This is a genomic window from Streptomyces olivaceoviridis (assembly GCF_014650115.1).
Taxonomy (GTDB): domain Bacteria; phylum Actinomycetota; class Actinomycetes; order Streptomycetales; family Streptomycetaceae; genus Streptomyces; species Streptomyces olivaceoviridis.
The window spans coordinates 1-57671 of sequence record NZ_BMUI01000034.1 but is presented as its reverse complement, the minus strand read 5'-3'; the positions used below and the strand labels follow the sequence as shown (position 1 = coordinate 57671).

General features: G+C 70.7%; 45 protein-coding genes and 9 pseudogenes (1 of these 54 running past the window's edge). 27 read left to right on the top strand and 27 right to left on the bottom strand.

Annotation, left to right across the window (positions count from 1 at the left end; translation table 11 throughout):
- On the top strand, positions 1 to 922 hold the 3' end of the coding sequence (locus IE273_RS37535) for a PQQ-dependent sugar dehydrogenase (RefSeq protein WP_189819599.1). It extends 1109 nt beyond the left edge of the window; the window shows 922 of its 2031 coding nt (coding positions 1110-2031); its start codon lies beyond the left edge, outside the window; it ends in the stop codon at positions 920 to 922.
- 16 nt (positions 923 to 938) lie between these two features.
- Here IE273_RS37535 and IE273_RS44825 read toward each other — a convergent pair whose 3' ends face one another.
- The 4 genes and pseudogenes from IE273_RS44825 to IE273_RS44820 all read right to left on the bottom strand — a co-directional run.
- Positions 939 to 1064, bottom strand: coding sequence for a hypothetical protein (locus IE273_RS44825; protein WP_268257537.1), 126 nt, complete (start codon positions 1062 to 1064; stop codon positions 939 to 941).
- 654 nt (positions 1065 to 1718) lie between these two features.
- Positions 1719 to 2260: pseudogene (locus tag IE273_RS37530) on the bottom strand (IS5 family transposase); the annotation flags it as partial.
- Between the two features lie 56 nt (positions 2261 to 2316).
- Complete coding sequence (locus IE273_RS37525) at positions 2317 to 2745, bottom strand: RacP protein (protein WP_189819598.1); 429 nt, start codon at positions 2743 to 2745, stop codon at positions 2317 to 2319.
- 3 nt (positions 2746 to 2748) lie between these two features.
- Positions 2749 to 2922: pseudogene (locus IE273_RS44820) on the bottom strand (DUF6192 family protein); the annotation flags it as partial.
- A gap of 251 nt (positions 2923 to 3173) precedes the next feature.
- On the opposite strand from IE273_RS44820, the gene IE273_RS37515 reads away from it, so the two are divergent.
- The 6 genes and pseudogenes from IE273_RS37515 (at position 3174) to IE273_RS37485 (ending at position 7838) form a co-directional block, all read left to right on the top strand.
- Complete coding sequence (locus IE273_RS37515; protein ID WP_189819597.1) at positions 3174 to 3719, top strand: hypothetical protein; 546 nt, start codon at positions 3174 to 3176, stop codon at positions 3717 to 3719.
- 308 nt (positions 3720 to 4027) lie between these two features.
- A pseudogene (locus IE273_RS37510) lies at positions 4028 to 4809 on the top strand (transposase); the annotation flags it as partial.
- 155 nt (positions 4810 to 4964) lie between these two features.
- Positions 4965 to 5960 carry an AMP-binding protein gene (locus tag IE273_RS37500; protein WP_189819595.1) on the top strand — a complete coding sequence of 332 codons (996 nt, stop codon included), beginning with the start codon at positions 4965 to 4967 and terminating at the stop codon, positions 5958 to 5960.
- A complete protein-coding gene (locus IE273_RS37495) occupies positions 5957 to 6193 on the top strand; it encodes an AMP-binding protein (RefSeq protein WP_229887931.1) in 237 nt (78 codons plus the stop codon). The genes IE273_RS37500 and IE273_RS37495 overlap by 4 nt, the downstream gene beginning before the upstream one ends.
- A 24-nt stretch (positions 6194 to 6217) precedes the next feature.
- Positions 6218 to 6724: a phosphopantetheine-binding protein gene (locus IE273_RS37490; RefSeq protein ID WP_189819593.1), complete on the top strand. Its 507-nt coding sequence runs from the start codon at positions 6218 to 6220 to the stop codon at positions 6722 to 6724.
- Positions 6725 to 6963: 239 nt separating this feature from the next.
- Positions 6964 to 7838, top strand: a protein-coding gene (locus tag IE273_RS37485; protein WP_444545932.1) for an IS5 family transposase whose coding sequence is annotated in 2 segments (ribosomal slippage) — positions 6964 to 7332 and positions 7335 to 7838 — 873 coding nt in all. Because the reading frame shifts where the segments join, the coding sequence is not laid out codon by codon here.
- A 72-nt stretch (positions 7839 to 7910) separates the two neighbouring features.
- Here IE273_RS37485 and IE273_RS37480 read toward each other — a convergent pair.
- Together IE273_RS37480 and IE273_RS37475 are read right to left on the bottom strand one after the other, a co-directional pair.
- The gene (locus IE273_RS37480) at positions 7911 to 8342 is read right to left on the bottom strand and encodes an ASCH domain-containing protein (RefSeq protein WP_189819591.1); all 432 of its coding nucleotides are present in this window, start codon (positions 8340 to 8342) and stop codon (positions 7911 to 7913) included.
- Positions 8343 to 8446: 104 nt separating this feature from the next.
- Positions 8447 to 8983, bottom strand: coding sequence for a transposase (locus IE273_RS37475; protein ID WP_189819590.1), 537 nt, complete (start codon positions 8981 to 8983; stop codon positions 8447 to 8449).
- Between IE273_RS37475 and IE273_RS45550 the strand changes: the two genes are divergently transcribed.
- Positions 8949 to 9146, top strand: a complete 198-nt coding sequence (locus IE273_RS45550) for an MbtH family NRPS accessory protein (RefSeq protein ID WP_506005282.1) — start codon at positions 8949 to 8951, stop codon at positions 9144 to 9146. The two genes, IE273_RS37475 and IE273_RS45550, sit on opposite strands and share 35 nt — an antisense overlap.
- Positions 9147 to 10142: 996 nt before the next feature.
- Here IE273_RS45550 and IE273_RS37470 read toward each other — a convergent pair.
- A complete protein-coding gene (locus tag IE273_RS37470; RefSeq protein ID WP_229887929.1) occupies positions 10143 to 10916 on the bottom strand; it encodes an SAM-dependent methyltransferase in 774 nt (257 codons plus the stop codon).
- A 239-nt stretch (positions 10917 to 11155) separates the two neighbouring features.
- Here IE273_RS37470 and IE273_RS37465 point away from each other — a divergent pair, with 239 nt between their 5' ends.
- From IE273_RS37465 to IE273_RS37455, 3 genes are all read left to right on the top strand, one after another.
- Complete coding sequence (locus IE273_RS37465; RefSeq protein ID WP_189819589.1) at positions 11156 to 11299, top strand: hypothetical protein; 144 nt, start codon at positions 11156 to 11158, stop codon at positions 11297 to 11299.
- A 208-nt stretch (positions 11300 to 11507) separates the two neighbouring features.
- Positions 11508 to 12632 carry a YcaO-like family protein gene (locus IE273_RS37460; RefSeq protein ID WP_189819588.1) on the top strand — a complete coding sequence of 375 codons (1125 nt, stop codon included), beginning with the start codon at positions 11508 to 11510 and terminating at the stop codon, positions 12630 to 12632.
- A gap of 71 nt (positions 12633 to 12703) precedes the next feature.
- On the top strand, positions 12704 to 14170 hold the full coding sequence (locus IE273_RS37455) for a TfuA-like protein (protein WP_189819587.1): 1467 nt from the start codon (positions 12704 to 12706) through the stop codon (positions 14168 to 14170).
- A gap of 232 nt (positions 14171 to 14402) precedes the next feature.
- Here IE273_RS37455 and IE273_RS44140 read toward each other — a convergent pair whose 3' ends face one another.
- The 15 genes and pseudogenes from IE273_RS44140 to IE273_RS37385 form a co-directional block, all read right to left on the bottom strand.
- Complete coding sequence (locus IE273_RS44140) at positions 14403 to 15305, bottom strand: condensation domain-containing protein (protein ID WP_229887927.1); 903 nt, start codon at positions 15303 to 15305, stop codon at positions 14403 to 14405.
- 53 nt (positions 15306 to 15358) lie between these two features.
- Positions 15359 to 17615: pseudogene (locus IE273_RS37445) on the bottom strand (AMP-binding protein); the annotation flags it as partial.
- 108 nt (positions 17616 to 17723) lie between these two features.
- Positions 17724 to 18950, bottom strand: coding sequence for an AMP-binding protein (locus tag IE273_RS44815; RefSeq protein ID WP_268257535.1), 1227 nt, complete (start codon positions 18948 to 18950; stop codon positions 17724 to 17726).
- Between the two features lie 49 nt (positions 18951 to 18999).
- Positions 19000 to 19203 (bottom strand): annotated as a pseudogene (locus IE273_RS44810) (AMP-binding protein); the annotation flags it as partial.
- A gap of 251 nt (positions 19204 to 19454) precedes the next feature.
- Positions 19455 to 19805, bottom strand: a complete 351-nt coding sequence (locus IE273_RS37435) for a hypothetical protein (protein WP_189819585.1) — start codon at positions 19803 to 19805, stop codon at positions 19455 to 19457.
- 222 nt (positions 19806 to 20027) lie between these two features.
- Positions 20028 to 21374 carry a cation:proton antiporter gene (locus IE273_RS37430; RefSeq protein WP_189819584.1) on the bottom strand — a complete coding sequence of 449 codons (1347 nt, stop codon included), beginning with the start codon at positions 21372 to 21374 and terminating at the stop codon, positions 20028 to 20030.
- 205 nt (positions 21375 to 21579) lie between these two features.
- Positions 21580 to 28230 (bottom strand): type I polyketide synthase, encoded by a 6651-nt coding sequence (locus IE273_RS37425; RefSeq protein ID WP_268257534.1) that lies wholly within the window; start codon positions 28228 to 28230, stop codon positions 21580 to 21582.
- A 116-nt stretch (positions 28231 to 28346) separates the two neighbouring features.
- Positions 28347 to 29447, bottom strand: a complete 1101-nt coding sequence (locus tag IE273_RS37420; protein WP_189819582.1) for a ketoacyl-ACP synthase III family protein — start codon at positions 29445 to 29447, stop codon at positions 28347 to 28349.
- 64 nt (positions 29448 to 29511) lie between these two features.
- The gene (locus tag IE273_RS37415; RefSeq protein ID WP_268257533.1) at positions 29512 to 30174 is read right to left on the bottom strand and encodes an HAD family hydrolase; all 663 of its coding nucleotides are present in this window, start codon (positions 30172 to 30174) and stop codon (positions 29512 to 29514) included.
- A 17-nt stretch (positions 30175 to 30191) separates the two neighbouring features.
- On the bottom strand, positions 30192 to 31541 hold the full coding sequence (locus tag IE273_RS37410) for an NAD(P)/FAD-dependent oxidoreductase (protein ID WP_189819580.1): 1350 nt from the start codon (positions 31539 to 31541) through the stop codon (positions 30192 to 30194).
- A gap of 28 nt (positions 31542 to 31569) precedes the next feature.
- Positions 31570 to 31848, bottom strand: coding sequence for an acyl carrier protein (locus IE273_RS37405; RefSeq protein WP_189819579.1), 279 nt, complete (start codon positions 31846 to 31848; stop codon positions 31570 to 31572).
- Positions 31835 to 32584 (bottom strand): class I SAM-dependent methyltransferase, encoded by a 750-nt coding sequence (locus IE273_RS37400; RefSeq protein WP_189819578.1) that lies wholly within the window; start codon positions 32582 to 32584, stop codon positions 31835 to 31837. The genes IE273_RS37405 and IE273_RS37400 overlap by 14 nt, the downstream gene beginning before the upstream one ends.
- The gene (locus tag IE273_RS37395; protein ID WP_189819577.1) at positions 32581 to 34047 is read right to left on the bottom strand and encodes an AMP-binding protein; all 1467 of its coding nucleotides are present in this window, start codon (positions 34045 to 34047) and stop codon (positions 32581 to 32583) included. The genes IE273_RS37400 and IE273_RS37395 overlap by 4 nt, the downstream gene beginning before the upstream one ends.
- Entirely contained in the window at positions 34044 to 35171 is a 1128-nt protein-coding gene (locus IE273_RS37390) for an acyl-CoA dehydrogenase family protein (protein WP_189819576.1), read from the bottom strand. Before IE273_RS37390 ends, IE273_RS37395 begins: the two co-directional genes overlap by 4 nt.
- Positions 35172 to 35181: 10 nt before the next feature.
- Positions 35182 to 36237 (bottom strand): ketoacyl-ACP synthase III family protein, encoded by a 1056-nt coding sequence (locus IE273_RS37385; protein ID WP_189819575.1) that lies wholly within the window; start codon positions 36235 to 36237, stop codon positions 35182 to 35184.
- Between the two features lie 700 nt (positions 36238 to 36937).
- On the opposite strand from IE273_RS37385, the gene IE273_RS37380 reads away from it, so the two are divergent.
- Positions 36938 to 37210, top strand: a complete 273-nt coding sequence (locus IE273_RS37380) for a hypothetical protein (RefSeq protein ID WP_189819574.1) — start codon at positions 36938 to 36940, stop codon at positions 37208 to 37210.
- Positions 37158 to 37667, top strand: a complete 510-nt coding sequence (locus IE273_RS45355; RefSeq protein WP_373309458.1) for an SDR family NAD(P)-dependent oxidoreductase — start codon at positions 37158 to 37160, stop codon at positions 37665 to 37667. Before IE273_RS37380 ends, IE273_RS45355 begins: the two co-directional genes overlap by 53 nt.
- A gap of 521 nt (positions 37668 to 38188) precedes the next feature.
- On the opposite strand, the gene IE273_RS37370 is transcribed toward IE273_RS45355, so the two are convergent.
- A complete protein-coding gene (locus IE273_RS37370) occupies positions 38189 to 39091 on the bottom strand; it encodes a hypothetical protein (RefSeq protein WP_189819573.1) in 903 nt (300 codons plus the stop codon).
- Positions 39092 to 39351: 260 nt separating this feature from the next.
- Between IE273_RS37370 and IE273_RS37365 the strand changes: the two genes are divergently transcribed.
- A complete protein-coding gene (locus IE273_RS37365; RefSeq protein ID WP_189819572.1) occupies positions 39352 to 40227 on the top strand; it encodes an IS5 family transposase in 876 nt (291 codons plus the stop codon).
- A gap of 21 nt (positions 40228 to 40248) precedes the next feature.
- Here the strand turns inward: IE273_RS37365 and IE273_RS37360 are convergent, their stop codons facing one another.
- The gene (locus tag IE273_RS37360) at positions 40249 to 40695 is read right to left on the bottom strand and encodes a MarR family winged helix-turn-helix transcriptional regulator (protein ID WP_229887925.1); all 447 of its coding nucleotides are present in this window, start codon (positions 40693 to 40695) and stop codon (positions 40249 to 40251) included.
- Between the two features lie 1021 nt (positions 40696 to 41716).
- Here IE273_RS37360 and IE273_RS37355 point away from each other — a divergent pair.
- From IE273_RS37355 to IE273_RS37315, 9 genes and pseudogenes are all read left to right on the top strand, one after another.
- Positions 41717 to 42586: an SDR family NAD(P)-dependent oxidoreductase gene (locus tag IE273_RS37355; protein ID WP_229887923.1), complete on the top strand. Its 870-nt coding sequence runs from the start codon at positions 41717 to 41719 to the stop codon at positions 42584 to 42586.
- A 172-nt stretch (positions 42587 to 42758) separates the two neighbouring features.
- Positions 42759 to 45014, top strand: coding sequence for an MMPL family transporter (locus IE273_RS37350; protein ID WP_189819571.1), 2256 nt, complete (start codon positions 42759 to 42761; stop codon positions 45012 to 45014).
- A gap of 188 nt (positions 45015 to 45202) precedes the next feature.
- On the top strand, positions 45203 to 46501 hold the full coding sequence (locus IE273_RS37345; RefSeq protein ID WP_189819570.1) for a sensor histidine kinase: 1299 nt from the start codon (positions 45203 to 45205) through the stop codon (positions 46499 to 46501).
- A complete protein-coding gene (locus IE273_RS37340; RefSeq protein ID WP_189819569.1) occupies positions 46498 to 47175 on the top strand; it encodes a response regulator in 678 nt (225 codons plus the stop codon). Before IE273_RS37345 ends, IE273_RS37340 begins: the two co-directional genes overlap by 4 nt.
- A 233-nt stretch (positions 47176 to 47408) precedes the next feature.
- Entirely contained in the window at positions 47409 to 47606 is a 198-nt protein-coding gene (locus IE273_RS37335) for a ferredoxin (RefSeq protein WP_058084378.1), read from the top strand.
- Entirely contained in the window at positions 47603 to 48808 is a 1206-nt protein-coding gene (locus IE273_RS37330) for an NAD(P)/FAD-dependent oxidoreductase (protein WP_189819568.1), read from the top strand. Before IE273_RS37335 ends, IE273_RS37330 begins: the two co-directional genes overlap by 4 nt.
- A gap of 11 nt (positions 48809 to 48819) precedes the next feature.
- Positions 48820 to 50046 (top strand): cytochrome P450, encoded by a 1227-nt coding sequence (locus tag IE273_RS37325; RefSeq protein ID WP_189819567.1) that lies wholly within the window; start codon positions 48820 to 48822, stop codon positions 50044 to 50046.
- A 258-nt stretch (positions 50047 to 50304) separates the two neighbouring features.
- Positions 50305 to 51579, top strand: coding sequence for a metallophosphoesterase (locus tag IE273_RS37320; protein WP_189819566.1), 1275 nt, complete (start codon positions 50305 to 50307; stop codon positions 51577 to 51579).
- A 122-nt stretch (positions 51580 to 51701) separates the two neighbouring features.
- Positions 51702 to 51962, top strand: a pseudogene (locus IE273_RS37315) (transposase); the annotation flags it as partial.
- Positions 51963 to 52014: 52 nt separating this feature from the next.
- Here the strand turns inward: IE273_RS37315 and IE273_RS37310 are convergent.
- The gene (locus tag IE273_RS37310; protein WP_189819565.1) at positions 52015 to 52944 is read right to left on the bottom strand and encodes a LysR family transcriptional regulator; all 930 of its coding nucleotides are present in this window, start codon (positions 52942 to 52944) and stop codon (positions 52015 to 52017) included.
- A gap of 114 nt (positions 52945 to 53058) precedes the next feature.
- On the opposite strand from IE273_RS37310, the gene IE273_RS37305 reads away from it, so the two are divergent.
- Positions 53059 to 53586, top strand: coding sequence for a DapH/DapD/GlmU-related protein (locus IE273_RS37305; protein ID WP_189819605.1), 528 nt, complete (start codon positions 53059 to 53061; stop codon positions 53584 to 53586).
- A 150-nt stretch (positions 53587 to 53736) separates the two neighbouring features.
- A pseudogene (locus IE273_RS45545) lies at positions 53737 to 53862 on the top strand (DUF8841 domain-containing protein); the annotation flags it as partial.
- An 854-nt stretch (positions 53863 to 54716) separates the two neighbouring features.
- Here the strand turns inward: IE273_RS45545 and IE273_RS37300 are convergent.
- The gene (locus IE273_RS37300; RefSeq protein WP_189819564.1) at positions 54717 to 55385 is read right to left on the bottom strand and encodes a nitroreductase; all 669 of its coding nucleotides are present in this window, start codon (positions 55383 to 55385) and stop codon (positions 54717 to 54719) included.
- A gap of 132 nt (positions 55386 to 55517) precedes the next feature.
- A pseudogene (locus IE273_RS37295) lies at positions 55518 to 56180 on the bottom strand (IS256 family transposase); the annotation flags it as partial.
- A gap of 210 nt (positions 56181 to 56390) precedes the next feature.
- On the opposite strand from IE273_RS37295, the pseudogene IE273_RS37290 reads away from it, so the two are divergent.
- Positions 56391 to 56819, top strand: a pseudogene (locus tag IE273_RS37290) (site-specific integrase); the annotation flags it as partial.
- Positions 56820 to 56895: 76 nt separating this feature from the next.
- Entirely contained in the window at positions 56896 to 57516 is a 621-nt protein-coding gene (locus IE273_RS45350; RefSeq protein WP_373309457.1) for a hypothetical protein, read from the top strand.
- Positions 57517 to 57671: the final 155 nt, after the last annotated feature.

Below are 57671 nucleotides of genomic sequence, written 5' to 3'. Positions count from 1 at the left end.
CTGGATGCCCGACGGCAAGACCGCCCTGGTCACCGAGCGGGACGACTTCCGGGTCTGGAAGGTCACCAAGGACGGCACGAAGACTCAGGTCGGCACCGTCCCGAACGCCGTCACCACCAACGGCGAGGGCGGGCTGCTCGGCGTCGCCGTCGACCCCAAGTGGGACGCCAACCACTACGTCTACTTCATGCACACCGCGGCCGAGGGCAACCGGGTGGTGCGCATGACGTACGACGGCGCCAAGCTCAGCGGCTACAAGGTCCTGCTCCAGGGCATCAAGAAGAACCGCTACCACAACGGCGGACGACTCCTGTTCGGCCCCGACGGCTACCTGTACGTCTCCACCGGAGAGGCACAGACGCCTGATCTGGCGCAGGACAAGAACTCCCTCAACGGCAAGATCCTTCGCATGACGACCGACGGCAAGCCTGCCCCCGGCAATCCGTTCGGCAACTACGTCTACAGCCTCGGTCACCGCAACCCGCAGGGCCTCGCCCTCGACCGCAACGGGCGGCTGTGGGAGGCGGAGTTCGGCAACAGCTCCAAGGACGAGCTGAACCTGATCAAGCCGGGCGCCAACTACGGCTGGCCGACCTGCGAGGGCACTTGCAGCGTCTCCGGGATGACCAATCCCAAGGCGACCTGGAACGTCTCCGAGGCGTCCCCGAGCGGTATCGCCATCGTCCGCAACGTCATTTACATGGCGTCCCTGCGCGGTGAACGGCTGTGGCGGATCCCGATCAACGGCGACAACGAGAGCGTGGGCACGCCGACCGCCTACTACGTGGGCACCTACGGCCGGCTACGGACCGTCACCAAGGTCCCGGGAGCCGACCAGCTGTGGCTGTCGACCACCAACTGCGACAACAACGGCAACCAGCCCGACGGATCGGACAAGATCTTTCGTGTGAACATCGGTTGAGGGGCCGTCGGGCCCGTTACAGGGCCTCGACCTCGTTGGCGTAGGCGTTCTCGATGGCCTTGCGCTTCAGCTTCAGGGACGGGGCCAGCAGACCGTGTCCCTCGGTGAAGGGCTGGGTCAGGACAGGGAACGTACGGATCACGCCGCGGGGTCGAGGTCGTCCACCACGCGCTCCCGTAGCAGTTCGAGACGGTGAAATCCGGTGAACTGTTCGCCTGTGACAACACCCGGCCTTACCGGCTCGGTGCCGGCCCAGTGACATGACCGTGCTCTGCGTTTCCCGGCCGAGCCTCGGCAGAACGCGGACTCCATCGATTTTCCGGCCCGGGCCCCCGCACACCGCCGCCCGCCGGTCCCGGGCCGCTCCTCCGGCGCAGCCGCCGACCGCTCCTCGGGTCGGCCGGACGATCGTCGTCTGCTTCTTCTTCCACTGGTGCCGGCCGACGATGTGGTTGGTCCGCATCAGTCGGGTCACGCGCTTGGACGGTGTGGTCTGGTCGCTCCGGCGCTCGTGTGCTCCCGGCGGCAGGGGCGTAGCCGTCCCGGCCTCCCGCGGTGCGCACCCGGGATGCCGCTGTGGAACCCACTTCGGTGCCCGATATCGAGCCGGGCGGAGAAAGCCCTGTGCGAGCGTGCAGCACAAGCCCTGAAAGAGGTGCGGGACGGATGCGTCACCAAAAGCTCACCGAGCAAAAGCCTTTGACGCTTTGCCGACTGTTCACCCATGGTGAGCCTGGCATCCAGACCGGCCGGACCCCGGGCACCGCGTCGGCGGTGGCCGCGTCGCAGTAAGGGAGATGGTGATCTCGGGGTGCATCAGCCGCAGCCGTAACAAGACCTCCTTCGCCGCGTCGCGGTCGGTCACGTCGGCCGCGGTGACCATGACGAACAGCGGCAGGCCCTTGGTGTCGACGACCAGGCGGCGCTTGCGGCCGTTGATTCTCTTCGCGCCGTCGTAGCCCCGGGAGTCCTTCCCGACGGTCTCCGCGGCCTTGACGGACTGGGAGTCGATGACGGTGGCGACCGCTCCCGGGGATCAACCCATCTCGCGGCGGATGCGTTTGCGCAGCTGGTCGCGGATCTGCCCGACAGTGCCGACGTCGGCCCAGCGGGCCATCAAGTTGTAGCAGGTCCGCCAGGGCGGGAAGTCGCTGGGCAGGGCCCGCCACTTGCAACCGGTGTCGACGACGTAGCGGATCGCGTCGACGATCTCCCGGCGGCGCTGCTTTCCGGACGTCCCCCCTTGGGGGACTCGCAGGCCGGCGGAGGAAGCAGCTGCTCGATCAGGGCCCATTCGTCGTTGAAGATGTCGGAGGGGTAGCAGCGGCGCCGTGCCAACGTGTCCCTCCCCGAAGACGGGGCGGTGCCGGCCGCTTCGCGGCCGGCACCGCCAGTCAGGCATCGATGTAGTCGGCGATCACGTCGAGCGTGGACTCGACCGAACTGAGCTGGGTGTTGAGATGTCTGATCCACCGGCCCTTGGGCTGGAGGGCCGCGTGCGGGGCGACGACTCCGGTGATGAACCGGCGGATCTCGGTGAGCTTCTCCCGGATGACCGCGATCTCGTATGCCTGCATCTCGGACGGCTCCGAGCAGAACTTGTAGCCGTCCTTCCTGTTCCAGATCAGGGGAGGCCGGCCGCGTTCGGCGATGATGTTCCGCAGGCAGGCCAGGCCCGCGCGGACCTGGTGGGGCGACAGCTCACTGGATCTGACCAACTGGTTGAAGGTCAGACCGGCCGGTCGTGCCTCGAAGAGCACGAACCGGACGACGTCGGCGTGTCGCTGGGACGCCGCCGATCTGCGCTCCGAGGCGCGGGGCACGGCCTATTCGCCTTGCAGGAGGCGGGCCAGTTCGCCGTCGACGTCGACCTTCCCGGTGTCCACAGCCGTCTCGATCCAGTCCAGCGTCGCCCGCACCCGGGCGACGTTCTCGTGCACGAGGACGCGTTCGTCGTCGCCGAGCTGCCGTCGATCCGCGCGGCGCGGCTCACACCGACCGAGGCACTCGCCATGACCTGACACGCAGGGGCGGTGCCCTGAACGCGGTCTGCCGTGTACCCCGGGTGCGCGAGCCATGCCCGGGGTGCACGGGCAGAGCTCGCAGGAGACGCGCCCTGATGGAACGAGTCGGGAGGCGTCGGTGAGTTCCTCTGTCTGCCGGGCGAAGCGCTGGTCTGGGTGGTGGAACTCGCCGGGGACTCGTACAGGCCACGGGGGTGGGTACGCGTTCGCTGGGTGAAGCTGGAAGGGTGAGCATCCGTAGCGAGCGGCCGGTGAGTCCTGAGCAGATCCACGCGGCGCTGTCCGCGCTGGCGGCTGAGCCGGAGCCGGATCAGAAGAAACGACCAGAGGGGTCGCAGGAGGAGCACCGGCTGCACCTGCTGGGCAGGCTGCTGGCGAAGACGGAGCTGGAGATCACCGCCGCCACCCGTCTGATCGAGGAAGAGGAGATCGAGGACGTCCTTGAGACGTTGCTCGGTTGGTGGGAGCAGCTGGGAGCGAACCCCGACCTCGCACTCAACGTCCTGACGAACCGGCTACAACGGACCGCGGTGCAGGTCTCCGAGCCCGAGGCGGAGGAACTGCCACCCGGCCGGGAGGCCGCCTTCGCCGCGGTCATGACAGCGGTGTACGCGCTCGGCGCCCAGCTGCACGCGGACCGGGGCGACGAGGAGGGAACTCGACATGCTCTCAGCGGGGCGGAAGAGGCCCTGATCGACATTCTGCAGGGCATGCACGAGCTGCGGGTGGCCATGGGCGACGCGGCCGGGCCGATGGGCGAAGGTGACGGCTGACCCGCCGGCGACACACTGGGGGCTTGTTGACGCTGCCTCGCGCAACGTGCTCGCCGGCATCCGCGTGTGAACGATGCCGAACCACTTTGCGCGACCGAGATCATTTACTCATCGGATCCATACATTGTCCAACCAGTCTCTGTGTTTTCTCCAAGGAGTAAGGACAGGGACCAGTTACATGCGCAGACTCAGCGTATACGTGGCAGGCGCCATCGGCATCGCCATGGCACTCGCCTCTGGATTACTCACCTTCAAAGCGTGGTGTCGTAGGGGCTGACGCCTCGTGATCCCTGCGGTATGCCGACCGCATGAGGTATGCGCAAGGGGGCGGACTGACCGACGAACGGCGGGCCTTCCGCGAGAAGTTGAGGTTGGAGGCGGCCGAGCGGTTCAGGCAGGGCGACGAGAACCCGGTCATCGCTCACGACCTGCGGGTCAGCGTCCGGTCGGTTCAGCGGTGGCGCAGAGCCTGGTCGCAGAACGGGCCCCGGGCCCTGGCCTCCAAGGGCCCGGCATCACTGCCGCTGCTCAGTGACGAACTGTTCGCCGTGCTCGAACGGGAGCTGGCCAAGGGGCCGGTGGCACACGGCTGGCCGGACCAGACCTGGACCCTGTCGCGGATCAGGACGCTGATAGGGCGCCGCTTCCACAAGACCTACACCGTGCAAGGGGTGGCCGCCCTGCTCAGGCGGCACGGCTGGAGCTGCCAGGTCCCCGCCCGGCGGGCGGTCGAGCGGGACGAAAGCGCGGTGGCCGGCTGGGTGAAGGAGACCTGGCCGAGCGTGGAAGGACCGTGGCGGCGCTCGACGCCTGGCTCGTCTTCGAGGACGAGGCCGGATTCTCGATGACGCCGCCGACCACCCGCACCTGGTCCCGCCGCGGCCACACCCCGGTGATCCGCGTGCGGGGCCGCTCCCGCCGCCGTTTATCGGTGGCCGCCCTGGCCTGCTACAAGACCGGCGAAGCCTCGCGGCTGATCTACCGGCCCTGCCCGGACACCCGCCCTGACGGTCGCAAGAGCTTCTCCTGGAAGGACTACCGCGACCTGATCCAGACCGCCCACCAGCAGCTCGGCGGCCCGATCGTGCTGCCGACACCAGCCACCATGACGACATCACGCATTCAAGGTCAGTAGCTGCGCTTCCCGAGATCCTGCGCACCATCCTCACCCCTGACATGTGATCGCCCACCTCACATGCGATCAGAGGCCAAATCGTTCGGTTTCACTCCGAAGGAGAGGAAAGAATGACGCGTACCCCCGGAAGCGATGAGGCGCGCCCGGCAGGGTCGGAACCCCCGGCCATGCTGCCGACAGAGGCTCCCCCGGCACCACGGACCCTCCTTGACATATTCCGGGCCACAGTCGCCGACCACCCCGACCGCGAGGCGATCGACGACGGAACCACCAGACTGAGCTATCGCGCCTTGGCCGCGGAAGTCGAAGCGGGCGCTGAGGAACTCCGCGTGTGCGGCATCGGCGTCAGAGACCGAGTCGGCGTGCGGATCCCCTCCGGGACCACCCAGCTCTATACCTCGATCCTCTCCGTTCTCGCTTCCGGCGCCGCGTATGTCCCCATGGACGTCGATGATCCGCCCGTTCGTGCTCAGGAGGTCTGGGCGCAGGCCGAGGCATGTGTAGTGATCGAGGCCGACGGAGTGATTCGCCTGCGCGACCGCCCCCTGGCGCGGCGCAGTTCCAGCATTCCGTCCCTGGACGACGACGCCTGGGTGATGTTCACGTCTGGTACCAGCGGCCGGTCCAAGGGGGTCGCGGTCACGCATCGCGCTGCCGCGGCGTTTGTCGACGCCGAAGCAATGCTGTTCGGGCAGCACAGGTCATTGGGTCCCGACGACCGGGTGCTCGCCGGCCTTTCCGTCGCCTTTGACGCCTCCTGCGAGGAGATGTGGCTTGCCTGGCGTCACGGAGCGTGTCTCGTCCCTGCTCCCCGCGTTTTGGTGCGTGCTGGAGCTGCCATCTGCCCGTGGCTGCTGGAGCGCCGCATCACAGTCGCCTCCACCGTCCCCAGCTTGGCCGCGCTGTGGCCCTCAGAAGCGCTTGCCGGTATCCACCTGCTGATCGTGGGCGGCGAAGCGTGCCCGCCGGAACTTGCTCAGCGCCTCGTCGCTGAGGTCGATCAGGTGTGGAACACGTATGGGCCGACTGAGGCAACAGTGGTTTCCTGTGCTGCCCGGTTAGGGCACAAGATACCGTGCGCATCGGTTGGCCACTGGCCGGCTTGAGACTCGCAGTCGTCGACACCGATGGCCGGCCCGTGCGCAGCGGCGAGACCGGTGAACTTGTCATCGGCGGCGTCGGCTTGGGGAGGTATCTCGATATCGCCATGGATGCCGAAAAGTTCGCTGCCCTGCCTGAATTGGGCTGGCCGCGAGGGTATCGAACCGGGGACCTGGTACGCGCCGAGCGGGCAGGACTGGTGTTCGCCGGCAGAGCGGACGAACAGGTGAAGATCTGAGGGCACCGGATCGAACCTGCGGAAGTGAGTTCGCTGCTGGCCGAGCATCCTTCAGTGGCGCAAGCGCACGTGCGTGCCTTCAACGACGGCAGCGGACCGATCCTCGTCGCCTACGCGGTGACCGAACCGGGCAATGTCCCGGAACTGCGCGCGTACCTTGCCGAGAGGCTGCCGGCAGCGATGCGTCCCGCGGCGATCACTCCTCTGGAGAGTTTGCCGCTGTCGACCAGTGGAAAGCTTGACCAGCAGGCACTTCCAATACCAGTTCTTCGAGTCCCCGAAGAATCGTCGTCGCCGGACTCTCCCGCAACCACGCTGGAGCTAGTGGCCCAGGCCTGGCACGCCGTCTTGAAGGCCGACCAAGTGGACCCGGACGAGAACTTCTTCGACATCGATGGCCACTCAATGTTGCTGGTCCAGGTGCAACGCCGACTCGCTGACTCACTCCAGCGTCGTGTTCCAGTGGTCGAGCTGTTCACCCATCCAACTGTCCGCAAGATGGCTACCTACCTCGACAGCAGCGGGACCTGACAGGGCGCCTGTCCTGGCCACAGGGAGGAGAGGTGAGAGACGGGCACCGAGGACGAAGGGCAGGCCGCACAAGAGAGACGGGCCCGGCCGGACAGGAGCCGGGCCCGCCGTAGCGCGGGATTCGCTGCTTGTGCTGGGTGGGCAGGCCGGAATGGGCGGTCGACTTCCCCATGTCGGATAAAGACTGGAACTAGGATCTGTTGCGAAAGTGGATCATGGTCGTGAAATGATCACTTGCCGTGGGGCGTGGTGATCTGACGCATGGCCAGTGGGCCCGGCCTGAACCGCTGTTGCCGACGGGCAAGAAGCCAGGACGGCCGCCGACATGGACCCGTCGGCAGCTGATCGACGGCATACGGTGGCGGACCAGGACTGGTGTGCCGTGGCGGGATCTCCCCGAGCGGTACGGGCCGTGGGATCGGGCCTACGACCTCTTCCGGCGGTGGCAACGCGACGGCACGTGGAAGCGGATCTTCGCGCAACTGCAGGCCGAGGCCGATGCGAAGGGCCTGATCACGTGGGATGTCAGCGTGGACTCCACGATCGCCCGCGCGCACCAGCACGCCGCCGGGGCTCGCAAAAGGGGGATCTGCAGAAGGAGCCTCCTGGTGGCGTCGACGCCGAGCCTGACGACCACGGCCTCGGACGCTCGCGCGGCGGACTGACCACCAAGCTGCACCTTGCGGTCGAGCAGGGACAGAAGCCTCTGTCGCTGCTCGTGACCGCCGGACAGAGGCACGACAGCCCGCAGTTCCAACCCGTGCTGGAGGGCATCCGGGTGGCCCGCATTGGCCCGGGCCGGCCCCGCACCAAGCCGGACAAGGTCCGTGCCGATAAGGCCTACGGCTCTCGCGCGAACCGTGCCTACCCGCGCAGACGAGGTGTCGCGCGCACCATGCCGGAGAAGGCCGACCAAGTCCGCAACCGCAAGAAGCTCGGCTCCCGAGACGGCCGACCGCCCAAGTTCGACACGGCCGACTACAAGGAGCGCCATGCGGTGGAATGCGGGATCAATCGGCTGAAGCGCCACCGAGCCGTCGCCACGCGATATGACAAGCTCGCCGTCCGTTACGAGGCAACCGTACTGGTCGCAGCCATCAACGAGTGGCTATGACCAGCAGCCGTCCCAGCACCCACAGGGCCTGTCCGGTTGATCCTCCCGGACTCCCATCGAGTCGGACGCGGGTCACGGACCACCCGAGTCGTCGGGCTCGACCACTCGGAAGCGTTCTGCAACGACAAGAGTGTCGTCATCAATGAACGGGGTGCGTCCCAGGTACTCGCTCACGCCATCACTCCGGAAGAACTCTTCGTGCGCTGCCCGCCACTCCGCCACGTCGGAGTAGCCGCGCCCCTCTGCTCGCGCGAAGTCGTCGTCGATCTCCTTCATGGGAACGACGCGCACGTCGACGAGCTCGATCGTGACGGCCGGACGACCTTCTGAATCAAGCACCCAGAATCGCTGTCCGGTCACCGGTACTGTCTCGCCGGTGTGTTCGTAGATCTCCAGGAGACCCGTGAGCGCGGTCTTCTGACCGCTCAGGATCGCCGCCACACCACGGTCACGTTCCGGACCCGGGAAGGCGAGTTCAAGAGTCGGAAGGTCGTCATGTCCCATCGGGCGAGGTTATGGAGCCCGGCCGCGTTGATCAAGGGCCACCGCTCCGCTCGCCCCCGAACCCACAGCAAGCACTTTCACAACACGCCCTACTGATCTTTTCGTTAGTTCTGTGGGGTTGGGTGGATGGTGAGTCCGGTGTGGGTGAGGAAGGACCAGGGGAGTTGATCGTTCTGGTTGATGCGGCGAATGCCTTGTTCGGTGGCGTCGGCGACGTCTGCGAGGTGGTTGCCGGCGAGGTTGGCGAGCTCACGTTTCTTGAGCGACGACCACAGCAGCTCCACCGGGTTGAGCTCAGGCGGGTAAGCCGGTAATCGTTCAAGGGCCAGCCAGTCCTGTTCGGCGACCCAGGCCCGCATGGTCCGGCTCCAGTGGGCGGACAGTCCGTCCCAGACCAGCACCACCCGCTCTCCGCGGTAGAACACTTTCAGCTGTTTGAGGACCTCGATCAGAGCGGCGGTGTCATAACTGCCCGGTTTGAGGTGGAAGCACAGGCGAGGCCCGCGGTCGGGGTCTGAGGCGTGGTAGCCGAGAGCCGCGGCCATTGAGGCACGCTTCCAGTTCAGCCGATGCCGCAGGAGGGGAGTGCGGCCGCGGGGTGCATAGGTGCGTCGGACCTGGGGCAGCAGATGCGAGGCCACGCGTCAGGAGTGTCTGGACTACGTCGAGCGTACGTGGACCGATCTGCGGCCCAAGAGCTGGCCGGCGCCATGGACGGTGACAGAGCCGGGCAACGTGTTACCGGTCAACGCGGCACCCGCATGGGCGCGCGGCGCCGTACTCAGGCCGCCGACTCACACCTGAGCTGTTGTCTGCGGACGGTGTGCGGCACCTGCCACCTGCGGCGATGAACGGTCACAACCCACCCGTGTGTGTCCAGTGGGCCGGGTTGGGGGAATCCCTGGCTCGGGCAGAAAGAGGTGTCGATGGCTGAGTGAGGTGTCAGTGTCCGGGAGCCTGAGTCATGAACCCGGACAGACTCGGCTCGGGGTCGTCGACGGGCCTGACGAAGCTCCGTGCCCTGCAAGCCGTGCCTGCCATGTGACGGAACGGTACCCGCCCGGCGGGCCATCGCGAGCCGGACGACACCTACGCCATAGACCTGACGCATGTGAGATGCGAGCAGTGCGCCACCGGAAAATATGGCTCTTGAGGCGTTGCCTGTCGGCGCAGCGAGGAAACAGTGTGCAAGACTCACCGCCTGCGTAGGGCGGCCGGCAAGGACCGCCAGGGCAGCATCTTCCCTCAGACCATCGTCGACACGTACCGCACGAGCCACTGACCCGCCCCGCGGTCCGACCCGCCCCGCGCGGTGAGATCAAACCGCGGGGCCGAACGCCGGTGGGAGGAGACCGTCGTCGCGGCGTCATCGCCAGAAGTTGACCACTGCTTGGCGAATGCCCGGCCTTTGCGGGTGATCCACCGTAGTGGCATGTGCCGATCTAACACGCCCGGGCCCAACCGACGTGACGCAGAAAGGATGCGCACACATGATCAGAGCCAGAGGGAGCCCGATGGCTCTGCTCGCGGGTGGCCGGGCCTGCGCTCCCGCGGATCGAGAGCGTCGCGTCGTTCTGTCCGCTCTCGCCTTCACGACGCTGACCTCAGACCGTCGCCGCCGAGCGCCCCGCTGCCCGCGGCCCGCTCTGGAGTGTCCTGAGGTCGCTTCTCGGCCCGGAGATCCTGCTCTGCGACGTCGTCCCGCCGCCCGTGGCGGAGCAGGTCACCTCGGCGGTGCCGTGGTGGGTGGTCGTGGTGGAGGTGGCGAGGCCGGAGGCGTGGCAGGTGCCGGGCCGGACCTCACCTCGGGGCGCGCCGCAGGGTCACCAGGAAGGAACGATGGCTCTGGAGCCGGGGCAGGACCTCTTTCGCCTCGTTCAGCAGAGTCTCCGCCCGGGCGTCACCGAGCGCACGACGCAGGTCCTGTTCGCGGCTGAGCCACAGCTGGTAGAGGCTGCGCCACATCTGTGGTTCCTCGGGCCTCTCGTCCAAGCCCTCGATCTCGAAACCCGCGCTTTCGGCCCGCCGTTCCCACGCCGCGGGGGAGTCCCGGCGCACGGTAAGCGTGAGAACCGCGCGGGAGCCCGGCACGAGAATCCGGTGCAGCTCCTCCAGAGCGGCTGCCCAGCCGGTCGCGCCGACGGCCACGTCGACGCAGACCGCGCCCTGCGCGCACTGATCGGGCAGACCGGTTTCGCGCACCGTACCCACCAGGAATCGGGCACGTTCGGGTGGCACGAAATCGGACCGGCGGGCCGTCGCCAGTTCGACGGCGGTCGTGGAGAGGTCGATTCCGATCAGGTCCACGGCAAGAGCGCGGGCCAGCCACAGCCCCACGCCGCCGGTCCCGCAGCCTATGTCGGCGAGGAGCTGGCCAGGCCGCATGCGCAGCCTGCGGACAGCCGTCCCCAGCAGGTTCCAGTCACAGGAACTGAAGGCCGCCACTTCGACGGGGCAGGCGTCGCCCAGCGCCTCGGCGTGCAGCCGGGAGACGAGATCCGAAGCGGCTGTCGCCGCGAAGAAGTCGTCGAATTCGGCCTGGAGAGCCAGCTCGTGCGGGGACAGCGTACTCATGGGGAAAGCCTCCTGGTGAGTCCTCGAAGCCGACAGCGGGCTGCCTCCGTCCGGGACTGTAGTGGATCCCTCGGAACATGTGCAGCCCGAAGGTGACTCTGACACACGCCGCCGAGAAACTTAGCAATACATGTTTCGTTGGCACGGGACAGTGAAAGACTCTCGGAGTCCTACCTATGTGTGAAGGACGCGATGAGACGTCCAGCGCGCACACGTATGAAGCCAGGAGGAACACAGCCATGAGTGAGACCCTGACCATACCCACGGCCACGGAGCTGGACCAACTCGTCCAGGACGCCGAGACCCGTGAGGTGCACGCCTACCTCGCCGTCACGGTGACCGACGACGACCGTGAGCCGGCTGAAGAGGCCTGCGGGTTCTGACCGTCACCCTCCCCTGTCCGGGCCCGGTGCACGTGCTCGGACAGGGTCGGCTCCCTTGCTGCGCCGCCCCCCCGGTTGCACGGACTCCCACCCCACGGAATCCGCGACCTGACGGAATCCGACTTCACAGAAGAGGAATGCTGACATGCGGGGACAGCTCCTGCCTCGGGCCGGCTCTCCCGCTCAGCCCACCGGCGACAAAGCGATTGTGACCGGTACCCACCGAGCGCGGCCGGCCGAGGAGACCTGGGAATGGATCCGGCCGGTCCTGTCACGGTGCGGCGTCACCCGCGTCGCGGACGTCACCTGGCTCGACGAGATCGGCATACCGGTCTTCCAGGCGATACGACCCAACGCTCACACCCTGTCGGTCTCCCAGGGGAAGGGCATCAGCGCCATGCTGGCCCGGGTCTCGGCCGCCATGGAGGCCATCGAGCTGTGGCATGCGGAGCATCCGCGCGTGCCGACGACGACCGTCACCGTCGAACGCATGGAGCCGGCCCTCGGATACCCCCTCGACGCGCTGCCCCTGGCCACTCGCCACTTCATCGGCCCCGACTGCCGCTTCGACTGGTACCCGGCCACGCGGATCGACGGACAGGGCGCCTCGTACGTACCCGCTTCTCTACTGCGTCTGGACGCCTGCGTCACCGGCCGCTGGACCCCGGCCGCGTTCCGGGCCACCAGCAACGGGCTGGCGAGCGGGAACGTACTGGACGAAGCGCTGCTGCACGGCATGTACGAGGTGATCGAGCGGGACGCCTCCGCCCGTGCCAGACGCTACGGCACCGCGGAGCCGGTCGATCTCTCAACCGTCGACGACGCCCCCGCACGCCGTCTCCTGGAACTCTTCGAGGCGGCGGGGGTGCACGTCACCGTACGTGCCCTGGCCAGCCCTTTCCGCGTGCCCACCTTCGACGTCACGATCACCAGTCCCGCCTTCCCGACACCTTTCGGGGGCGCTGGAACACATCTGGACGTGGGTGTGGCGCTGAGTCGGGCGCTCACCGAGGCGGCCCAGTCCCGGGCGACGGCGATCGCGGGAGCACGCGACGACATAGGCCAGACCCCTTACCGGGAGGCCCACTTCCATTCGGTGAACCGCTCGCCGGCCCCTCCCGTCGCACCGGTCGGCGCCCGAGGCGGGATCGACTTCACCTCCATCGCCTCGGTTCCGCTCCGCAGTCTGAGTGACGAGACACTCCATCTGGCCGGCCGGATCGAGTCGGTGACAGGACGGCCACCGCTCTACGTCGATCTCACCTACCCGGACATCGGTATCCCTGTCGTCCATGTGGTGTGTCCGGGAACGCTCAGCGACACCGGTCACTGAGCCGGGCACCGGTCGTCACCTGTGCCGGCCCGGCCCGGTCCCGCCTCGGATGAGGAAAAAGGTAGTTGCTCATGACAAAGACGTACTGCTTCGTCGGCCCGAGTCTGCCGGACGCTCCCGAGCGGGTCGCGGGAACCGGCATCGAAGTGTTGCCGCCGGTCGCCGCGGGCGATCTCGGGCGCCTCGACGCACGGGCTGGTGACGTGGTCGGTATCGTCGACGGCTACTTCCATCAGCGCGGGTCCGTGCGGCACAAGGAGATCCTGGATCTCATCAGCCGCGGGGTGCGGGTTCTGGGTGCCTCGAGCATGGGCGCACTCAGAGCCGCCGAGCTGGACCGTTTCGGCATGCGGGGCATCGGGCGCATCTACGCCGACTTCCGGGACGGCCGCTTGGAGGCCGACGACGAGGTGACCCTGCTGCACGCTCCCGAGGACGAGGGCTACCGGCCGCTCTCAGAGCCGCTCGTGTGCATGCGGGCCACTTTCACCGCGGCCGCCGAACGCGGCGTCTGCGATGCCGCCACAGCCGAGCGGCTGGTCACCGTGTTCTCCCGGCGCCCATACGGTTGGCGTTCCTACGGCGCCCTGGCCGAGGCCGGCGCGGAGGCCGGACTGGAGCCGACGACGGTCCGGGAACTCCAGCGGTACTGCCTCGCCCACCGCGAGGATCCCAAGCGCGAAGACGCCCTGACCCTGCTGGAACACCTGCGGAGCGACCCGTCCGACGAGGCCGTTGTCCAACCCCCGCCGGTGACAGTGCACCGGACGTCCTTCCTCTACGCCTGGCAGCTCGCCACCCGCGCCGCCCCCGGAGACCGGTACCCGGCCCGGACCAGCGCGCTCGGCCTGCTGCGCGCCTGCCAGCTCTTCGCCCCCGACTACCCGGTGTACCACCGCGACACGACGCTGGGCACCCTGGCCTCGCTGTGTGCCGCGGAGTGCGGGGAACACCGCCCAGACGGTGCCACGGCGGCGGTGCGGGCGGTCCGGCACGGCGCGCACCACGGTCTCTACCGGCTGCCCGCGGACCGTGAGCGGCTCCGGTTCCTGGACCAGTGGCTGACCTCCGCCGAGACCGGCCTGCCATTGGCCGAGCAGCTGGCCACCGCTCTGGTGAGGTCCTGCCGCACCGCCCTGAGGCTGCCCTGGGACGAGAACGCCTTGTCACTCCTGGACGAAGAACCCGTCTGCGACACGGCCCGGCAGCTCGTGCGGCACGCCCAGGAGGTCAACGACCAGGTCCACGGCGTTCGTCCCGATCTGCGTATCGACACGATCCCCCGCCCCCGGGTCCTGGAGCTGCTCGCCTCGTACTGGGATACTCCGACAGACGATCTCGAACTAGCCGCCATGGACCGGGGTTTCGTGTCGGCCGACGCCGCGGTGGCGGCCGCGCGGCCCTTCTACTTCCTCGCCCGGTACAACGAGACAGTGGTGCGAACGCTGCAAGCGTCCCTGACGTGTGCCCGGTACGCGCAGACCAGGGGTGAGCAGCCCCTGGGAGCCGCGGCGAGCGGAACGAACCGTTCCCGGTAGGGCTCGGCCAGGTCCGTTTCTCTCCTGCGGTCGGGCCGCGCGCGGCGGAGAGACCGAGTCCCGCGCCGGCGGGCCCCGGCTGCGGGCCTTGTCCAGCCCTACGAACCGCTTGCCGCTGTTCCACACCGGCGTCCCGGCGACGAGCGAGGCTGGGACTCGTGGATCAGCTCTCGAAGGAGCGCGCCGAGTCACCGCGCAGGCATGCCTCGACGCCACCACGAGGTCTGTGTGCTCATCCAGGTTCACGGCGCAGCCGCTTCGACAGCCGGGGGTGCATGTTCACCATGTGTGGTGAACATGCGGTACCGCGAGTCGTGGCGCGGGGCGGCTTCCGTGTGCCCGGGCACCCTCTTCCAGGGCGGTGAGCGGGGTCATGGGTCCTCGCCCAGGGGAGGGCCGAGATCAGTCCGGCGAGAGTCGTGGCGAGCCGGCGGGCGAACGCCGGGGCGACCGCCGCGCCGCGGGAGGTGATGGCGAGGCGCAGGGCGCCGTCCGGTGCGGGCCACACCTCCGTCTGGATCTCGGACGGGACGTCGAGGTACGGCAGTCGGTGGTAACGCGCCGTGCATCCGTCGAACGGGAGCACGGGCGGCGCGTTGTCTTGGAGGACGAAGAGGGTCTGGTAGAACGGCGCCCGGGTGGAGCGGGGTGGGTCTACCGCTCGGACGACCTCGTCGATGCCGATGTCCTGGCACGCCAGGGCCTCGCGCGTCAGCCGTCCTGACTCCACCGCCGACATGGCGGGGTCTTTGCTGAGCAGTCGTGGGGTGACGCGTACGCAGACCGTCCCGATGTGGCAGCCGACGGTCTGTTCCAGCCGCGCGTCGAACCGCTGGGCCACCGGGACACCGATGCCGAAGTCGTCCTGGCCGGTGGTCGCGGCCAGAGCACGGGCGTAGCAGGACAGGAGCACGGCGAAACGTGTCTGACCGGTGGATGCTCCGAGCGCGTCCACCCCCGCTCCCACCACCGGTTCCAATGCGATCTCGGTCCTGAGCACGGGTGTCGCGGCGCCCTGCGTGCTGCTGGGAAAACGCAGCTCCGGTACTCCGCGCAGTCGGGCGGCCACCTCGTCGCGCTGGGCATCGGCGGGGCCGAGCCAAGCTGCGCGGCTCGCAGCGTGTGTGCTTCCCATGCGGAGGGGACAGGAGGCCACTCGGGCCCGCGGCCGGTCCGGCGGGCGTTGTACGCGGTCGCCAGGTCCGCTGCGAGGACGGCCTCGGACCAGCCGTCGAACGCGATGTGATGGACGGCGTACCCCAGCACCCAGGTCGCCGGCCCCGCTGGAGCGAGGACGACGCGCCACAGTGGCCCGTGCCCCGGATCGAGGGACGCGTCCAGGGCGTGTCGCACCGAGACCAGGGCACCCTGCACGGTGGCGTGGCCGGTGAGGGTAGTGACCTCGGGGGCCGGGGCCGCGTCCGGGATGCCGAGGGCACGGCCTCGGCTTATCCGGTACACGGCCCCCAGCGCTGCGGGTCGGTGGTGCACGTCCGCGACAGCCGCGTCGAGCGCGTGACGGTCCAGGTGGCCTTCGACGAGCCAGGCCGCGAGGCAGTGCGCCTCTCGGCTGTCGCGGTGGCGGAGGTACTGGATGAGAAAGCCGGACTGGGTGGGGGACAGGGGTATGCCGTCGGGCTCCGGACCGGCCGGGGTGTCGGTGGGAGGCTGCCCGTGCTCCCGGAGCCAGCGGGTCAGGGCGTCGGCGGTGCGGGCACGCAGCAGAGCGGAGACCGGGATCGGATGGCCGAGGTCTCTGGCGAGCCGGGCGCAGACGCGTCCCGCGTCGAGCGAGCTGCCGCCGAGCGCCGTGAAGTCGGCGGTGGGCGGGACGTCCGGCAGACCGAGGACCGTGGCGAAGGTGCGCGTCACCAGCTCTCTGAGCGTGCCGTCGCCGGCCGGGGCCGGTGCTGTCCCGGTCGCCGCGCGGTCGCCGCGCCGTCGGAGCAGCGCTAGCAGCGCGGTCTCATCGAGCTTGCCGTTGGGCGTCAGCGGGAAGTCGTCGACGGACAGAAGGTGGGCGGGTAGGTGGTAGTGGACCAGGTGCGGCGCGAGTTGCCGGAGTGCTCCGTCGAGCGGGTCGCCGGGACGGTGCGGTCGGCAGAACGCGGCGAGCGTCTGGTACGCGCCGGACGCGTCCGGCAGGGGGAGGACCGCGCAGCGGCGCACCTGGGGCAGCAACCGCTCGATCTGCGCTTCCACCTCCGCGGGTTCGAGGCGGTGGCCGCGGATCTTCACCTGGCGGTCCGCCCGGCCGTGATAGTGGAGCAGGCCGTCCTCGTCCCGGTGCGCGAGGTCGCCGGTGCGGTAGACGCGGACGGCCCGGCCGTCCACGGTGACCGTGGTGAACTTCTCGGCCGTCAGCTCGGGGCGGCCGAGGTAGCCCAGGGCGAGTCCGTCCCCCGCGACGCACAGTTCACCCACCTCGCCTGTCCGGCACTGTCGTTCGCCGTCCAGGATGTGGATGCGGGTGCCCGGCACGGGCCGGCCGATGGGGATGCCGTCAGGTCGTTCGCAGTCTTGCGGGACCATACGGTGGACGGTGGCGAAGACGGTGTTTTCCACCGGGCCGTAGCCGTTGAGCAGGGTGGTGTGCGGGTGGGCGGCGAGGAACGCGCGTACGTGCGGTACGGACAGCCGTTCGCCGCCGGTCATCACCTGCCGTAGCCCGCGCAGGCACGTCGGATCTTCGTCGACCAGCATGCTGAACAGGCTGCTGGTCAGCCAGACGGTGTTGACGTCGCTCGTCGACGATGAGGAACACGCCGCCGTTGAGCAGTGCCGCCCACAGTTCGAGCGAGTAGCCGTCCCACGGGACAGGCGCGGCCTGAGGCATCACGGTGCCGGGGCCGAAGCGCGCGAAGGTGCCCGGTCGGAACAGCCGTGTGGTCGCCCGGTGGGGGGAGAGCACTCCCTTGGGCCGTCCGGTTGTGCCGGAGGTGAAGAAGACGCAGGCCGGATCGTGCCCTGACACCTTTGCCGGCACGAAGCCCGGCGCGCTGCCGGCGGCGGACGCCAGGCCGCCCGGCGGCGGCGTCCACAGTGCGACGGGCGGCCCGTCGGCCCCGGGTGGCGCCTCGGCGGCCACCAGGACTCTAGCGTCCAACTGCGTCAGCACATCCGCTACCCAGCCGGCCGGCCACCTTTCGTCGATCAGCGCGTAGGCCGCCCCGAGCTTGAGCACGGCCAGCACGGCGGCGACGAGTTCCGGGCTCCGGGACAGGCGGACCGGCACCAGGTCGCCTCTGCCGACGCCATGGTCCGCGAGCCGGGCGGCGTACGCGTCCGAGGCACGGTCGAGCAGGCCGTAACCGATCTGCTCGCCGTGGTGGAGCAGCGCCGGCGCGTGGGGCCGGGCAGCGGCCGTCGCCGCGAAGACACCGTGGATGCTTTCACTTGGCGGTCCGGCGACGGAACCTTCCGTGCTGTCGTGAAGGGGCTGCATTGCCAGTTACCTCTCTACAGGAGGTGATCATGAGCTCAGAACCGTGGGCCGCCCGGAAACGGCCCGGACGGAGCCGGGGCCGTGCCGGCCGGCGGACCCGCCGGCCGTTCAGGAATCTCGCAGGGCCAGCCGGTCCACCTTGCCGTTCCCGGTGAGCGGCAGGGAACCGAGCAGGGTGAAGCGGCGCGGGATCATGTAGGTGGGCAGGGTGCGGGCCAGGTGCGTCCGCAGGGCGCGCGGGTCCGTACGGTGTCCGGGCAGGCTGGTGTAGTAGGCGACCAGTTCCAGGCTTCCGGCGCGGCCGGGCCGTGCCAGCACGACGGCCTCCGCGACGTCGGGCTGGAGCCTGAGGGCGCCCTCGATCTCAGCGAGTTCGACGCGGTGGCCACGGATCTTGACCTGTGAGTCGAGCCGGCCGAGATGAGTGAGCGTGCCGTCCTGGTCCCGGCACACCAGGTCCCCGGTGCGGTACCAGTCGTCGGGGCCGGGCACGGGGCCCTCGGCCGGGCTGAACCGTCCCTGGCGGAAGGTCAGGAAACGGCCGGTGTTGTCGCGTGGGTCCAGGTAGCCGGCGAATCGCTGTGGGCCGCGGACGCACAGTTCGCCCTCGTCGGCGTCACGCCCGTCGGTGAGGACGACCGCCTCCAGATGGTCGTAGACCCGTCCGAGGGGGATCGTACGGTTGGCGGTGGTGGGCCAGTCCTCCATACGGTCGGGCAGCCGGTAGCCGCTGACGAACACGGTCAGTTCGGTCGGGCCGTAAGCGTTCTCCAGCGCTCCGTCCGGGGCCGCCCGCCGCCACGCCTGGGCTTGTTCCACCGTCAGCTGCTCACCGAGGAACAGGCTGAGCCGCAGCGTCGGCATGCTGTCCGGCGGCAGTTCGCGCTGGCCCAGCGCGGTGGATATGGCCGAGGGCACCGATGCCCAGTGCGTGACGGCCCGTTCGTTCACCCACCGGACCGGGTGCAGCAGGTCCTGCGGGCCGGGTGCGACCAGGGTGGCTCCGGAGCCCCAGGCCACGAACAGGTCGAAGACGGAGACGTCGAACGCGAGGTCGAAGTTCTGTGTCATGCGGTTGCCTGGGCCCACCCCGTACCGCTGGAGGCTGTGCGTGACGAAACTCAGCGCGTTGGCATGCGAGACCGGCACGCCCTTGGGCGTGCCGGTGCTGCCCGAGGTGAACAGGATGTACGCGGTGTCCTGCGCCGGACGGTGGGGGACCGGGGGGGGGGAGGTCCGCCACGGTTCGCGGGTCCGGTATCCGCAGCAGGCGGAGGCCGGGTCTGGCGCCGGGGTTCTCGGCCGGCGCCGTGGCCCTCTCGGTCGGGACGTCATCGGTCCAGACGTCATCGGTCAGGATCAGGGTGAGGCCGGCGGCGCGGGCGATCGACCGGACGCGGCTCGGCGGGGCGGAGGCGCTGAGGGGGACGACGGTGGCGCCGAGCCCCAGCACCGCGAGGTAGGCGGTGTAGGTGCGGGCGCTCTTGGAGGCAAGCAGTCCGATCCGGTCCGGGACCTCACCCTCGCCGGCCGCCGCGATGAACCGGCTCAGCAGTTCGGCCGCGCCGATCAGTTCTCGGTAGGTCATGGGCGGGTCGGCCGGGGTCTCCAGGGCGATCGCCCCGGGGTGGCGGCGCGCGGTGGCCGCGACGAGGTCGTACAGCGTCGCGGGTGCCACAGTGGCGGGCGGCTCGGCCGGTTCCCTGTTGTCCATTCTTCCCCTCTCCATGCTGTCTTGAGCCACGTCCGGACGCCAGATCCCGCCGGACGACCGGCGCGCGGTGGGCCCACGAGCGTCACGGCCGCTGGTACGGCTCCCGCGTGCGCCGGACGAGCGCGTCACCTCTCATCGGCCCGCCCGCGTCCCGGTGCGCCGAGCGCTGCCAGTCGCAGCCGCAACCAGTCGGCGATCCTCGCTCCCTGGTCCAGCCTGACGCCCGGCAGGGCCCGCTCGCCGCCCGGTACGGGTTCGGCGGGCCCGGCACCGACGACGACACAGGCGCCCAGGTAGGCCAGCCAGGTCAGCTGCGCCTTGAGTGCCTCGCGGGCGGCCCGGCCCAGCGGCACACCCAGCCGTTCCGCCATGGCCTTCTCCAGTACCCGACGCATCACCGCGAGGATGTCCTGCGCCGCCGCGCACCGGCCCCTGAGGTCACCGCCCAGCTCTGTCACGGTGTGCTCGGCGGCCACCGCTCGCAGGTCGCCGGCCGGGGCGAACCTCCGGGCCAGGGCGAGGGATTCCTCGAACCACTCCTGCTGGGTCAGCGTACCGGCACCGCGCCCACCTCGTCCGCTCCTGGACGACGCTGCCCGACCACGCCTCGGTGAACGGGCGCGAGGACGGCGCCGACCTGGTGGCCCAGGCGCCGGCGGAGCGCGGCATCGGCCTCGGTGACACGACCGCTGCGCCCGCTACCTGCCCCTATGCCTGCGGCGTCGCCCTGGCGTTTGTGGCAGACCCCCGCTCGGGGCCGGACCCGGGGCGGGCGACCGCCGGGCCGTCACCGTCACCTTCGGCGGGGACGGGGAGGTGGCCGCCGGGCGGTGCAGGAGGCCGATCAGCGGGCCTGCGGACGCCGTGGTGAAGAGGGCCATGATGACGAGCAGCGCGTAGAGCCGCGGGCCGATCACCCCCGCCCGCAGTCCCACGTCGAGCACGACGAGCTCGGTGAGGCCCCGGGTGTTGAGCAGGACGCCGATCAACAGTGAGTCCCGCCACGGCAGCCGGGCACTGCCCCGGGCCGACAGCGAACCGGCGGCCACCTTGCCGACCACCGCGGTGAGACAGAGCACCAGAAGGAGCAGCAGGTCGGAGGCGCGCAGTCCGCTCAGCTCCACCGACATCCCCGAGATCGTGAAGAACACCGGCAGCAGCAGGCCCCCGGTCTGCTGTAGCGGACGCAGCACCTGGTCGTCCGGCACCCCGTCGAGCCGGCGGGGCATGATGATGCCGGCCAGCAGCGCACCGAAGATCACATGCAGCCCCAGCGCGCTGGTGGCCCAGGCCGAGGCCAGCGCCAGCGCGGCGGCGACGGGGACGGGGTCGGTCATCAGGGCACCCGGCCGGTCCCTCCACCACACCAGCGCGCGCCGTACGACGCACACCATGACCAGCACATAAGACGCCAGCAGCGCCATCCTGGCGAGCCAGCCCCGCATGGAGCCGTCCTCGCCGCCGCTCAGGCACACCGCCAGCACCGGCCAGCTCAGAGCGTCGATGACACCGGCGGCGGCCATCGCGATCGTGGCGGGCATGCTGCCGGCCAGCCCCTGATCCCTGATGATGCCGGCCAGGACGGGAACCGCCGTGATGGACAGCGCGACCGCCATGTACAGGGTGAACGTGGCGTCGATCGGACGGCCGCCGTTGGCGGCGCGGAAACTGCCGGGGAGGACCGTGACGAGGCCCGCCCCCAGCACCATCGGGATCGCGAACCCGCTCAGCGAGACGCTGGTCACCGTGCCGTGCCGGCGGAGCTGGCGGAGATCGAGTTCATAGCCGACGGCGAAGAGGAAGAGGGTCAGCGCGACCTGGGCCAGCGCCGTCAGGACCGGCTTGACCTGCTCCGGGAACAGGGTGTCGTAGACCCCGTCGGGTGCCAGGCCGAGCAGGCTCGGGCCGAGCGCGACACCGGCGAGCAACTGCCCGATGACCGGCGGCTGACGGAGCTTGCGGGCCGCTGCGCCCAGGGCCCAGGAGGCCGTGATGACCAGCGCGAGCGCCGCGACGACGTGAGTGACCATGGAGTCGTTGCCCACCGGCATCCCCTTTTCGGCATGTGCCGCATGTTCGTGGTGTGGAGGGTCTTCGGATGGCACGACCGCAGGCGCGGTCACCGTTCGGACCGCGGACCGGGCCCGAGGTGAGCGTCCCGGGCCGGGGTCCCCGGTCGGGTGTGGCGTTCTTGCCCCGGCGTGTCCCGGGCGTGGCCGGTGGAGCGCCGGCCACGATCCGGACGCGCTGTCATTCCGATGGCGCCGTGGCGAGCAGTTGATCCGTCAGCTCGCGCAGTGTCGCCCGGCTGAGGATCTTGCCGACCGGCAGCAGCACGCCGTGCGAGCGCTGCACCTCCTGTCGCAGCTGGGCCGCCATCAGCGAGTCGAGACCCTGACTGGTCAGATCCAGGTCCGGGTCGAGGTGTTCGGCGTCGACGCGCAGGATGGCCGCGACCCTGGCCCGGAACAGCGCCGCCGCCGTACCGGCCGTCGAGTCGGTGCCGGTCGCCTCGTCCGCGCCGCTCGTAGGGTCCGCGCCGCTCGTACGGTCCGCGCCGGTCGTACGGTCCGCGCCGCTCGTACGGTCCGCGCCGGTCGTACGGTCTGTTCCGGTCACCCGTTCCGGGATGGGGGACAGCGGCGGGGGCGGTGGGGTCGGCCGGGCGGCGGGCTGCGGTCGGCAGGCGGGGGCGTCGTCGATGACGTCCCGCAGGAACGGGGAGGCCGCCGCGGCCGGGTACGTGACCCGCCACCGTGCCCAGTCGACCGGCATGACCAGGGTGTCCCCGGCGCCCGTGGCCAGCAGGTGGTCCAGCACCGCGAGCCCCGCCGCGGAGGTGAACCCGGTCATGCCCCGCGGGATCAGGTTCCGCCCGAGTTCGGTGCCCGCCCTCGCCGCCATGCCCCGGTCGGTCCAGAATCCCCAGTTGACCGAGAGCGCCGTGAGACCGCGGGCGCGCCGGGCGCGGGCGATCGCGTCGAGACCCGCGTTGGCCGCGGCGCCCGCCGCGACGTTCGGTGAGGCCAGCAGGGCGTTCCCGGACGAGAACAGCACGAAGTGGTCCAGGGCGGCGGTGTCGAAGAGACGGTCCAGCACCCGGCCGCCCTCCAGCTTGGGCCGCAGCACGGCCTCCAGATCCCGCAGGGTGGTGTCGCTGATCGGCTTGTACATGAACACACCGGCGGTGTGGAAGACCCCCCGGACCGCCGGCCGGCCGGCCGCGCCGCGGTTCTCGACCAGCCGGCGCATCGACCGCTCGTCCGCCACGTCCACCGGCGCGTACTGCACTTCGGCGCCCTGGCCGCGCAGTTCCTCCAGCAGGGCGGTGACGCCACCCCCCGACGGCGAGGCCTGGCCGGGCACGGAGCGGCCGGTGAGCAGCAGGTGCCTGGCGCCGCGCGCGACGAGCCAGCGGGCCAGCTCGGAGCCGATGCCGCCCGCACCGCCGGTCACGAGGTAGGTGGCGTCCGGGCGTATCCGGGCCGGGGACGCCGGGACCGGCGGGGCCGCCGGTTGCGCCGGGGCCGTCCGCAGGTCTATGAGCACCTTGCCGACATGGCGCGCCCCGAGCACGTCGTCGAAAGCCTGGCCGACGGCGTCCAGCGGGTACACCTCGGCCGGCAGGGGCGCGAATTCACCGGCCGCGATGAGGCGCAGCACCCGGCCGAGCAGCGCCCCGGCCCGCTCCGGACGTTCGCGGCACAGGGCGGCGATGTCCAGGACCTGGAGGGAACCGTTGCGCAGCAGGCCGCCGAGACCGGTCGGGCGGCCGTCCACCAGGTCCCGCTTGGCCAGCTCCACATAGCGCCCGTACGGAGCGAGCACGCCGAGGTTCCGGTCGACGGCCTCCCCGGTCAGCGAGTTGAGGATGACGTCCACCCCCGTGCCGCCGGTCGCGGCCAGCAGCGGACCGGCGAAGTCCCCGCGGGAGTCGCCGACATGGGCGACGCCCATGCCGCGCAGCAGGGCCCGCCGCCGCGCGCTGCCCGCGGTGGCGTGAATCTCGGCGCCGCGCCACCGGGCCACCTGGATCGCGGCGAGACCCACGCCGCCGGTGGCCGAGTGGATGAGGACCTTCTCCCCTTCGCGGAGCGCGGCCAGTTCCATGAGGCCGTACCACGCCGTCAGATAGGCAATCGGCACGGTGGCGGCCTCGGCGAGGGAGAGCCCGTCGGGCAGGCGGTGGGTCAGCCGGCGGTCGGCGAGGACCTGCGTGGCCAGACCCGGGTGGGCGACGGCGGCCACGCGGTCACCCACGGCCAGGCCCCGTACGCCGGTGCCGACCGCCGTCACCACTCCGGCGGTCTCCCAGCCCAGCCGGCCGTCGTCGTCCGGGTCCGGGTAGGCCCCGGCCGCTTGGAGTGCGTCCCGGAAGCCGACCCCGCCGTACGCCGCGGCGATCTGTACCTCGTCGGCGGCCGGAGGCCGCGCCGCGGCCACCACGCGCACCGGGCCCGAACGGCGGTCGCGGTCCGGCACGACCTCGGTGACGTCACCATCGGAACCGGAACCGGAACCGGAACCGGAACCGGAATCGGAATCGGAGCCGGAGCCGGAGCCGTGATCGCCGGTGGGGCCGGACGTCGGTGATGTGCGGCGCAGCCGCAGGACGTACCGTCCGGCTGCCCGGAGCGCGATCTGGTCCTCGCTCCCGTCGCCGGCCGCGATCTCCCGGGCCAGTTCCGCCGTCTGCTCCGTGCCCCGGGCGGGGTCCAGGTCGACGAGGGTGTGCCGGACGACGGACAGCTCGCTCGCCGCCGTACGCCCGAAGCCCCACACGGTGGACTGGTCCGGGTTCGGCGCCACGTCCGTGTCCACTACCGTCTCGGCGCCCCGGGTGACGAGCACGAGCCGGGGGAGCGGGCCGTCCCGGCGTGCCGTGGACAACGCCTGGTCCAGCTGCAGTGCGCCGGCGAGGCCCAGCGGCACCGCCCCCACCGGCCGCGCCGCCCGCAGGCCCCACAGGTACACCACGGCGGCGATGCCTCCGGGGTGGTCACGGCCGGCCTCGTACAGCAGCCGCGCGTAGTCGTCGAGACGCGACGGGTCGATGCGGTACGTCCCGTCGGCACCGCGCTCGTACCGTTCCCCGGGCCGTACGGCGATCCGCGCACCGGGCGCCGCCGGTGTGAGCCGCGGCCCGAAGTCCTCGTCCTCGAAGACCAGCCAGGCACCGGCGGCCGGTGCGGCCGGCGCCCGGTGCGCGGCGGCCGGCGTCCACCGCGGCCGGTAGAGCCAGTCGGTCGGCGGGCCGGGTTCCTCCCGCCGTACCAGCCAGCGGATCCGCAGGCCGCGGAATTCGGCCAGAGGCGTGCCCCGTTCGTCGCGGACGACGACGTCACCGCTGAACGACTCGGCCGTCAGCTCGCGCCGTACCGCATGGCTGTACAGGGTTCCGGTCAGCGGCCCGTACCGGCGGAACGCGTCGATGGACCCCAGGACGAAGGCGTACTGCTCGCCCGGCTCGTCCGAGTCGGGCAGGGTGGCCGCGAGCACCTGTCCGCAGGCGTCGAGCACCGCCGGATGGACGTGGTGCGACTCGTCGCCGGCCAGGCCGCCCTGCACCACGATCTCGGCCAGCGCCTCCTCGCCACCGCGCCACACCTGCCCGATGCCCCGGAAGACGCCGTGCCAGTCGTTGCCGCGGGCCGCGAACCGGCGGTAGAACTCGGCGCCGGTCAGGTGGTCGGGGAACCGTGCGGCGATCTGCCGGGGAGTGGCCCCGGGGATGTCGAGCAGGCCGGTTCCGGCGGCTGCCACGCCGATCCGGCCGTGCGCGTGCAGGGTCCATCCACAGTCGGGGGCGGTGCCGTGAACAGGGGCGTCGGCGGTGGCGACGTCGAAGGCCCAGCCCCGCCCGGCGGGCCGCAGCGTCACCCGCAGCAGCGGCGGGGCCCCGGCGGTGAGGAAGAGCGCCCTGTCGTAGCGGACGTCCTCGACGACGACCCCGGTGCCGGCGACCTGGGTGCCGGCGGCCACGGCCAGCTCCAGGTACGCGGTGCCGGGCAGAATGACCAGACCCTGCATCCGGTGGTCCAGGAGATAGGCGTTGCGCTCCAGGTCGACGGGGCCCTCCCAGCGGTGCGCACCGTCGTCGAGGACCACGTGCGTACCGAGCAGCGGGTGCCCGCCCCGGACGTCCGCCGTGATGGTCGCGCCTGCCCCGACCGCCGCAGCCTTCACACCGGTCGCGCCTGCCGTACCGGTCACGCCGGTCGTGCCTGCCGCAGCGTTCGCAGAGGCCACGACCGCCGCACGCGGCGGGCCGTCCGCGCCGTTGGGCTCGAACCAGAACTCCGCGCGCTGCCAGGGATACGGCGGCAGCCCCACGTAAGCGGCCGGGCCCTCGAACAGCGCGTCGGGGCGCACCGGGTATCCGGCCTGGTGGAGCTGGCCGACGGAGGTCAGCAGCGCGGTCAGGTCGTCGGTGCCGCGCAGCAGCGACGGCACTACCAGGTCGTCGGTGCGCGCCTCCGGCAGGCACTCCCTGACCGCCGCGCCGAGGATGGGGTGCGGGCTGATCTCGACGACGGCCGCCGCCGGGACGGACGCGGTCTCGGAGTCGACGGCCGCGTGGAAGCGGACTTCGTCGCGGAGGTTGCGCACCCAGTACTCCGCGTCCAGCTCCGCGCCGGTGAGCAGTTCCCCGGTCACCGTCGAGCGCAGCGGTACCCGGCCCGCGCGCGGCCGGACCGGCTCCAGCGCGGTCCGCAACTCCTCCAGCAGCGGGTCGACATGACTGCTGTGCGAGGCCACGTCCACCTTGACGGTCCTGGTGAGTACGCCCCGTTCGGACAGCGCCTCCAGCACCTTCTCCACCGCCGGGGTATTGCCCGAGACGATGGTGCGCCGCGGGCCGTTGCTCACCGCGACGTCCACGTCCGGAACGTCGGCGAGTTCCCGCCGCAGCTCGTCGGCGGGCAGGTCGACGGCGGCCATGGATCCCGTGCCGGCGATCCTCCTGAGCAGAGCGCTGCGGCGGCAGATCACCGCCGCGCCGTCAGCCAGGGTGAGCGCCCCCGCTGCGCAGGCGGCCGCCACCTCGCCCATGCTGTGCCCGATCACCACGTCGGGCGCCACCCCCCACGACCGCCACAGCGCGGCCAGTGCGACCTCGACCGCCCAGAGCAGCGGTTGCACCACGTCGATCGGCCAGTCCGCCTCGTCGGTGGTGGTCAGGCGTTCGGTCACCGACCAGCCGCACTCGGCGCGCACGACCCGGTCGCACTCCTCCAGGGTCTCCCGGAACACCGCGGAGGTGTCCAGCAGCCGACGGCCCATCCCGGACCACTGTGAGCCCTGGCCGGGGAAGACGAAGACGGTCCTGAAGCGCGCGCCGGGCCTGGCGGCGACGACCGGCCGGCCCGCGCGGAGCTGCGCCACGGCCTGGTCGTGGTCCGAGGCGAGCACGGTCATCCGGTGCCGGTGGTGGGTGCTCCGGGTCAGCGTGCTGAAACTGACGTCGCGCAGCGCGTGCCGGCGGCCCGCCCCGTCCGGTGCGAGGAAGTCCGCGTACGACGCGGCGAGTTCCCGCAGTGCGGCGGGCGTCTGGGCGGACAGCGCCAGCAGGTACGGCCGCGGCTCGCCGGCCGTCGGCGGCACGGGCGCGGGGCGGTGCTCGCCGAGGACGACGTGCGCGTTGGTGCCGGAGATGCCGAACGAGCTGACCGCCGCGTACCGGGGGGCGCCGTCCCCGCCCCACTCGCGGGCGGTCTGCGGGATGTCCAGCGCCATGCGGTCCCAGTCCACCGAGTCGGTCAGCCGGCCGCTGTGCAGACTGGGCGGGACGACGCCGTGCGCCACGCACAGCGCCGCCTTGATAAGCCCCGCGATGCCGGCGGCCGCCTCGGTGTGCCCGATGTTCGTCTTCACGGAGCCGACCAGCAGCGGGTCCGCGGCCGAGCGGCCCGCGCCGCTGCCGTAGACCGCGTCCAGCCCGCGCAGTTCGATCGGGTCGCCGGCCGGGGTGCCGGTGCCGTGCGCCTCCACGAAGCCGACGGCGCGCGGCTCGATGCCCCCGCGCGCGCAGGCGTGCCGCATCGCGTCGATCTGAGCGGTCCCCGAGGGGGTCATCAGGTATCCGCTGCTGCGGCCCTCGTTCTCGACCGCCGAGCCGTGGATGACCGCGTGGATCCGGTCGCCGTCCGCCTCGGCCCGCGCCAGCGGCTTCAGGACAACGACGCCGACGCCGTCGCTGCGCACGAAGCCGTCGGCGTCGGCCGCGCCGAACTTGCACCGGCCGTCCGCGGACAACATGTCCGCCTGGGAGAACGTGATGCTCTCCTCCGGCGACAGCACCAGGTTGACGCCGGCGGCCAGGGCGAGGGTGGCCTCCCCGGCGCGCAGCGCGGCGCACGCCTGGTGGACGGCGACCAGCGAGGACGAGCAGGCGGTGTCGACGGAGGTGCTCGGGCCGCGCAGGTCGAAGAAGAACGACAGGCGCCCGGACAGGACGCTGCGTGACGTGCCGGTGTTGGCGTAGATGTCCAGTGCCCCGGCGGCCCGCAGCAGGTCCCAGTACTCGGCGGTCCGCTGTCCGACCACGACCGCGGTCGGGCTTCCCGCGAGCTGGTCCGTCGTCAGTCCGGCGTCCCGCACGGCCGCGGCGGCGGTCTGCAGCAGCAGCCGCTGCTGTGGGTCCATGTGGCTCGCCTCGCGGCCGGAGACGCCGAAGTAGTGGGCGTCGAAGCCGCGGATGTCCGGCAGGAAACCGCCGCGCCGGCTGACGATCCGGCCGGGGGTCCGCGGGCGGGGGTCGTGGAACGCGTCGATGGGGAACCGGTCGGCCGGCAGGTCCGACGTCGCGTCGACCCCGTCGAGCTGCATCTTCCAGAACGCGGCGACACCGTCCGCCCCGGGGAACTCACACGCCATCCCCACGATCGCGATCGGCTCCACGGCACCCGGCCCCGAAGTGACCGGCCCGGAGGTGACCGGTTTCGAAGTCGCCGGTTGCGACGCCACCGCCTCCACGCCGCTTGCCCCCGGAGCGGCCCCGTCCTGCTGCTGCGCCGTCACCTGGCACCTCCCGTCGCCATCGACATCCGCATCGACGTCGGCATCCCCAACCCCTGGGTCCAGGAGGGCAGTTCGCAGATGGTCAGGAGTACGGCCACGGCCGACCACCCCGGTGCGCCGCCGAACAGCAGCACGTGGTCGCCCGGGTCGAGCCGCCCGGTGCTCAGCAGGTGCTCCAGGGCGATGAACTGGTCGCTGGCCGAGGCGTGCCCGACCCCGCGCCCGAACTCCCACTGCGACCGGGAGACGTCCAGGCCGAGCGGCTCCATGACGCAGGTGCGGGTGGTCGCCTCGTCACCGTTGGGCACCAGCACCCAGCGCAGCTCGGAGGCCTTGACCCCGGCCTCGTCGAGGGCGGCGAACACCGTCTCCGAGCAGGCGCTCGCGATGCCGTCGGCGACACTCGTCCCGCCGACCTCGCGCACCCGCTCGTTGAACCGCTGGGCGCGCTCCACCGTGTCGATCCGGCGGCCCGCGGACCCGGTGGGGGGGAACAGCGGCTCGTCGCCGCGCGCCATCCCCTCGAACTCCGGGTAGACCCGGGAGACGACCGTCTCGACCCGGGCGAAGCCGCCGGCCGGGCTGATCACGACGGAGCTGGCCGCGTCGGCGGCGATCACCCCCATCGGTCCGCTGTCCCACCGGTTGAACAGCGGCGAGTTGAAGTTGTCCGCCGTGGTCAGCAGGATATCCGGCCGGCCGTCCGGCTGGTACGGCAGCAGGCCCGCGGCCAGTTGGACACCGGTGAGCATGCTGTTGCAGCCGTTGCGGATCTCCGTGCCCCCGGCCCCCGTGACGCCCAGCTCCCGCATCAGGTACCCCGTCGGCGACCACATCTCGGGCCCCTGGAAGAACGTCGCGCCGTGCAGCACCGTGCCGATCGCGGCGGCCCCGCCCGGGGAGCGGTCCAGCGCCGTCCGGGCGGCCCGTACGGCCATGTCGGGCGGTGACTCGGGCCCGGCGACCAGCACGCCGCGCAGCCCGCTCTCGGTGTGCGCCGTGGCGTCGTACAGACCCGCGGCGACCGCCTCGGACGCCGGGTAGGGGGCGGGCAGCCAGCAGCCCAGCCCGGCGAGGAACACGTCGGCCGGCCTCATGCCGGACCCCGGCCGTGGCTCGTGGGCGTCGTGCCCTGTCCGGTGCGCGAGGGTTCGGGTCCGTTCATATCGGTGCACCACTTTCTCGGGGTCGTATGGCAGCGGCGCCCGCGCCCACCAGGCGCGCGAGCCGCTCGACGGTCAGTGCGGACAGGTCCCGCACGGTGAGGGCCACCGGTTCCTCCGTGGGCGTGACCGAGACGGTGACACACCCCGCGGCCCGGCCGGCCCGGAGCCCGGCGGGCGAGTCCTCGACGACCACACACCTGCCCGGCACGATGCCGAGGCGGTCCGCGGCGGTGCGGTACGCCTCGGGGTCCGGTTTCGGGTGCCGTACCTCGTCACCGGCCACGGTCACCGCGAACACGGCCGCGGGGAGCGAGGGCAGGACGGCGTCCACCATCGCCCGGTACGACGACGACACCAGCGCGCACGGGACGCCCGCCCGCCGCAGCGCCCGGAGCAGGCGGGCGGCTCCGGGCAGCGGGGCGATCCCCGAGCGCAGCCGGTCGAGTACGCGGCCGCTGACGCGCGCGTACAGCTCCTGCTCGGTCATGGGTGAGCGCATGAGGCCGCGCAGCCGGGTCAGGTTCTCGGCGACGGCACGCCCGCGCAGTTCCTCCGGCCGGATCGCCGCGGCCGGCACGCCCGCCGCGCCGAGCACCGCCAACAGGGCGTGGTGCAGCAGGGGTTCGGTGTCGACGAGCGTTCCGTCCATGTCGAACATGACCGCCCACGGCGCGGTCAGAACAGCGCCCGGGAGCTGAGGGACACCTTCATGTCGCCCAGCAGCGGGTGCCAGAGGTGGCCGGGGTCCGCCTCCACGGCGGCGATGAACTCGCGCATCGCCGTCAGCGCGACCGGCTCCTGGTCGTCGTAGACGTCGCCCTGGAGCATCTTCAACACGTCGATGCGGTAGCGGGGGTCCTGGACGAAGGCGGTGAACAGGATGTTCAGGCGGTAGTAGATGGAGATGAACTCGTACCAGTTGGACACCCCGCGCCGCAGTCTGGTCACGTAGTTCTCGAAGCGGGCGGCCCTGAAGTCGCCTGCCTCGGCGGCGGCGATGATGTCGGCGCAGGCCAGCCGGGCGCTGTTCATGGCGACGCTGACTCCGCTGGAGAAGATCGGGTCGACGAACCGGGCGGCGTCGCCGATCATCACCATCCCGTCGTCGCACACCTTGCGCATGCCGTAGCTGTAGTCGCCCTCGGCCTTGAAGGGGCGCACCCGTACGGTCTTCCTCAGTGCGTCGTGCAGCAGGGGCCTGCTGGCCACCGAGTCCCAGAAGAACCCTTCGAGGTCGTCCTTTCCCTCCCTGAACCGTGCCTTCTGGGTGACGACCCCGACCGACGTGATCGTGTCGGTGATGGGGATCTGCCACACCCAGGTGTCGGTGAGCGGCAGGAAGTGGATGAAGATGTACTCGGCCTGGTTGTCGTCGTTCGCCAGGGCCTCCCGGTCGAGTCCCTCGAACCAGGTGTGCACGGCGTACTGCTTGAAGACCGGGTCGGGCACCTTGACCTTGAGCTGCCGTCCCAGCAGGGTGCCGCGTCCGCTGGCGTCGACGACCATCCGTACCGGCACCTCCGCTGTCGTCCCGCCCAGGGCGGCCCGCAGCACCGGACGGGTGGTGTCGGTGAAGTCGACGCCGCGCACCCGCACCCCGGAGAACACCTTCGCGCCCAGGCTCTCCGCGTGCTTGAGCAGGATGTGGTCGAACCGGCCGCGGTCGACGTGGAAGGTGTAGTCGCGGTCCACACCGAGCTGGTCACGTTCGTTGAACAGCACATCGGCGGCGCCGAGTCCGTGGTCGTGGACCTGGAAGCCGAGCGGGTCCACGTCGTCCGCGTTGGCCGACGTCCAGGCGGCGCCGTACTTGCGGGGGAAGCCCGCCGCCTCGATCTTGTCCATGGCGCCGATCTCCAGCAGCACCGGCGTGGTCGCCGGCACCAGGGACTCGCCCACGTGCTCCCGCGGGAAGAACGCGCTGTCGAAGACCGCGACCGACAGACCGGCCTTGGCCAGGTAGGACGCGGCGGTGGAACCGGCCGGGCCGCCGCCGATGATGCCGATGTCGTAGTCGTACGTCATTGTTCTCCTGTCAGGGGGAGGCGGTCCGTCAGAGGGAGGCGGTCTGGGAGCGGAGCAGCAGCACCAGTTCGGTGATCGTCTCCAGGGTGCGGAAGTGCTCACCGGTCATGTGCGCGGGCGGGACGCGCACGCCGTACGCGGTGCGGATGTGCGCCAGCAGCCGCGCGGTGCGCACCGAGTCCAGCACCCCCAGCTCCAGCAGCGGGCTGTCGGCGGTGAGCCGGCCGTCCGGCACGCCCGTCGCCAGTTCCTCCCGCACGTAGCGGAGCAGTCCGTCGAGCAGCGTCACGCGATCAAGGTCCGTCATGGGTTTCCTCCGGGTGTCGGGGCCGCGCCGGCGCACGTGCCACGAGGTATCTCGTGGGCAGTTCCAGCGGTTGCCCGCCGGCGGTGTGTTCCGTGGTGTGCAGGGCGATGTCGCCGTCGGCGACGACGTCGAATCCGCTGGCTTCGAACAGCAGCCGCAGGCGCCCGTCGTGGGCGGGGGCGATGCGGGCGCCGAAGTCGAAGTGGGCCGCCAGCCCGGCCGTTTTCGGCAGCCGGGCGCCGCCGGCGAGCAGTTCGGCGACGTACCAGCCGGTGCGCTCGGTCAGCTCCTGCGCGAACAGCACCCCGGTGCCGCCGAGCAGCAGCCTGATGGTCGCCAGCATTCTGGTGCGCTCGTCCGGGGCGAGCTGGTGCAGTACGCCGCGCATGTAGACGTTGACGTCGCCGAACTCCTCGCGCAGGGCCGTCACGGTGTCCTGGTCGAGCAGGTCGGCGCGGCGGTAGTCGACGTTGGGCGCCGGGTGCGACGCGGCGGCCAGTTCCACCGCGGCCCCCGCGATGTCCAGTCCGACGACCCGCCGGAAGTGCCCGGCCAGCCACTGCGTCTGCCGTCCGCTGCCGCAGCCGAGGTCGACCAGGGGCAGCGACGGGTCGGCGTGGTCCCGGAACAGCGGCAGGTGGCGTGCGGCGGTCAACCGCGGCGACGAGTCCCAGAGGGCGGCGCCGGGCTCGGCGGGCAGCGTCGACCAGAAGGCGTCCCAGGCCGGGCCCGTCATACGCCCGCTCCCCGGACCCGGCGGCCGTCGTCCGCCCGTGTGGACGCGGTCACCAGGCCGCCGAGCGCGGTGCGGTCGACCTTCCCGTTCGGGGTACGGGGGAAGCCGCTGACCGTGTGTACCGCGTCGACGGCCATGTACGGCGGCAGCAGGCGCGCGCAGTGTCGGCGCAGCTCCACGAGGTCCGGCGCCCGGCCGGTCACGGGGACGACGAAGGCGTGCAGCCGCGCGTCCAGGCCGTCGCCCAGGACCAGGACCACGGCGTCGCGTACCGCCTCGTGTGCGGTGAGCGCGGCGGCCACCTCGGCCGGCTCGACCCGGTGGCCTCGGACCTTCGCCATGTCGTCGGTCCGGCCCCGGTACTCCAGCAGCCCGTCGGCGTCGTACCGGCCGAGGTCGCCGGTGCGGTACGGTCCGGCCTGCGGCTGCCCGCCCCAGTAGCCGAGCATCACGGTCGGGCCGCTGACCACGATCTCACCGTCGTCCAGCGACACCGTGTTCCCGGCGGCGGGCGCTCCGATCGGGATGGCCGCGGTGCGCGCGAGGTCGGTGGCGGTCACCTCGTACGAGGTGCACACATTGGTCTCCGTCGGGCCGTACCAGTTGAGCATGCGGACGCCGGGCCAGGCGCGGCGCAGGTCCTTCAGCGGCTTCAGCGGGAACCGCTCGCCGGCGAAGACGCACGCGCGCAGCGCCCCCGGCCCGCGCTCCAGCAGTTCGCCGTACTCGGCCATGAGCACGAGGACGGACGGCACCGAGTACCAGACCGTGATCCGGCGTTCCAGCAGGAACTCGACCAGCGGTTGCGCGGCCTGGGCGAGGGTCTCGCCGATGAGGTGCACCGACGCGCCGGCCCGGAAGGCGGCGTAGAGGTCGAAGACCGACAGGTCGAAGCTGAACGCGGCGTGGTTCGCCAGCCGGTCGGCGGCCGTGAGGTCCAGTTCCCGGCAGGCCCAGTCGACGAAGGCGAGGGCGTTGCCGTGGCTCAGGCAGACGCCCTTCGGCGTCCCCGTCGAGCCGGAGGTGTAGAGGATGTACGCCGGGTCGGCGGCCCGGACCGGATGGGGGGCGGCGCCCGGGCCGCCCGCCACCTCCCGTGACAGGTCCGCCAAGGAGACGTGGGCGGCGCCGGCGACGTGTTCGCCGTGGTCGGTGACGATCAGGGCCGGACGTGCGTCCGCGGCGATCCGGGCGACCCGCCGGGCGGGATTGCCGCGCGGCACGGGCACGTGGATCGCGCCGCACCGTAGCACCGCCTGGGCGACGGCCACCGCCTCGCACGTCTTGCCGGTCCACACCAGGACCCGGTCGCCCGGCCGGACGCCGCGGCCGCGCAGCCCGGCCAGGTAGCGGTCGGCGCGCGCGTCCAGTTCGCCGTAGGTGAGATTGGTGGACACGTCACCGACCGCGAGCCCGTCCGGTGTCCAGGCGGCCGCGTCGGTCACCAGGCTGTAGAGGCTCATAGTCCCATCTCCTGGGCGATCAGGCGGCGCTGGATGTCGGAGGTGCCGGAGAACGTGGTGGCGGGCACGGCGTCGCGCAGGTGTTCCTCGATCCCGTGCTCCGTCTGGACGGCGCGGCCCCCGAAGATCCGGCCGGCGTCGAGGGCGGTGGCGACTGCGGCCTCGGACACGGCGAGTTTCGCCAGGGCGGCCCACAGGGCGGGGTCCTCGCCGCCGTCGATCCCGGCGCACGCCCGGTAGAGCAGGAGCCGTCCGCTCTCCAGCCGCAGCCGCATGTCCGCCAGCCGGTCGGCGACCGGCTGGAGGTCGGCGAGCCGCTTCCCGAACTGCCGGCGTTCCCGGACGTGCCGGACGCACCGCCGGATGAGGCGTTCCTGCTGGCCCAGGTAGATCGCGAACAGGCAAGACCGCTCCCACCGCATGGACGTCTGGAACACCAGCTGCCCCTGGCCGGGGCTGCCCAGCACCCGGTCGTCGGGCACGAAGCAGCGGGTGAAGCGCACCTCGCCGGCCTGGCAGGCGGTCAGCGCGGACTTCGCCATCGGCGGTCCGGCCGTGAGCCCGGGGGAGTCGCGGTCCACGGCGAACGCGGTGGCCCCGAAGTAGCCGCCGTGCGGATCGGTCGCCGCGTAGGTGACGTAGAGATCGGCGACCGGGCCGTTGCTGACGAAGCTCTTGACCCCGTCGAGAAGGTACCCGCCGTCGACCCTGGTGGCCGTGGTCGCCAGCCGGGAGACGTCCGATCCGGCGTCCGGCTCCGTCATGGCGTTGCCGGCCAGCAGTTCCCCCGAGCACAGGGCGGGGAGCAGCGCCTTCCGGATACGGGGAGGCGCGAACTCCAGCACCGGCCGGACACAGGCGAAGAGGTGGGCGGCGGCGGCGAAGAGCAGCCCGGTGTCCGCGCCGCCGTCGCTCGCCGCCTCGTACAGCAGGGCCGTGTCGAGGGCGCCCAGGCCCGCGCCGCCGTACTCCTCCGGGACGGCCGCGCCCAATAAGTGGAGCCCGGCCAGTTTCTTCCGCACCGCATTGCCGGATTCGGCGGTGAAAGCCCCGGAGATCTCCGGGGCGGCGGTCCGGGTGCGCGCGCGGCGCTCCCGTTGTTCAGCGCTCAGGCCGAAATCCATGCAACGCCCCTCATGAAGTGGTCGCCGGAAGGGCGGAGGACCAGTGCGGGGTCTCGATGATCTCGATCACGGCGCAGGCGATGTTCAGTCCGGGGCCGACGCCGAGCATCAGGAAATGGTCCCCGGCTCCCAGTTCGCCGGTGAGCAGGAGCTGTTCGAGTGCCACCAACTGGTCGCTGGCGCCGATATGGCCGACGGTGCGCCCCTGTTCCCAGGTGGAAAGGGACATCGGCAGCCCCAGCGGTATCATCGCGCGCCCTTCGACGCGTTCCCGTGACCCGTTGGCATAGGCGACGCGGGAGACGTCGTCCAGCGTGATTCCGGCTTCGTCGAGTGTACGGCCGACGAGTTCGTCCTGTGCGGCCACGAGTTTCAGCGGGCCGGCCGGGTCCCGGTCCGGGCCGTCCAGCCAGCGGTCCTTGGACGCGCCGAAGTCGAGCCGGCCGGGCCGGCCGGCCCCCGGCGGGAACAGTGGCTCGGGCCCGCGGTGCATGGCCTCGTACTCGGGCAGCGTGACCGCGTTGACGGACTTGAGCCGGGCGAAACCCTCCCGTCGGCTGAGGACGACGGCGGAGCCGGCGTCCCCCATCACGAAATGCGGACTGAACCGCCAGCGTTCCAGCAGGTCGGAGGTGAAGTTGTCGCCGGAGGTGAGCAGCGCGGCCTCGTGCTCGGGCGACGCCAGGAGGTGGCCCGCCGCCAGTTCCAGCGCGGAGAACATGCCCATGCAGCCCTGTCTGACCTCGGCCGCGGTGGCCTGCCCGGCGCCCAGGTGCCGCTGCACGTAGTACTGCGGGCACCAGCCGTGAGGCCCCTGGTACCAGACGCTGGCGTAGAGCAGCAGGCTCAGCGACGCCGGGTCCCGCCCGGCCCGGTCGAGCGCCTGGCGGCACGCCCGCACCGCCATCTCGGGGGCAGGGATCTCGCCCGCGACGGTGACGCTCGTGATGCCGTATTCCGCCGCGGCGGTCCGGTCGATCAGTTCCTGTTCGACCGCCCATCCGATGGGAACGCGGTCGGGTAAGAAGGACCCCAGACCGCTGATCAGCACAGCAGACGTTTTCATGGCCCACCCCGGATTTCTCGGTCGCGCATGCGCGAAGAATCACTGAAGAAACAGCTACGAGAAGAGGGTCGTTCGCGGAACGGCCCGTCGCTGACAACGTTTCCCGCAGGGGGGAGGGGCGTGCGACGGGCACGGGGAAAGTGAAGGTGGAGGGGAAGGAAGAGGTGAAGGAGAAGGGAAATGGGTGCGCACACTAGTGCGCGAAGGCGGCGGCCATGTGGGGACGCTTTGCCTCGTCAGCCCTCTGAAGTGCGCACCGTGTCGTCCGAAGGATATGTCCGGTTTCCGCTGTGCATGCGTGCAGCGACTCGCTCTGTCAATTCCTTCACGCAAGGGTGCACTTGGTCGAGGTGCGCGTCAAGATGTCGGCGACGACACGTGAGAGATATGTGAATAATGGGGCAGTATCAGCTGGTGCCCCGGCTCCGGGCCGGCCGTCGGATCCGCCGTTGCTTGAACACACGGACCGCGCCTGTGACGCCTCGGCGACGTCCACCGTTGTCGGCGGATACGTGTGCGTGCCGGACCGGGGCAGCAACCTGTTCAAGGTGCGGGCGGCCTCCAGCCGGGTGGTGTGGGGGCACCGGGTTGGCGAGTGCACCGGCGTCCCCGACGACCTCTCACACAACTCCCCGGCGTACTGGAAGGACGTGCTCGTCATCGGCGACGGCGCCCTCTTCGCCCGAAACGCGGCGTTGTCGTGCACGCGGACACGGACGGGCAGGATCCGAACGGCAACACCGTTTACGGCAACCAGATCGCCACCAACAACGTCAAGGGAGACCAGGGCACGCCCTCCGTCGGGCAGACCGCCGGTGTCGTCGTGCGCGCCGCCGGGTCGCTCGCCGTCACGGCGACGGGGAACACCATCGCCGACGACCACTTCGGTCTGTGGACCGCGGGGCCGGTGACCGTCAGCGGTGCCACCGGCAACACCTTCAAGGCCGCCCACGTCCAGGTGTTCACCAACTGAGACGCCCGTTGGAACACTCCCGCTCCGTTCGCCGGCCGCGGCTGGCGAACACGGCGGGGTCATACCCGATCGGCCCCCACACACATTGCTGTACCGAGCACATACAAATGCTGCGCGGCAGAGGAACGAACATATACGTTGGCGAGAAAACAGGAGAAGTCATGGATCTGCATCTCACGGGCCGGCGCGCGGTGGTCACCGGTGCAAGCCGGGGCATCGGTCTCGCGGTCGCCCGGGCCCTGGCCGCGGAAGGCGCCTCGGTGCCCTCGTCGCCCGGTCCGCAGGCCGTGCCGAGGAACAGTCCGCCCTGCTGCGCGAGGAGACCGGCGCCGAGGTCATCGCGGTCCCGGCCGACACCGGGGACGACACTTCGGTGGCGGAGATGGCCCGGGAGGTGCGGGAGCGGTTCGGTGACGTGGACATCCTGGTGAACAGCGCGGCCACCACTGCTTGTTGAGGCGGGTGGCCTCGGCCGTACGACGTTCTACCGGTGCACGCCGTACCTGGCGTTCATCGGCAGCGGCTTCGCACACCGCGAGGCCGTGAAGGACTGGAATCCGCCGGAGACGACGGTGCGACGGCCGCGAGATCACCGGCGGAAGACCAAGAAGGGCGACGAGGCATGACCAGGATCAACAGTGGCGATGACGTGCAGCGGTTGCTCAGAATGACGGGCGGCGTACGCCGAACCAACGGATCGTGGTCCTCCCACAACGGCAGCTCGCGCTTCGCTGATGATGGCGATGCAGGCTGGTCAGCTGTGAATCCGGGAAGCGTTGGCACTCGGGCACCCTGCTCAGAGATGGTGCCGAACACGGCCTGGAAGACGGCACCCGCCGCATTCACCGGCTCGACCTTAGGCGCTTGATGACAGACGCTGCCCTGGCGGTATCTAGCATGCGCTCAAAGCCGAGGCAGGTGCAGTCGGCCGGACCGGCCTGACTGCGGCCGGCGGGACCGCCACCACGACGACGCTCGTCAGAAAGTTCCACCGACGAAGCCGCCCGTGCCACCGGCTCCCGTCCCGCCACCGTACGCGTTACTCCTCGGCTCGGGTTTCCGACATGTGCGGAAGTCCTCGCCGAACGTGTCGTACCACCAGCGTCCCAGCGTGACCCCGTCGAACTCGCTTTGCGTCTCGGCGAGTGCGGCGTCGTCCCAGACCACTCGGCAACTGCCCCGGGCTAACTGCTCGGTCAGAGCCCGGCGCAGATCCCACAGGTGCACCCGTGCCGCGTCGGCGGTGAGGGCTGCCTCCGGCACGCCGGTGGACGCGACATCGTGGCGGAAGACGTACACGACACGGGCACCGCCGCGATCCGGGAAGGCCGCCCAGCCCCACAGCGGTCGTGCGGCCAGCTCCGCCCTGTGGCGCTGTGCCTCCTGCTCGCGCACTGCCTCCGCGCGCTGCCGCTCCTCCTCGGCGTTGATGCCCGCGCGGATCTCCAGGCGGACCGGGGCATACGCCACATCGGCCGCCTGGACGGCCTCGGAGTACCGCCGCCGCGCCTGCTCCCAGGCTTCCTCGGCGCGGCGCCACTCGCGGAACTTCCACCGCCGGGCGCGGGCCACCCGCTGCCGGACGGCCGCCACCTCGGCACTGATGCGGTCCACGGATTCTGCGTAGGCGTGGGCAGCATCCCGCCAACGCCGGAACTCCTCTTCCGTGCAGGCGACGTGCTTGCCCCAGGGCCTCGTCTCATACGGGCTGAACAAGAGGAACACCGAGGGGAGGGTGTCGTCGTCGCTCAAGAGATGCCCGGGCCGGAACTCCTCGACCTGTACGTAGCCCTCGCTGCGCTGCCCCTTCCCCGCGTGTTGCAGCATCTTGTTGGCCAGAGGCGAGTACAACTCCCGCGAGGACATCGCGAGTCGCTTCACATCAACCACCCCCACAAGCGGCTCACTTCAGCTTGCAGACAGCACCTCCCGATGGCAACCGATTGGAGCAGACGTCGACGTGCTGCGCCGGCTGCGCGCTCGGTGGCGGGGTGCGCATCGCGGGCCCGGATAAGCGGTCGTGAACGTCTACGGGGTGATGGATGCTGTTGCCTGACGGCGGGGGTGCATACGGTGTCCAGTCACCGGCCCGCCTAGGGTCTGTCGCGAAAGTGGATCTTGTGTGTTGATGATCAAGTCTCGTGGGACGTGGTGATCTGAGGAACGGCCAGTGGGCCCGGCTTGAGCCGTTGCTGCCGACGGGCATCAAGCCGGGTCGTCCGCAGGTGTGGACGCGGCGGCAGTTGATAGACGGCGTACGGTGGCGGACCAGGACGGGTGCGCCCTGGCGGGACGTGCCCGAGCGTTATGGGCCGTGGGACCGGGTCCATGACCTGTTCCGCCGCTGGCAGCGGGACGGCACCTGGGCGAGGATCCTCACCCAGCTCCAGGCCGAGGCCGATGCGGAGGGCCTGATCACCTGGGACGTCAACGTCGACTCCACCGTCTGCCGGGCCCACCAGCACGCCGCCGGGGCGGCGAAAAGCGGGACCTCCAAGAAGGAGCCGCCCGGCGGGGTCTTCGTTCAGCCGGCCGACCACGGCCTCGGACGCTCACGCGGCGGGCTGACCAGCAAAATCCACCTCGTGGTCGAGCAGGGTCAGAAGCCCCTGTCCGTCGTGATCACGGCCGGGCAGCGGGGCGACTGTCCGCAGTTCGAGCCGGTCCTGGAGGCCATCCGGGTTCCCCGCTTGGGTCTCGGCAGGCCACGCAAGCGCCCGGACCGGGTGCGGGCCGACAAGGCGTACGACTCCCGCGCCAATCGCCCCTACCTGCCCAGACGCGGGATCAAGGCCACCATCCCGGTTCCGGCGGACCGGGTCCGCAACCGCCTCAAGCGCGGATCGTATGGAGGGCGGCCACCGACGTTCGACAAGGACGACTACGAGCAGCGGCACGCGGTCGAGTGCGGGATCAACCGGCTCAAGGGCCACCGGGCCGTCGCCACCCGGTACGACGAACTCGCCGTCCACTACGCAGCGACAGTGCTGGTCGCAGCCATCAACGAGTGGCTGTGACCAGCACTTTCACAACAGACCCTAGACGGCTGTACCGACGCGAGCGACCAGCTGGTCCAGGGCGGCCAGTTGCCGTCGGTCGAGAGAGCCGAAGAGCTGCTGGAGCATCTCCGCTCCCGCCTGCTCGGCGGATGTCAGGACTGCCCGCCCCTTGTCCGTGACGGACACGGTCTTGCGTCGCCGGTCGTGCGAGTCGCCGGTACGCGTGACCAGGTCGAGCCGCTCCAGACCCTCCACGATCTGGGTGACCGAGCGCGGTGCCTGCTCGAGGGCTTTGGCGAGCTCGGCCTGGTGCAGCGGACCGCGGCCGGCCAGTACCTGGAGGACCTTCGCACGGGACAGGGAAAGTCCCGTGGCTGTGGTCATGTGTCGGTCGACGCGTTCTCGAACGCTGTGGGCCAGGGTGAGGAACGACAGTCCCACCTGTTCCGGTCCTGCGCTGGAGGTCGTCACTTCCTGCTCGTTCATGGTGCCGGGTATCCTCCCACAACATAATCGTGAGGTCCCACGCATGCGCCGCCCCGTAGCCTTGATCAGCGGGTCCACCTCCGGACCGGGCCGTAGCGCAGCCCTTTCACCCGCCGGCCGCGACTACCGCATCGGCGTGGTGGCCCGTTCCCGCGGCGAGGCCGAAGCCCTCGCGGCCGGACCGGAGACCGTGGCCGACGACGTCCAGGTCGATGTCTTCCAGTCGACTTCCAGTCGACCTGGCACTCCTCTCCCGGACGCGCCGCGTCGCAGCGGAGGTCGATCGACCGTTACCCGCAGCTCGACGTCCTGGTCGGCAATGCCGCTCTCCACGCCTTCAGTCAGCGCGTCACCGCGGAGGGCTTCGTCGAGACGACCGCGGTCGACTACCTGAGCCCGTTCGCGCTGACCCAGGCCCTCACCGGCCTGCTCACGGCCCCGGGGCGCGACGCCGCCCGGCCGGCGCGGATCAGCAACGTCGCCGCCGGCGGGGGCTACTTCTCCGTGTGCGACGCCGGGCTGCCGCGATGCCCGGAACCCGGCCGCGCCCCCGCCATCCAGGCAGGGCTGTGGGAAGCGGCCGAGGCACTCCTCACCGATGGTGCCGTGGCGCCGTAGCCATGACCGAGATACTCCCGCCCGGCACCTGCCGGTTCGAGGGGCGGTCGGTTCGTGGGTGAGCGGCCATCTGCGCATCCTCCGGCTGCCGCCGGCGGCCGGTTCCGCCTGAGTCGGTGTACTGGTCGACGCGCCCCGTCGGACGTGGAGGCGCCCGCGACCTCGACCGCCATGGCGCTGTGGTGGTTGATCGGGCGCACGTAGCCGCCGGTCGAGTCCGCCAGGGAGAACCGCTGGCGGGTCCCGTTGGCGTCGTCCCGCTGCCGGACGGATTCCGGCGCCCCTTCGCGGCAGTCCTGCTCTGTTCACGGCCCTTCCGGCGGTGATCACTTCGTGCCGGCCCATGGTGTCGGGTAGGCTCCGGCGAAGAAGTAATGAGGTACCTCACAAATGGAGGGAAGTCATGGACCGCCCCGTTGCCGTGATCACCGGAGCCACCTCCGGTCTGGGTCGCGTCGCCGCCCTCGACCTGGCCGACCGCGGCTACCGCGTCGGTGTGGTGGCCCGCTCCCGCACCAAGGCCGACGCCCTCGTGGCCGAGCTGACGGCGGTGGCCGGTGATGTGCGGGTCGACGTCTTCCACGCGGACCTGGGCCTGGTCTCGCAGGCCCACCGGGTCGGCGAGGAGATCGCCGCGTACTACCCGCGGGTGGACGTGCTGGTCAACAACGCCGGACTGCACGCGTTCTCCCAGCGCATCACCGCCGAGGGCTTCGCGGAGATGACCGCGGTCAACTACCTGGGTCCGTTCGTCCTGACCCAGGCGCTGACCAGCAGGCTCCTGGCGTCGGCACCGTCGCGGATCGTCAACGTCGCCTCCGAGGCGTCCCGGCAGGCCAAGACGATCGCGCCGGCCGAGGACCTGCGCCACGTCGCCCCCTACACCCGCCGGGAGTCGATGTCCCTGTACGGGCGGACCAAGCTGATGACCATCATGTGGACGCAGGAACTCGCCCGGCACCTGGATCCTGCCAAGACCGCCGTCAACTGCTGCGACCCCGGCTTCAACGCCACCGGCCTGGGCCGGGACCTGCCCGGTTCCAGGATCCTCCAGGGCGTCCTGAACACGCTGCACGTCGGTGACCCGCGCAAGGGCGCCGGCATCATCGTCCGGCTGGCCACCGACCCCGCGTTCGCGCACACCAGCGGCGGTTACTTCTCCGTGCGGGACGCCAAGCCGCTGGAGTGCCCCGAGCCCGGCCGGGACCCCCGCATACAGAGGGAACTGTGGGACGAGACCGTGACGCTGCTGGCCGCGCACGCGGCCGACTGACGCCCGGTGGCTCCTCCTCGGGGATGACGTCGGCCGGTACCGGGGTACCGGCTGCGGCGCGAATTCCGCCTCAAGTAGCTCAAGCCGGGCGCATCCGCCTTCTACGTTGTGAGTCCGGAGCCTGACAGGCCCGCTTCACACATCCTCATTTCTCCTGGTGGGAGTAATTTTCGTGGCCACCCTCCTCTATCGGCTCGGCCGATTCGCCTTCCGGCGGCGCAGACTGGTGCTGCTGGCCTGGCTCGCGCTGTTGGTCGCCGCGGGCATCGGCGTCAGCAGCGTCTCCGGCAGCACGACGGACGACTTCACCCTTCCCGGCACCCAGTCGCAGCGTGCCATCGACCTGCTGGAGAAGGAGTTCCCGCAGGCCGCCGCCTCGGGTGCCACCGCCCGTGTGGTCATCGAGGCGGCGGACGGCGAGAGGCTGACGGCGGCCGCGCACAAGCCGCGGGCGGAGGCCCTGGTCGACGACTTGCGCAGGGCGCCGCAGGTGGCGAATGTCGTGGATCCCTTCTCCGGTGGTCTGGTGTCGGCTTCGGGCACCATCGCCTATGCCCAGGTCACCTACGCCGTACCGCCGGCGGAGATGTCCACCGCCGCCTCCGACGCGCTGCACGAGGTCGTGCGGCAGGGGGCCGAGGCGGGCCTGACCGTCAGCCTGGGCGGCAACGCGGTCGTGAACGACAGGGAGAGCAACGCCGGGGAACTCATCGGTCTGCTGGTCGCCGCGTTCGTGCTGGTGATCACCTTCGGTTCGCTGGTCGCGGCCGGGCTGCCGCTGCTGTCCGCGATCGTCGGCGTCGGGATCGCGCTGATCGGCGTCACCATCGCCTCGTCCTTCGTCGACATGGCCTCCAACGCGCGGACCTTGGCGCTGATGCTGGGTCTGGCGGTGGCCGTCGACTACGCGTTGTTCATCGTCTCCCGCTACCGCGGTGAGCTGCGCGAGGGGCACAAGCCGGAGGAGGCCGCGGGACGGGCCCTGGGGACGGCGGGTTCGGCGGTGGTGTTCGCCGGACTGACGGTGATCATCGCGCTGGTGGGTCTGTCCGTCATCGGCATCGCGATGCTGACCACCATGGGTCTGGCCGCGGCCTTCGCCATCATCATCGCGGTCCTGGTCGCCCTGACCCTGCTGCCGGCCCTGCTGGGCTTCACCGGCACCCGCGTGGCGGGCAGCCGTCTGTCCACCCCTCGCATGCGGGCCGTCCAGCGCGGCCGACGCACCTCGATGGGCGTGCGCTGGGGCCGCTTCGTCGCCCGCCACCCGGGGAAGATGCTGCTGGCCTCCGTCGTCGGCCTCGGTGTGCTGGCCCTCCCGGCACTGTCGCTGCGCCTGACCCTGCCCGACGACAGCATGGCCGCCCCCGGCAGCACCCAGCGCGTGGCCTACGACACGCTCAGCAAGGGCTTCGGGCCCGGCTTCAACGGCCCGCTGACCGTCGTGGTCGACGCGCGGGGCAGCGACGACGCGAAGGCCGCGGCCACGGACACCACCGCCATGCTGGACGGCCTCGGCGACATCGCCACCGTACGGCCCCCGGTCTTCAACCAGGCCGGTGACGTCGCCCTGATCACCGCGGTGCCGGGCAGCTCACCCACCAGCCGGGCGACGGCGGACCTGGTCGCCGAGATACGCGAGCGCAGCGGCACGGTGGAGAAGGACAGCGGCGCGCAGGTGATGGTGACCGGCACGACCGCGGTCAACATCGACGTCTCCGCCAAGCTCGGCGAGGCGATGGTGCCCTACCTGGCCATCGTCGTCGGCCTGGCCCTGGTCCTGCTGCTGGTGGTGTTCCGCTCGGTGCTCGTCCCGCTGAAGGCCGCCCTCGGCTTCCTGCTCAGCGTGGGCGCCACCCTCGGCGTGCTGGTGGCCGTGTTCCAGTGGGGCTGGCTGAAGGATCTCTTCGGGGTCGACGAGACCGCGCCCATCGTCAGCCTGCTGCCGATCCTGCTGATCGGTGTCGTCTTCGGGCTCGCCATGGACTACGAGGTGTTCCTCGTCGCCGGGATGCGCGAGGCGTACGTCCATGGCGCCTCGCCCACCGAAGCGGTCGTCACCGGCTTCCGGTACGGGGCCCGCGTCGTCACCGCCGCGGCCGTCATCATGATCTCGGTGTTCGCCGGATTCCTCCTCGACGATGTCGCCCTGGTCAAGTCCATCGGCATGGGCCTGGCCACCGCGGTCCTCTTCGACGCCTTCGTGGTCCGCATGACCATCGTCCCGGCCGTCATGACCCTGCTCCAGGACCGGGCCTGGTGGCTGCCCGCCTGGCTGGACCGCGTCCTGCCCGAGGTGGATATCGAGGGCGAGAAGCTGCGGCGCGTCCTCGACGCCCGCGACCGAGGCGGCCATGTGCCCACCCCCGCCGGCCAGGGACTTCCCCCTGTCGGCCAGGAACCGGCCGCGCCGGCCCCGCTCGGCTAGGCGGACCTCGACCCCGTCCGTCGGCCCTTCCCCCGAGGGCCGGCGGGCGGTCCCCGGACCCCGGCAGCGGAGGTCGCCGCCCTGCCCTCCCGGCCGGACCGGCCGTCCGGGACCCTCACACCCCTGCCCGCAGGCACACCCCCGAAGTCCGGCGGGCGGCCTGCCCCGGAGCGCGAAGGCCATCTGTCATGACCGACCCGACCACCCCGGCGTCCGCACACCGGACTGCCGCGCACACCTCCCGGCTGCCGCAGTCGCTGACCAGCGACCCGGACCAGCGTGTCACGGTGTCGATCATCAGCGGGCTGGCCGCGTGGCGGATGCTTGACCGGCACCACCCGCATGTGCGGCGGTGGGCCGTGCCCGCGTTCTGCGCCGTGTTGGGCCTGCCCTCGCTGCTGAACCCGGCAAATCGCGCCCATCTGCCCGGCGAGATCGCCCTCACGCTCGCCTACACCGTGCCCCTGCTGTGGCGCGAGCACCGCCCCGGCCCGGTCTTCGCCCTGACGACCATCGCCTCGCTGCTGGCCCTGCCCCTGCACGTCCTCAACGGCGCCGATGCCGCACGGATCGTCGCGCTCTACAACGTCGGCCGCTACGGCACCCCGCGTCAGCTGGCCGCCGCCTGCACCGTCACGGCGGCCCAACTCATCGTGTGGGCCTGGACGTTCTGGGACAGCGGCTACCTGCGGCACGCCAAACGGCCCGAGATGATCACCGTCCTCGCCATGCTGGCTGTCACCGCCTGCGCGGGACTCGCCCTGACCGGCCGCCTGGCCAAGGCCTACATCGTGGCCCTGGAGACCGAGCGGGACCAGCAGGCCCGTCTGGTGGCCGCGCAGGAACGCACCCGGGTCTCGCGGGAGATGCACGACATCCTCGGCCACACCCTCGCCGTGATCGTCGGCCTGGCCGACGGGGCCGCAGCCCTTGCCAAGACCCGCCCCGAACGCTCCGCCGACACCCTGCACCTCATCGCCGACAGCGGTCGCGAAGCCCTGGCGGAGCTGCGCCACCTGCTCACCGTCGTCGATGACCGTGTTCCCGACACGGCGGACGCCCCCCTCGCCCCGCAGCCGACCCTGGGGGACCTCACCGCGCTGCTGAACCGTGTGCGGGCCGCCGGCCCCGCCGCCACGCTGCGCACCGACGGCGACCTGACCACGCTCGGCAAGGGAGTGCAGCTCACCGCTTACCGCATCGTCCAGGAGGCCCTCACGAACACCCTCAAGCACGCGGCCGTCGACACCCGCGTCACGGTGGATGTCGGCACCGACGGCGGCACCGTGCACGTCACCGTCGAGGACTCCGGCCCGGCACGCCGCGCCACCGCCGAACACCCCGGTGGGCAGGGCCTGGTCGGCATGCGTCAGCGCGCCGCCCTGTACCGGGGCCATGTCACCGCCGGCCCCACCGTCTCGGGGGGCTGGCGCGTCCACACCACCCTCAACGCCTCCACCGGCGCAAGGGAGAAGCACAGCACATGACCACCGTCCTCATCGTCGACGACCAGACCCTGCAACGGCTGGGCTTTCGCATGCTGCTCGAAGCCCAGCCCGACATGACCGTCGTCGGCGAAGCCGCCCACGGACACGACGCCGTCCGCATGACCGCCGAACTCCGCCCCGACGTCGTCCTGATGGACGTCCGCATGCCCGGCCTCAACGGCATCGAGGCCACCCGCCGCATCGTCGACTCCGGTGGCCGCTCCCGGGTCCTGGTCCTGACCACCTTCGACCTCGACGAGTACGCCTACGAAGCCCTGCGCGCGGGCGCGGCGGGGTTCTTCCTCAAGGACGCCCGACCCGAGGAACTCGTCGTCGGCATCCGGTCCGTGGCCGCCGGCGACTGCGTCATCTCACCCAGTCTGACCCGCAGACTGATCGACGCCTTCACCAGCACGCACTCCCGGCAGCACCCGCCCGCCCCCCGGCTCACGCGCGATCAACAGCGCCGGCTCGCCGAGCTGACCGAACGGGAACGGGAGGTCCTCACCGCGGTGGCCACCGGATGGTCCAACGTCGAGATCGCCGCCGAACTCCATCTGGCCGAATCCACCGTCAAGTCGCACGTCAGCCGCGTTCTGGCCAAGCTCGGCGTCCGCGACCGCGTGCAGGCGGTCATCTTCGCCTACGACGTCGGCCTGGCCCGCCCGGACTGATCCCGCGCACCGCGGCCCGCCCGGCATGCCGGTCGCGCACCGTACCCGTGGTCACCGTCTTCACCCCTTCCTCACCAATTGATGAGGTACCACACTATATGCTGTAGTTCATGAGGTGCCTCACTGATTGGGGCCGCCCTCCGACGCCCCCCGTGCCGGTGCCCCGTGCCCCCACTCCCGGGCGGCTCCGACGCCGCAGCCGTACCTCCAGCCGAAAGCGAGGAACCTTGCACATGAAGGTCCACATCGACGAACACAAGTGCGTGGCCAGCGGACAGTGCGTACTCGTCGCCCCGGACGTGTTCGATCAGCGTGACGAGGACGGCGTCGCCGTCCTGCTCGACGACTCGCCGACGCCCGACAAGGCCGGGCAGATCCAGGAAGCGGTCGTCATCTGCCCGGGCGCGGCCATCCGCCTGGACCGGGCATGAGGCGAGTGGTGGTGGTCGGCGCCTCGGCCGCCGGGCTGGCCACCGCAGCCGCCCTCCGGCAGCAGGGCTTCGGCGGCCTGATCACCATGATCGGCGATGAGCCCCATCTGCCGTACGACCGGCCGCCGTTGTCCAAACAGGTCCTGACCGGACAGTGGGACGCCGAACGCCTCCTGCTGCGTCCGGAGTCGGACCTCAAGGCCATGAACCTGGACCTCAGGCTCGGAGTGTCCGCGACCGCCGTCGACCGGACGGCTCGCACCGTCACCCTGGCCCACGGCGGCACAGTGCCCTACGACGCCCTGGTCATCGCCACCGGCGTACGACCACGCCTCTTACCGGGCGGGCACGGCAGACCGGGCGTGCATGTGCTGCGCACCCGGGAGGACGCCCTCGCGCTGCGCGACCGCCTCGGCGACGGCCGCCGCCTGGTGATCATCGGGGGCGGATTCCTCGGCACCGAAGTGGCCGCCGCCGCACGGCAGCGGGGCGCCGATGTCACCATCGTGGAGTCCGGGGCCGAGCCGCTGGCGCGGATCATCGGCCGTGCGGCGGGCCGGTTCATCACCGGCATCCACCGCGACCGCGGCGTGCGGATCCTCACCGGCCTCAAGGCGGAGACCTTCGACACCGCCGACGGTGCCGTGACCGGCGTCCGGCTGGACGACGGTCGTACCCTGCCGGCCGACGACGTGCTGGTCGCCACCGGCTCCGTGCCCAACACCGACTGGCTGCGCGGCAGCGGACTCGACATCGACGACGGCCTGCTCTGCGACGCCCACGGCCGCTGCGCACCCGGCATCCACGCGGCGGGCGATGTCGCCCGCTGGTTCAACCCGCTCTTCGGCCGCGCGATTCGGGTGGAGCACCGTACGAGCGCGTCCGAACAGGGCATCGCCGTCGCCCGCGACCTTCTCACCCCCGCCACCCCGCAGCCCGCCGCGCCCGTGCCCTACTTCTGGACCGACCAGTACGAGGTGAAGGTGCAGTCTCACGGATACCTGCCCGGGCACGAGGAGAGCGCGGTCCTCGACGGCGACCTGGCCGAGGGGCGGGCCCTGATCGGCTACCGCCGAGGCCGCCACCTGACCGGTGTGCTCGCCATCGGCATGCCCGCCAAGGACGTCCGGCCCTGGCGCGCCGCCGTGGCCCGCCGCACCGAATGGGCCGCCGTGACATCCGCACCGACACCCGCACGATGAACGGAGGATCCATGACCCCCCACGACCACGCGTGTCTCCCGCCCCGCTTTCCTCAGGCGCGGCCGTCCGAGTGCCCGTTCGACCCGCCGCAGGACTACCAGGACTGGCGGCGGCGCGACGGGCTCCAGCGCGCCACGCTGTGGAACGGCTCCACCGCCTGGGTGGTGACCCGCTACGAGGACATCCGTGCCGTCCTGAGCGACCCGCGCGTCAGCGCCGATGCCCGCAACCCCGGTATGCCCCGCCTCTCGCCCGCCGGCGAGGACAGGACGGACCAGGAGCCCCCCTTCGTCCGCCTGGACGATCCCGAGCACGCCCGCCAACGCCGCATGCTCACCGCGGACTTCACCGCCAAACAGGCCGCTGCCCTGCGCCCCCAGGTGCAGCGACTCGTCGACGAAGCCCTCGACGAGATGGTCCGGAAGGGGCCGCCGGCGGATCTCCTGACCGACTTCGCCCTGCCCGTACCCTCCCGGGTGATCGCCGTACTGCTCGGCGTCCCCTACGACGACCACCCCTTCTTCCAGTCCTGCAGCAACAAGCTGCTGGACATGTCGCTGCCCGCGGAGGAAGTACGCGCCACCAGCCAGGCGTTCGGCACCTACCTCTACACGCTGGTCGAGAGCAAAGCCGCCGAGCCGGGTGACGACCTGCTCAGCCGCCTGCTCGCCGAGCGGGTCGAAACCGGCGAGCTGACCCGGCAGCAACTGGTCTCCATGGCCCTGCTCATGCTGATCGCCGGGCACGAGACAACCGCCAACACCATCGCCCTGGGCACGCTCGCCCTGCTGCGCCACCCCGAGCAACTCGCCCTCCTGCGCGACACCGAGGACCCGGCCGTCATAGCCCGGGCCATCGAAGAACTGCTGCGCTACCTGTCGGTCGTCGAGAACGTCGTCGTCCGGGTCGCCGTCGACGACTTCACGCTCGCGGGAGAACAGATCCGGGCCGGCGACGGCCTCATCATCAGTCTCCCGGCGGGCAACCGCGACACCGCGCTCCTGCCCGACCGGCCGAACGCCCTCGACATCACCCACAACGCCCGCGCCCACCTGGCCTTCGGCTTCGGGGTCCACCAGTGCCTGGGGCAGAACCTCGCCCGGACGGAACTGCAGGTGGCCATCCCCTCGCTGCTGCGCCGCCTGCCCTCCCTGGCCCTCGCCGTCCCCTTCGAGGAGGTCTCCTTCCGGCAGCAGATGTCCGTCTACGGCGTCACCCGGCTGCCCGTCACCTGGTGAATCCACTCGCCGGTACGTCCGCGGTCTGACCAATCCGCACCCGTTCGACGAGTCACTTCATCGAACGGGTGCGGGTACCGGACGGGAGACGGGCCCAGGCGGGGTCCGTCCCGCCCCCGCGGACACCTGCGCAGGTGCACCCATGTTCGTGCCAACCCACGCCCCCTCTCGGAGCAACCGCGTCCCCATGCCCAGGTACCCCCGCCCCACCCGCCGCCCAGGCGCCCGCGCCGCGGCCCGCACTCCCGCGACAGCGATATGAGCGGCCTCCCGCAGGAAGCCGCCGTCGCCGGCACGAGCATCGTGGTCGCGGCCGTCGCGCACCGCTACCTCTACGTGCGGCTCGTCAAGAACACCACGGCCTCACCACGGCTGCGCCGCTGCGGGCGGCTCACCGCGGTGGCGCTGACCGTGCTGGTCCCCGCCGGTGTCCTGGCCGCCCAGTACGCCGACCCCACCCGTATCGCCTGGTTCGTCCGGCCGGTGTTCACCTGGGTCGCCTGTGCCGTCTACCTCCTTCTCGTCCTCGCCGTCCTCGAAGTTCCGATGCGCCTGGCAGCACGTTCGTCAACCCGGTCCACCCACGCGCCCGCCGCCGCGCCCGCACCGCGAGCCGCGGACACGCACCGGCCCCGGCCCGGCCCGGCGACGCACCAGGCGGAACCCGCCGAGGCCGTCGCACCCCCCGACGCACCGACGATGGCCGATCGGCGCCTCGTGCTCGCCCGCTCGGTCGCCCTGCTGGCCGCGGCGACCGCCACCGCCACGACCGGCTACGGCTTCCACCGCGGCCTGGGACCACCCGACATCAAAACCGTGCCCATCACCCTGCGCCGACTCCACCCGTCCCTCGACGGCATGCGCATCACCATGGCCGGCGACCTCCACCTGGGCCCCTTCTTCGGCCGCGCCCACACCACCCGCAACGTCCGATTGATCAACAGCACCTCTCCCGACCTCGTCGCGATCGTGGGAGATCTCTCCGACGGCAGCGCCGAGGACCTCGCCGGCCATGCGGAGCCACTGGCACGCCTGCGCTCCACACACGGCACGTTCTTCGTCACCGGCAACCATGACTACCGCTACGACGCCGACGCCTGGATCGACACCCTCACCGGCTTCGGTGTCAGGACCCTGCGCAACACCCGCACCCTGATCACCCACCGCGGCGGAGCCCTCGACCTCGCCGGCGTCACCGACATCGAAGGCGAACGAGCCCACGACGCCCCGGACTACGGCAAAGCCCTCGCCGACCGGGATCGCTCACACCCGACCATCCTCCTCGCCCACCAGCCCGTCCAGGTGTACGAGGCGGCCCGGCACGGCGTGGATCTCCAGCTCTCCGGGCACACCCACGGCGGAGGCTTCTTCCCCGGAAACCTGCTCGTCCCCCTGACCCAGCCGGTCACGGCGGGCCTGGCCACCTTCGGCACCACCCAGCTCTACGTCTCACGCGGAGTCGGAGCCTCGCTCCCGCCGATCCGGGTCGGAGCCCCACCGGACATCACGGTGATCGAACTGCGCAGCGCCTGATCCGTCCAGCGGTCCTGCGGCGCTCTCAGGAGGCGTTCGCCCCGGCGTGCGTGCCCGTGTGTGTTCCTGCTGTTCGCCCTCTTCATGAATGGTGCACTCCGTGCCGCCGCAATACCAGGATCGCCCGACCGGGCATCGATGTCGAGGTGGTGCAGCGGCCACGGGCGAAGGGGTTCGAGCCGCTGCCGAAACGGTGGGTGATCGGGCGGACCTTCGGCTGGCTGATGCAACACCGTCGCCTGGCGCGGGACTACGAAGCCCTCCCGCAGAGATCCCGGACAATGATCCACTGGGCGATGGCTAACACATTGTCCCGCGAGCTGACTGGAGAATCCGCACCAACCTGGCGAATCGAAACAGACATCCCGCCCGCATCGGCGTAAACACTGATCAGATGCTCGATAAGAGTGCGTCCCTGTTGATTCGGTCGCCTGGTCAGCGGTCTACCCAGTCCGGTGCCCACACGTCGTGCGCGGCTCGCGGGCCTGTGGTGCGCAGATGGTCGCGTAGCGCGGTCAGCACGGGGTGCCGGTCTCCGCTGCGGAACAGCAGCACGTGTGGGTAGACCGGGGTCGGGTCGTGCAGCGGGATGCGCCGTAGGTCGTGGGTCTGGGGCCACAGGTACCGGTCCCCGCTGCCGACGAGGGTGGCCAGCGAGGCCGAGTCGGCCAGCGCGTCCATCAGGGCCTCGTCACCGAAGTGGGGGCCGAGCGCGTCGACGCTCAGGCCGAAGGCCTCGGACAGCGCCTGGTAGAACGCCGCCCACTCCGTGCCTGGTCTGATCCCGGGGATCCAGATGCGGTGGCCGGCCAGGTCCGCAGGTCTGACCCAGGGCGCGTCGGACAGTGGGTGGTTGGGGCCGGCCAGGAGTTCCAGGGGTGCGTCCAGGAGTCGTTCGGTGCTGATCCCGGCCGGGACCTGGTCTGCCGGCAGGGCGCGGAAGGACGCGTCGATGGTCCCTTCGAGCACCGCCTGGGCGGCCTGGGCGGCGTTCTCCTTGCTCAGCGTGACCGCGTCCAGGTCCGTCTCGGGGCGGGAGCGGTAGAACCGGTAGACAGCCTGGGCCGGGGAGATGCGCCGATTGAGGACATCGACGCGCAAGGGACGGCTTCCGGGGCGCACGGATTGCTCGGCCTGCTCGATGGCCGCCAGGACCTTCTTGGCGTGCGGCAGGAAGACCTGCCCGTCCAGGCTCAGCCGGGAGCCTCGCGAGGTCCGCACCAGCAGCGTGACCTCGATGTGCTTCTCCAGGGCCGCGATCCGCTTGGAGACCGCCTGCTGGCTGATCCCCAGTTCGTCGGCCGCAGCCTGGAACTGGCCGGTCTCGGCGACGGCCACGAACGTCCGCAGCGCTTCAACATCCACGTCATCACCCTACTTCCACAACCATCGGTTGTGTCTAGTGCGGTTCCGGGTTGTTTGATCGAATGTACTGCGCGATGTTGGGATCAGCGCATGTCTACCCGCACAGAGCAGGTCATGTATGTCCGAACGCCTGAGTTCGCGCGTCACGCGGAGCGGATCGAGGAGGTCACCGATGCGACGTCTCGACTGAACATGCTTCCGTTCAGCGACAGCGAAGGCCGCACGGAACTACTTTCCGTTGTGTTCGGTGGCCCGCTGCCGGAATCGGTGGTGATCTACCCGCCGTTCTTCACCGAGCACGGGCTGAACACGACGTTCGGGGAGAACGTCTTCGTCAACCAGGGATGCACCTTCATGGACAGGGGAGGCATCCGTATCGGGAACGGCGTCATGATCGCCCCGAAGGTCAGCCTCATCACCGGAGGCCATCCACTGCCCTTGGCCGAGCGCCGCGAGTACCTCTCCTTCGCCCCGATCGTCATCGAGGACGATGTCTGGATCGGGACGGCTGCCGTGATCACGCAGGGGGTGACCATCGGTGCCGGTGCGGTGGTCGCTGCCGGTGCGGTGGTCACTCGTGATGTCCCTGCCGGCACTGTTGTCGCGGGAGTGCCCGCCCGGGTGATCAAGAAGGTCGACTGAGTCCGGCCGCGCTGCCGGGCCGGGTGCGCTGCACCTCTGGGGTCTCATCCTGATGCCTTGTCACGCCCGGCTGACCGACCGCCGGCGGGACTGCATCCGACCTCAGCTGCCCTCAACGCGCCGGTCGTCGTGGCGGGCCGTGGGCCGATCATCGTCCTGGACGTGCCCGCCAAGACGCTGCCGTCGCTGGTCGATTGGACGTTGACTGAGGCCAAGCTCGGCCAGGCCCGGCCGCACCGCCACGGCAAGGACGCCGACCCCGTACTCGTCCTCACCGGGTGGAGAAGGACGAGGCCACCGGCGAGTTCAGGCAGGCGTTCAACCATGACGCGCTCACTTGCAAGCCGCGAGCCCGTGGTCGGCCGGCTCGACGAAGGCCCCCACCGGGCGGCTCCTTCTGGAGATCCTCCCATTTCGCCGCCGCGGCGGCATGCTGGTGGGCCCGGCAAACCGTCGAGTTGACGTTCACGTCCCAGGAGAGGGGGCCCTTTGCGCCCGCCCCGGCCTGGAGCTGAGCGACGCTCACATGTCATCACGCTGTGACGTGGGCTAACGTCACCGTCTGTTATGCCGGGTCAGACGCCTGGCCAGCGCCCGTCGGGGCACCGACGAGGGAGTGCAGGGCGCGGATCAGGAGCGTGGCGTCCGGGCTGGAGAGGTGAGCGAGGAACCGGCGTTCCATCTCCTGGCGGGCGAATTCGGCGTCGCGAAGGCGCTCAAGTTCACTTTCGGGGCGAAACGATGGCGGGGCACCGTGCGCGGCGCGTCGCGGACGGGTCCCGACAGGGCCCAGCCGCCGTCGATCACCGTCTGGGTCATCGCCCGGCGCAGCCGGACGGCCTCACCCGGCTCACCCTGCGCGGCCGGCCGGTCGACGGCGACCGGGTGGGAGACCACGGGCGGCAAGTGGGGGATGACGCCAGGCCACATGGCATCCAGCGCCTGGGCGGCCGGGGCGAAAACGGGGCCGACGCAGGCGAGGGCATGCAGGTCGAAGAACTCCCAGCGGTCGAACAGCTTCGGCTCCCGGTTGGTCAGGGGGGAGTAATTGTCAAATCTTGTGGATCAGTGGGGCAGTTCCCCTCGTGACGACCTGCTGGTGGAGTCCTTGGACCTCGACCGTCCAGCGGTCACACTCCGATGAAGGTCACCATCTCGGTCAGGTCTGCCCGCCCGGTACGCAGGCGTGGCACGCCGTCCTTCTCGAACCCCACCGAGAGCCCGCAGAACAACACGAGCCTGTCATCGGCTCCGACCGCCTGGCTGACGGTCTTGCGGTACATGGTCCACATCACCTGGGGGCAACTGTGCAGCCCTTCCGCCCTCAGCAGCAGCATGACCGTCTGCAGGTACATCCCCGCGTCAGCCCACTGTCCGGCCCCCATCGTCCGGTCGAGGTAGCAGAACAGGACGACCGGCGCCCCGAACGCCTCCACGTTCAAGGTAGCGATCTTCCTGGGCCTGTCGGGGTCGTCGCGCTCGACCCCCAGGGCTTGGTATCGCTGGGCGGCCGCGGCCGAGAAGCGGTCCAGGTACGGCGATGTCAGTTCGGCCGGGTACATGGGGTACTCCCGCTCGTCGCCGGGGTCGTCCCCTGCCAGCGCCCTGGCCGTCGCGCGCCGCTTCAGTTCGGCCAAGGGCTCGCCGGTTACAACGTATACGTGCCACGGCTGGAGGTTCCCACTGGACGGAGCCCGCGTCGCCGCAGTCAGCACTCGTTCGAGTGTCTCCGTGGATACCGGCTGATCGCTGAACGCCCGCACGGCCCGGCGACTGTCGACAGCCTCATACACATCCACGTCTCCGCGTCCTTTCGCTCAACCGGGTTCCCTCTACCGACTTCAGCGGTCGGCGCCGGACGGACCTGCTACTGAAGGAGACCACGGACACAACGGAGTAATCGTCGATACCTGTGAAGCAGTTGAGCTCGGTCAGGCTGCGGCGGCCTCCTCGCGCTCGACCAGGATGCCGTTCTCGAACCTGGCGCCCGAGCGGACCAGGGCGACGAGGGGGGCACCGGTGATTGCGCGCCAGCGGGCCTGTGCTGACTCGACCAGCTTGAACACCATCGCCAGGGCCGCGGCTGGGCTGCCGGCTCCGCGGGTGACCTTGGTCCGCAGTTCGACCGTGGAGAACGTCGACTCGATCGGGTTCGTGGTTCGCGGGTAGATCCAGTGCTGGGCCGGGAAGTCGTAGAACGCCAGCAGTTCCTCCCGGTCGCCGGTGATCTTCGCGACGGCCTTGGGCCACTTCGCGCCGTAGGTCTTCGCGAACGCCTCGATCGCCTTCTCGGCGTGCGCGCGGTCCTCGGCGTTGTAGATCTCCTGCATCGCCTTCGTCGTGCCCGGCTGTGCGGACTTCGGCAAGGCGTTTGTGACATTTCGAGCCTTGTGCACCCAGCACCGCTGGTGACGGGCTACGGGGAACACCTCCCGCAGCGCCTTCCACAGGCCCATCGCATCGTCGCCGACGACGAGTTCGGGGTCGCGCATGCCGCGGCGGCGGCAGTCGCGCAGCAGGTCGGCCCATGACTCGGTGGACTCCCGTAGCCCCTCCGCGAGCGCGATCAGCTCCTTGGTGCCGTCCAGCCGCACCCGAGACCGTCGCCGGCACACGCACATGCTCCTTCCCGGCGCTGTGTGGCTGCTTGCGGCGTTCAGGCGCCAACCAACTCCGAGCGGCGATCAAGGGTCTTCCAGGCGCTCACAGCGGCGTACAGCGCCCTCGGGCGGCCATGAGTGCCGCTGATCGGCTGGAGGTCGGCGCTCGGGTCCGGCGCTGACGCTTCCCGGATGTGGACCTCTTGCGAGGACTTCGTGCTGGAGACCGTCTACTGGGGCGGGGGCGCCGGCACCGCCCGGCTCCTGCCCCGGCTGGTGCGCGGCCGTACCCTGCGGCCCCGTGTTCGTCACCCACCGCCGCCCTGGCCCGGGGAAGAGCCTCAGCCCGCGCGACGTATGCCCGGACACCGGCCTGGTCCGCCTCTCCTACGGTCGGGCCTGCGCCCTTCTCGATGAGCACACCGCCGTGCGTGGGCCGGGGACGGGCTGGGACCTTTACGAGTACTGCCATGGCGCACTGACGCACCTCGGCGAGCAGGGCGCCTCCCTGCTGATGCTGATGGCGAGGTCGCGGCACAAGAAGCCGGAGAACGTCCGCCGGCACTTCAAGTCGTCGCATGAGGCGATCTCGGAGCTGACCAGCCTCCTCGCACCGGCGATGCACGGCGCTGAGTCACCGGCCTGGGCCGAATGGGCGACCCGGCCCGGCGGCCCGCCTCCTGGTGGGGACTGCGGCGTTGATCCGGTTGTGGAACTGGGAATCGCGGAGTCGTCCGTCACGATCAAGACCCTGTCGGTGAATGGCAAGCGGATGCCGAAGGCGATCTACAGCCAGTTGCCGCAGCGCTCGTTGCTGGCCGACAGCGACTCTGAGGTGGTGGGCCGTTCCTGGGGCCGCGTGATGGACCCGAAGTGCTGCCACGACGCCCGGCGCAAGCCGCACTGGCACGTCCTGCACGAGCATGACGGCGAGCTGTTCGTCTGGGTGGCCCTGAAGCGGCGGGAGGACGCGCCCTGGCATTTACGGGACGGGGTGTACGAGCCGCGCTCGAAGGCTGGCACGGCGTTCCTGGACGCGTGCCTGCTGGAAACCCATCTGGGGGCCACGGACTTCTTCGAGGGCAAGGTCTTCAGTCTGGTCCGCGACGAGGAGGTGGTCACCACGATCGAAGGCGTCAAGGTCTGCCTGACGTGTTCGAGGGAGGCCAATACCCTCCGGGCAGCCAGGGAGAGGTGGCCGCACCGCTACACCAGCGTCGAGGATGCCGAGAAGGAGCTGCGGGCCGTGTACGAGAAGCGGGGCAAAGGCGCCCGCGACCTGTACCCGGAGCTGGTCGCGGACGTGAAGTTGGCTTGGCCTGCACCTTGATCTGCCGCCTGGCTTCGCTCACGTTTGGCGGCACCACTTGTGCATGAGTTCCGGTGGCAGTTGGTGATCATTCCGTCGAGAGATGTTCGCGAGTTTTGGTTCTGGTCCACTGCTTGTGGTGTGGTGACGGGTTGTCACGAGGTAGGGGCGTGATG

What these genes read in the sequence shown, in the direction of transcription:
- IE273_RS37500 (WP_189819595.1), top strand. Translation starts at nt 4,965, where the DNA reads ATGACGCGTACCCCCGGAAGCGATGAGGCGCGCCCGGCAGGGTCGGAA.
- IE273_RS37480 (WP_189819591.1), bottom strand. Translation starts at nt 8,342, where the DNA reads ATGGGACATGACGACCTTCCGACTCTTGAACTCGCCTTCCCGGGTCCG.
- IE273_RS37470 (WP_229887929.1), bottom strand. Translation starts at nt 10,916, where the DNA reads ATGAGTACGCTGTCCCCGCACGAGCTGGCTCTCCAGGCCGAATTCGAC.
- IE273_RS37465 (WP_189819589.1), top strand. Translation starts at nt 11,156, where the DNA reads ATGAGTGAGACCCTGACCATACCCACGGCCACGGAGCTGGACCAACTC.
- IE273_RS37455 (WP_189819587.1), top strand. Translation starts at nt 12,704, where the DNA reads ATGACAAAGACGTACTGCTTCGTCGGCCCGAGTCTGCCGGACGCTCCC.
- IE273_RS44140 (WP_229887927.1), bottom strand. Translation starts at nt 15,305, where the DNA reads ATGGGAAGCACACACGCTGCGAGCCGCGCAGCTTGGCTCGGCCCCGCC.
- IE273_RS44815 (WP_268257535.1), bottom strand. Translation starts at nt 18,950, where the DNA reads ATGACGTCCCGACCGAGAGGGCCACGGCGCCGGCCGAGAACCCCGGCG.
- IE273_RS37420 (WP_189819582.1), bottom strand. Translation starts at nt 29,447, where the DNA reads ATGAGGCCGGCCGACGTGTTCCTCGCCGGGCTGGGCTGCTGGCTGCCC.
- IE273_RS37415 (WP_268257533.1), bottom strand. Translation starts at nt 30,174, where the DNA reads ATGTTCGACATGGACGGAACGCTCGTCGACACCGAACCCCTGCTGCAC.
- IE273_RS37410 (WP_189819580.1), bottom strand. Translation starts at nt 31,541, where the DNA reads ATGACGTACGACTACGACATCGGCATCATCGGCGGCGGCCCGGCCGGT.
- IE273_RS37405 (WP_189819579.1), bottom strand. Translation starts at nt 31,848, where the DNA reads ATGACGGACCTTGATCGCGTGACGCTGCTCGACGGACTGCTCCGCTAC.
- IE273_RS37400 (WP_189819578.1), bottom strand. Translation starts at nt 32,584, where the DNA reads ATGACGGGCCCGGCCTGGGACGCCTTCTGGTCGACGCTGCCCGCCGAG.
- IE273_RS37395 (WP_189819577.1), bottom strand. Translation starts at nt 34,047, where the DNA reads ATGAGCCTCTACAGCCTGGTGACCGACGCGGCCGCCTGGACACCGGAC.
- IE273_RS37390 (WP_189819576.1), bottom strand. Translation starts at nt 35,171, where the DNA reads ATGGATTTCGGCCTGAGCGCTGAACAACGGGAGCGCCGCGCGCGCACC.
- IE273_RS37385 (WP_189819575.1), bottom strand. Translation starts at nt 36,237, where the DNA reads ATGAAAACGTCTGCTGTGCTGATCAGCGGTCTGGGGTCCTTCTTACCC.
- IE273_RS37360 (WP_229887925.1), bottom strand. Translation starts at nt 40,695, where the DNA reads ATGAACGAGCAGGAAGTGACGACCTCCAGCGCAGGACCGGAACAGGTG.
- IE273_RS37355 (WP_229887923.1), top strand. Translation starts at nt 41,717, where the DNA reads ATGGACCGCCCCGTTGCCGTGATCACCGGAGCCACCTCCGGTCTGGGT.
- IE273_RS37345 (WP_189819570.1), top strand. Translation starts at nt 45,203, where the DNA reads ATGACCGACCCGACCACCCCGGCGTCCGCACACCGGACTGCCGCGCAC.
- IE273_RS37340 (WP_189819569.1), top strand. Translation starts at nt 46,498, where the DNA reads ATGACCACCGTCCTCATCGTCGACGACCAGACCCTGCAACGGCTGGGC.
- IE273_RS37335 (WP_058084378.1), top strand. Translation starts at nt 47,409, where the DNA reads ATGAAGGTCCACATCGACGAACACAAGTGCGTGGCCAGCGGACAGTGC.
- IE273_RS37330 (WP_189819568.1), top strand. Translation starts at nt 47,603, where the DNA reads ATGAGGCGAGTGGTGGTGGTCGGCGCCTCGGCCGCCGGGCTGGCCACC.
- IE273_RS37325 (WP_189819567.1), top strand. Translation starts at nt 48,820, where the DNA reads ATGACCCCCCACGACCACGCGTGTCTCCCGCCCCGCTTTCCTCAGGCG.
- IE273_RS37320 (WP_189819566.1), top strand. Translation starts at nt 50,305, where the DNA reads ATGAGCGGCCTCCCGCAGGAAGCCGCCGTCGCCGGCACGAGCATCGTG.
- IE273_RS37305 (WP_189819605.1), top strand. Translation starts at nt 53,059, where the DNA reads ATGTATGTCCGAACGCCTGAGTTCGCGCGTCACGCGGAGCGGATCGAG.